Source organism: Sphingobium sp. B2D3C, assembly GCF_025961835.1.
GTDB lineage: Bacteria > Pseudomonadota > Alphaproteobacteria > Sphingomonadales > Sphingomonadaceae > Sphingobium.
Genome location: NZ_JAOQOK010000001.1, coordinates 1 through 57,671, shown reverse-complemented (window position 1 = coordinate 57,671; position 57,671 = coordinate 1). Strand labels below are relative to the sequence as shown.

General features: G+C 63.7%; 44 protein-coding genes and 1 tRNA gene (1 of these 45 running past the window's edge). 24 read left to right on the top strand and 21 right to left on the bottom strand.

What is annotated here, in order from left to right:
- A protein-coding gene (locus tag M2339_RS00235; protein WP_264587902.1) for a glycosyltransferase crosses the window boundary here: on the top strand, nucleotides 1-2 show a 2-nt sliver of it. 4,243 nt of this gene lie to the left of the window's left edge; only 2 of the gene's 4,245 nt are visible here; its start codon lies off the left edge, out of view; its stop codon straddles the left edge of the window (only 2 of its three bases are visible, at nucleotides 1-2).
- A gap of 396 nt (nucleotides 3-398) precedes the next feature.
- Here M2339_RS00235 and gmd read toward each other — a convergent pair whose 3' ends face one another.
- Nucleotides 399-1,436: a GDP-mannose 4,6-dehydratase gene (gene gmd, locus M2339_RS00230; protein ID WP_264587903.1), complete on the bottom strand. Its 1,038-nt coding sequence runs from the start codon at nucleotides 1,434-1,436 to the stop codon at nucleotides 399-401.
- Nucleotides 1,437-1,876: 440 nt separating this feature from the next.
- On the opposite strand from gmd, the gene M2339_RS00225 reads away from it, so the two are divergent.
- Nucleotides 1,877-3,010, top strand: coding sequence for a glycosyltransferase family 4 protein (locus M2339_RS00225; protein ID WP_264606108.1), 1,134 nt, complete (start codon nucleotides 1,877-1,879; stop codon nucleotides 3,008-3,010).
- A 575-nt stretch (nucleotides 3,011-3,585) separates the two neighbouring features.
- Nucleotides 3,586-4,818 (top strand): glycosyltransferase family 4 protein, encoded by a 1,233-nt coding sequence (locus tag M2339_RS00215; RefSeq protein ID WP_264587905.1) that lies wholly within the window; start codon nucleotides 3,586-3,588, stop codon nucleotides 4,816-4,818.
- Here M2339_RS00215 and M2339_RS00210 read toward each other — a convergent pair.
- Nucleotides 4,799-5,542 carry a class I SAM-dependent methyltransferase gene (locus tag M2339_RS00210; protein ID WP_264587906.1) on the bottom strand — a complete coding sequence of 248 codons (744 nt, stop codon included), beginning with the start codon at nucleotides 5,540-5,542 and terminating at the stop codon, nucleotides 4,799-4,801. The two genes, M2339_RS00215 and M2339_RS00210, sit on opposite strands and share 20 nt — an antisense overlap.
- Before the next feature lie 599 nt (nucleotides 5,543-6,141).
- Here M2339_RS00210 and M2339_RS00205 point away from each other — a divergent pair.
- The 4 genes from M2339_RS00205 to M2339_RS00190 all read left to right on the top strand — a co-directional run bounded on the left by M2339_RS00205 (nucleotide 6,142) and on the right by M2339_RS00190 (nucleotide 10,007).
- The gene (locus M2339_RS00205) at nucleotides 6,142-7,350 is read left to right on the top strand and encodes a polysaccharide biosynthesis/export family protein (protein ID WP_264587907.1); all 1,209 of its coding nucleotides are present in this window, start codon (nucleotides 6,142-6,144) and stop codon (nucleotides 7,348-7,350) included.
- Nucleotides 7,351-7,448: 98 nt separating this feature from the next.
- On the top strand, nucleotides 7,449-8,558 hold the full coding sequence (locus tag M2339_RS00200; RefSeq protein WP_264587908.1) for a hypothetical protein: 1,110 nt from the start codon (nucleotides 7,449-7,451) through the stop codon (nucleotides 8,556-8,558).
- A gap of 1 nt (nucleotide 8,559) precedes the next feature.
- Nucleotides 8,560-9,363, top strand: a complete 804-nt coding sequence (locus M2339_RS00195) for an ABC transporter permease (RefSeq protein ID WP_264587909.1) — start codon at nucleotides 8,560-8,562, stop codon at nucleotides 9,361-9,363.
- Nucleotides 9,360-10,007: an ABC transporter ATP-binding protein gene (locus tag M2339_RS00190; RefSeq protein ID WP_264587910.1), complete on the top strand. Its 648-nt coding sequence runs from the start codon at nucleotides 9,360-9,362 to the stop codon at nucleotides 10,005-10,007. Before M2339_RS00195 ends, M2339_RS00190 begins: the two co-directional genes overlap by 4 nt.
- A gap of 1,274 nt (nucleotides 10,008-11,281) precedes the next feature.
- On the opposite strand, the gene M2339_RS00185 is transcribed toward M2339_RS00190, so the two are convergent.
- Nucleotides 11,282-11,372: transfer RNA gene (locus M2339_RS00185), tRNA-Ser, on the bottom strand.
- Nucleotides 11,373-11,595: 223 nt separating this feature from the next.
- Here M2339_RS00185 and M2339_RS00180 point away from each other — a divergent pair.
- Nucleotides 11,596-11,781 (top strand): DUF1328 domain-containing protein, encoded by a 186-nt coding sequence (locus M2339_RS00180; RefSeq protein WP_264587911.1) that lies wholly within the window; start codon nucleotides 11,596-11,598, stop codon nucleotides 11,779-11,781.
- Between the two features lie 9 nt (nucleotides 11,782-11,790).
- Here M2339_RS00180 and rpoN read toward each other — a convergent pair whose 3' ends face one another.
- From rpoN to M2339_RS00155, 5 genes are all read right to left on the bottom strand, one after another.
- Complete coding sequence (gene rpoN, locus M2339_RS00175; protein ID WP_264587912.1) at nucleotides 11,791-13,290, bottom strand: RNA polymerase factor sigma-54; 1,500 nt, start codon at nucleotides 13,288-13,290, stop codon at nucleotides 11,791-11,793.
- Between the two features lie 41 nt (nucleotides 13,291-13,331).
- Nucleotides 13,332-14,099: an LPS export ABC transporter ATP-binding protein gene (lptB, locus tag M2339_RS00170; protein WP_264580065.1), complete on the bottom strand. Its 768-nt coding sequence runs from the start codon at nucleotides 14,097-14,099 to the stop codon at nucleotides 13,332-13,334.
- Between the two features lie 173 nt (nucleotides 14,100-14,272).
- A complete protein-coding gene (locus M2339_RS00165) occupies nucleotides 14,273-14,815 on the bottom strand; it encodes an LptA/OstA family protein (protein WP_264574928.1) in 543 nt (180 codons plus the stop codon).
- An 11-nt stretch (nucleotides 14,816-14,826) separates the two neighbouring features.
- Nucleotides 14,827-15,516 (bottom strand): LPS export ABC transporter periplasmic protein LptC, encoded by a 690-nt coding sequence (lptC, locus tag M2339_RS00160; RefSeq protein ID WP_264587913.1) that lies wholly within the window; start codon nucleotides 15,514-15,516, stop codon nucleotides 14,827-14,829.
- Nucleotides 15,509-16,126 (bottom strand): ribonuclease D, encoded by a 618-nt coding sequence (locus tag M2339_RS00155; RefSeq protein WP_264587914.1) that lies wholly within the window; start codon nucleotides 16,124-16,126, stop codon nucleotides 15,509-15,511. The genes lptC and M2339_RS00155 overlap by 8 nt, the downstream gene beginning before the upstream one ends.
- Before the next feature lie 268 nt (nucleotides 16,127-16,394).
- On the opposite strand from M2339_RS00155, the gene M2339_RS16195 reads away from it, so the two are divergent.
- Nucleotides 16,395-17,216: a cold-shock protein gene (locus tag M2339_RS16195; RefSeq protein WP_319801021.1), complete on the top strand. Its 822-nt coding sequence runs from the start codon at nucleotides 16,395-16,397 to the stop codon at nucleotides 17,214-17,216.
- 104 nt (nucleotides 17,217-17,320) lie between these two features.
- Here M2339_RS16195 and M2339_RS00140 read toward each other — a convergent pair whose 3' ends face one another.
- Both M2339_RS00140 and M2339_RS00135 read right to left on the bottom strand, forming a co-directional pair.
- Complete coding sequence (locus tag M2339_RS00140; protein ID WP_181558575.1) at nucleotides 17,321-17,812, bottom strand: Dps family protein; 492 nt, start codon at nucleotides 17,810-17,812, stop codon at nucleotides 17,321-17,323.
- A gap of 163 nt (nucleotides 17,813-17,975) precedes the next feature.
- Nucleotides 17,976-18,293, bottom strand: a complete 318-nt coding sequence (locus M2339_RS00135; RefSeq protein WP_181558574.1) for a hypothetical protein — start codon at nucleotides 18,291-18,293, stop codon at nucleotides 17,976-17,978.
- A 278-nt stretch (nucleotides 18,294-18,571) separates the two neighbouring features.
- Between M2339_RS00135 and rpmG the strand changes: the two genes are divergently transcribed.
- Nucleotides 18,572-18,739 carry a 50S ribosomal protein L33 gene (gene rpmG / locus M2339_RS00130; RefSeq protein ID WP_181558573.1) on the top strand — a complete coding sequence of 56 codons (168 nt, stop codon included), beginning with the start codon at nucleotides 18,572-18,574 and terminating at the stop codon, nucleotides 18,737-18,739.
- A 125-nt stretch (nucleotides 18,740-18,864) separates the two neighbouring features.
- Here rpmG and M2339_RS00125 read toward each other — a convergent pair whose 3' ends face one another.
- Nucleotides 18,865-19,248, bottom strand: coding sequence for a response regulator (locus M2339_RS00125; protein WP_181558572.1), 384 nt, complete (start codon nucleotides 19,246-19,248; stop codon nucleotides 18,865-18,867).
- Nucleotides 19,249-19,331: 83 nt separating this feature from the next.
- On the opposite strand from M2339_RS00125, the gene M2339_RS00120 reads away from it, so the two are divergent.
- The 4 genes from M2339_RS00120 (at nucleotide 19,332) to M2339_RS00105 (ending at nucleotide 22,048) form a co-directional block, all read left to right on the top strand.
- On the top strand, nucleotides 19,332-19,601 hold the full coding sequence (locus M2339_RS00120) for a DUF3572 domain-containing protein (protein WP_264579831.1): 270 nt from the start codon (nucleotides 19,332-19,334) through the stop codon (nucleotides 19,599-19,601).
- Nucleotides 19,598-20,236 carry an HAD family hydrolase gene (locus M2339_RS00115; RefSeq protein ID WP_264577301.1) on the top strand — a complete coding sequence of 213 codons (639 nt, stop codon included), beginning with the start codon at nucleotides 19,598-19,600 and terminating at the stop codon, nucleotides 20,234-20,236. Before M2339_RS00120 ends, M2339_RS00115 begins: the two co-directional genes overlap by 4 nt.
- Before the next feature lie 42 nt (nucleotides 20,237-20,278).
- Nucleotides 20,279-20,746 carry a RidA family protein gene (locus M2339_RS00110; protein WP_264571932.1) on the top strand — a complete coding sequence of 156 codons (468 nt, stop codon included), beginning with the start codon at nucleotides 20,279-20,281 and terminating at the stop codon, nucleotides 20,744-20,746.
- Between the two features lie 156 nt (nucleotides 20,747-20,902).
- Complete coding sequence (locus tag M2339_RS00105; RefSeq protein WP_264587915.1) at nucleotides 20,903-22,048, top strand: GNAT family N-acetyltransferase; 1,146 nt, start codon at nucleotides 20,903-20,905, stop codon at nucleotides 22,046-22,048.
- A 6-nt stretch (nucleotides 22,049-22,054) separates the two neighbouring features.
- Here M2339_RS00105 and M2339_RS00100 read toward each other — a convergent pair whose 3' ends face one another.
- Nucleotides 22,055-22,351, bottom strand: a complete 297-nt coding sequence (locus M2339_RS00100; protein WP_264587916.1) for a hypothetical protein — start codon at nucleotides 22,349-22,351, stop codon at nucleotides 22,055-22,057.
- A gap of 111 nt (nucleotides 22,352-22,462) precedes the next feature.
- On the bottom strand, nucleotides 22,463-23,305 hold the full coding sequence (gene panC / locus M2339_RS00095; RefSeq protein ID WP_264587917.1) for a pantoate--beta-alanine ligase: 843 nt from the start codon (nucleotides 23,303-23,305) through the stop codon (nucleotides 22,463-22,465).
- A gap of 110 nt (nucleotides 23,306-23,415) precedes the next feature.
- Between panC and M2339_RS00090 the strand changes: the two genes are divergently transcribed.
- The 6 genes from M2339_RS00090 to M2339_RS00065 all read left to right on the top strand — a co-directional run bounded on the left by M2339_RS00090 (nucleotide 23,416) and on the right by M2339_RS00065 (nucleotide 30,164).
- On the top strand, nucleotides 23,416-24,216 hold the full coding sequence (locus tag M2339_RS00090; RefSeq protein ID WP_181558565.1) for a division plane positioning ATPase MipZ: 801 nt from the start codon (nucleotides 23,416-23,418) through the stop codon (nucleotides 24,214-24,216).
- A 3-nt stretch (nucleotides 24,217-24,219) separates the two neighbouring features.
- Entirely contained in the window at nucleotides 24,220-24,648 is a 429-nt protein-coding gene (locus tag M2339_RS00085; RefSeq protein ID WP_264587918.1) for a molecular chaperone DnaJ, read from the top strand.
- A gap of 42 nt (nucleotides 24,649-24,690) precedes the next feature.
- The gene (gene pgmG / locus M2339_RS00080) at nucleotides 24,691-26,073 is read left to right on the top strand and encodes a phosphoglucomutase/phosphomannomutase PgmG (RefSeq protein ID WP_264587919.1); all 1,383 of its coding nucleotides are present in this window, start codon (nucleotides 24,691-24,693) and stop codon (nucleotides 26,071-26,073) included.
- 277 nt (nucleotides 26,074-26,350) lie between these two features.
- Nucleotides 26,351-26,554 carry a hypothetical protein gene (locus M2339_RS00075; protein WP_264579837.1) on the top strand — a complete coding sequence of 68 codons (204 nt, stop codon included), beginning with the start codon at nucleotides 26,351-26,353 and terminating at the stop codon, nucleotides 26,552-26,554.
- A 49-nt stretch (nucleotides 26,555-26,603) separates the two neighbouring features.
- Nucleotides 26,604-29,027 carry a ligase-associated DNA damage response DEXH box helicase gene (locus M2339_RS00070; protein WP_264587920.1) on the top strand — a complete coding sequence of 808 codons (2,424 nt, stop codon included), beginning with the start codon at nucleotides 26,604-26,606 and terminating at the stop codon, nucleotides 29,025-29,027.
- Between the two features lie 78 nt (nucleotides 29,028-29,105).
- On the top strand, nucleotides 29,106-30,164 hold the full coding sequence (locus M2339_RS00065; protein WP_264587921.1) for a retroviral-like aspartic protease family protein: 1,059 nt from the start codon (nucleotides 29,106-29,108) through the stop codon (nucleotides 30,162-30,164).
- Here the strand turns inward: M2339_RS00065 and M2339_RS00060 are convergent.
- Nucleotides 30,120-30,968 (bottom strand): rhodanese-related sulfurtransferase, encoded by an 849-nt coding sequence (locus tag M2339_RS00060; protein ID WP_264587922.1) that lies wholly within the window; start codon nucleotides 30,966-30,968, stop codon nucleotides 30,120-30,122. The two genes, M2339_RS00065 and M2339_RS00060, sit on opposite strands and share 45 nt — an antisense overlap.
- 118 nt (nucleotides 30,969-31,086) lie before the next feature.
- Between M2339_RS00060 and pdeM the strand changes: the two genes are divergently transcribed.
- Nucleotides 31,087-31,812, top strand: a complete 726-nt coding sequence (pdeM, locus tag M2339_RS00055; protein ID WP_413714693.1) for a ligase-associated DNA damage response endonuclease PdeM — start codon at nucleotides 31,087-31,089, stop codon at nucleotides 31,810-31,812.
- Nucleotides 31,813-31,950: 138 nt separating this feature from the next.
- Nucleotides 31,951-34,827, top strand: coding sequence for a TonB-dependent receptor (locus M2339_RS00050; RefSeq protein WP_264587923.1), 2,877 nt, complete (start codon nucleotides 31,951-31,953; stop codon nucleotides 34,825-34,827).
- Nucleotides 34,828-34,907: 80 nt separating this feature from the next.
- On the opposite strand, the gene M2339_RS00045 is transcribed toward M2339_RS00050, so the two are convergent.
- Genes M2339_RS00045 through M2339_RS00035 form a run of 3 tightly spaced genes read right to left on the bottom strand, consistent with a single transcriptional unit; the run spans nucleotide 34,908 to nucleotide 36,671 of the window.
- Complete coding sequence (locus tag M2339_RS00045; protein ID WP_264587924.1) at nucleotides 34,908-35,621, bottom strand: M48 family metallopeptidase; 714 nt, start codon at nucleotides 35,619-35,621, stop codon at nucleotides 34,908-34,910.
- A complete protein-coding gene (locus tag M2339_RS00040; protein WP_264587925.1) occupies nucleotides 35,602-36,027 on the bottom strand; it encodes a YcgN family cysteine cluster protein in 426 nt (141 codons plus the stop codon). The genes M2339_RS00045 and M2339_RS00040 overlap by 20 nt, the downstream gene beginning before the upstream one ends.
- A complete protein-coding gene (locus tag M2339_RS00035) occupies nucleotides 36,024-36,671 on the bottom strand; it encodes an SCO family protein (protein ID WP_413714691.1) in 648 nt (215 codons plus the stop codon). Before M2339_RS00035 ends, M2339_RS00040 begins: the two co-directional genes overlap by 4 nt.
- A gap of 110 nt (nucleotides 36,672-36,781) precedes the next feature.
- Between M2339_RS00035 and M2339_RS00030 the strand changes: the two genes are divergently transcribed.
- Both M2339_RS00030 and M2339_RS00025 read left to right on the top strand, forming a co-directional pair.
- On the top strand, nucleotides 36,782-37,384 hold the full coding sequence (locus tag M2339_RS00030; RefSeq protein ID WP_264571918.1) for an ankyrin repeat domain-containing protein: 603 nt from the start codon (nucleotides 36,782-36,784) through the stop codon (nucleotides 37,382-37,384).
- 315 nt (nucleotides 37,385-37,699) lie between these two features.
- The gene (locus M2339_RS00025; RefSeq protein ID WP_181558554.1) at nucleotides 37,700-38,374 is read left to right on the top strand and encodes a tyrosine-type recombinase/integrase; all 675 of its coding nucleotides are present in this window, start codon (nucleotides 37,700-37,702) and stop codon (nucleotides 38,372-38,374) included.
- 93 nt (nucleotides 38,375-38,467) lie between these two features.
- Here the strand turns inward: M2339_RS00025 and M2339_RS00020 are convergent, their stop codons facing one another.
- The 4 genes from M2339_RS00020 to M2339_RS00005 form a co-directional block, all read right to left on the bottom strand.
- Complete coding sequence (locus M2339_RS00020; RefSeq protein ID WP_264587927.1) at nucleotides 38,468-39,028, bottom strand: helix-turn-helix domain-containing protein; 561 nt, start codon at nucleotides 39,026-39,028, stop codon at nucleotides 38,468-38,470.
- 67 nt (nucleotides 39,029-39,095) lie between these two features.
- The gene (locus tag M2339_RS00015; protein WP_264606107.1) at nucleotides 39,096-41,525 is read right to left on the bottom strand and encodes a tetratricopeptide repeat protein; all 2,430 of its coding nucleotides are present in this window, start codon (nucleotides 41,523-41,525) and stop codon (nucleotides 39,096-39,098) included.
- 12 nt (nucleotides 41,526-41,537) lie between these two features.
- Nucleotides 41,538-56,366 carry a beta strand repeat-containing protein gene (locus M2339_RS00010; RefSeq protein WP_264587929.1) on the bottom strand — a complete coding sequence of 4,943 codons (14,829 nt, stop codon included), beginning with the start codon at nucleotides 56,364-56,366 and terminating at the stop codon, nucleotides 41,538-41,540.
- 101 nt (nucleotides 56,367-56,467) lie between these two features.
- On the bottom strand, nucleotides 56,468-57,671 hold a 1,204-nt coding region (locus M2339_RS00005; RefSeq protein ID WP_264606106.1), incomplete at its 5' end, for a putative Ig domain-containing protein.

The window sequence follows — 57,671 nt, the reverse complement described above, 5'->3', positions numbered from 1 at the left end:
GAGAATGACCTGCGCGGCGAGCCGCATATAGGGATCAACGGCACGGCGCTGAGCTGGTCGGCTATCTTGCGCTCGTCGCAGGAACGGCGCGTTGAATGGCATTCATCACTCCAGGCAAGCGATGCAGAACGGGTTTGCGGAAAGGCCTCCAGCACGGATACCTCAACGAGGCGCTATCCACCTCGGGGCCCTAGGCCCGCTTCGTGCCCGAGACCTAGCGTCACAGGTACAATTACGTCAGACCGCAGTCGAAACCGGGCGAGAAGCCCCGCCGGGATCGCCGGCCAGCATGGTTGGGCCTGCCCTAAACCATGCTGGCATTAGTTCAACGATTTATCATGAAGGAGCACCACGCTGCGCCTGACCGATTACGTTTAGGGGCGCACATCAAACGCACCTTAAAACGACCACCCCGCAGTGTTGCGGCGCATATCGGCTTCCATCATCAGCTGTGCGAGCTCCTCTAGCTTGACCTTTGGTGTCCAGCCCAGCTCGCGTTCGGCCTTTCCAGCGTCCCCGATCAACAGGTCGACCTCCGCCGGCCGGTAAAAGATGGGATTGACGCGCACGAGTGTCTTGCCGCTTTTACGGTCGATTCCTTTCTCGTTTTCTTCCTTGCCCGACCAATCGAGCTCGATCCCGACATGGGCAAAGGCGAGTTCGACGAAGCAGCGGACCGGCTCGGTGCGGTTAGTCGCCAGAACGTAGGTGCCTGGGACGTCGTGCTGGAGCATCAGCCGCATGCCTTCGACATAGTCCTTGGCATAGCCCCAGTCGCGCTTGGCATCAAGATTGCCGAGTTCGAGAAGTTGGGCCTTGCCCTGCGCTATCTTAGCTACAGTGTCGGTAATCTTGCGCGTAACGAACTCACGGCCACGCAGCGGGGATTCATGATTGAACAAAATGCCGCTGGTTCCGAAAATATCGAAACTTTCGCGATAATTGACGGTCAGCCAATGCGCATAAAGCTTCGCCACGCCATATGGGCTGCGCGGATAGAAAGGGGTATCCTCCGTCTGCGGGATTGCTTGGACCTTGCCGAACATTTCGGACGTTGAAGCTTGGTAAAAGCGGATGTCGCGATTGACGGTGCGGATCGCCTCCAGAAGATAGGCAGCTCCTAGCCCGGTAATCTGACCTGTGGCAATCGGTTGGTCAAACGAGACACCCACAAAGCTCTGAGCTGCGAGGTTATAGACTTCGGTCGCCTCGGACGTTTCGATCAGTCTGATCGCCGAACCCATGTCTGTGAGATCGTATTCCACGAGCTTGAGCCGAGGATGGTTGGTGATTCCGAGCTCGTCTATCCGCCAGAAATTAACTGAACTGGTCCGCCGATATGTACCGTAGACGGTATAGCCGCTGCTCAACAGGTTTTCTGCCAGATATGCACCATCCTGGCCGCTGATTCCCGTAACGATGGCGGTCTTTGACATATTTTCGTCCCTTAATGATGTGGCACCGCGTCGATAGTGACGTTGCGCTCCAATAACCAGAGAGTTCGGTATGTATCAGCTTGAGGTTATCCAACTCGAGGCGTCTGCGATGAGCGTCAAGCCGTTGTCGCAGAACGCCGCCGTAGCCCTGCCCTCGGAAACCGCGATCAAAACAGATAGGCAGCCCGTCTCCAAGATTTTCTTGAATTAGGCCACGATCCGGGACGTACTGTTATGTTGAACGCCCTCGTCCTCGCCCGCAAGGCGCGCTCCCGAAGCGCGCGGTAATCGTAATAGCTTGTCGGATTCCGACGTAGGAGATAGAGATCAACCATACATTCGTTCTAGCCAATTAAAAGTCGAACTATTGCAGGAATCTCATAAGAAATTGGAAGGCTTGATCGGTTTGGTTGACCTGCCCCCCTCGACGCCATGCCCCGGTGGATAATTGGGTCGTAGGCATGCGACTTGGTATAACGGTCGATCCTCTTTCGCCAAATCTCACGGGTATTGGGCGCTACACCTGGCAGTTGTGTAAGGGTCTCGCGGGTCACCCTGGGATTAGCGATTTAACCTATTTCATGATGGATCATTGGCATACCGACCCAAGCGGGCTGCTCACAGGCAAGTCGCGTCGACGCGCCGGGGCATTGATCCCCCGTTTGATACGCCGGCGACGCGCGCGCCAAGGGTTCGAAGGGCGCCTGATGCACGGGACCAATTATTTCCTTCCTGTGCAGGCAGAAAAAGGCGTGATCACAGTTCATGACCTCTCGATCTATCTGCATCCCGAAACCCACCCTTCCGAACGTATCCGCGATTTCGAGAAGAACTTCGAACGCTCGCTAGATCGAGCTACCCATGTCATCACCGATTCCGAGGCTACTCGGCGCGATCTCATCACGCATCTTTCCTATCCGGCCGCAAAGGTGAGCACGGTACATTTGGGGGTTTCCGAACGCTTTCGGCCGCAAGCCAGAGCAATGCTGGATCGAGATCTGCTGCGTCTTTTCGGGCGTTCAGTCGGCGATTACATCCTGTCAGTCGCTACCTTCGAGCCGCGCAAGCGAATCGAGGCAGCAATACTCGCCCATGCGCACTATTGCGACCGGACCGGCCATGATATCCCGCTTGTGCTGGTTGGGGCAAAGGGATGGGCGAATGACCGATTGCATGCGCTGATCGAGGATGAACAGCGCAAGGGCCGGTTGCTCATGCTGGGGTTCGTCGATGACGCGGATCTCCCGGCGATTTATGCTGGTGCGCGCCTTTTCCTTTACCCATCGATCTATGAAGGCTTTGGCCTTCCGCCAATCGAAGCGATGGCTTGCGGCATCCCGACGATCGTGTCCAATCGGTCGTGCCTGCCCGAGGTCACACGCGGCGCCGCAATGATGATCGACCCGGACGACGTCGATCGCCTCAGCGCCGGCATCGAGCGAGCTTTGAATGATGACATCTGGCGCGACGGCGCCATACGAGCCGGACTGGCGGTGGGCGCGCACTATAGCTGGGCACGGTGTATCGAGCAAACCGTCGACGTGTACCGTTTATGTAATGACTTGGTCGCATAGCACTACTTTGGCACAAGTTCAGCTTGGGATTTGAACAAGCACGACGTAATCGCGAGAGCGCCGGCCGCTGGTCCGAGATTTCTGGCCGGATGGCCGGCCCGCAGTGCCCGAACATTTCTCTCGTACAAGCCTGGCATTGCGATGAATGAGATCGACCGCGTCATGACTGTGGGGGTCCGTTTAGGCTGCGTTTGGCCGAGAGGAGCTATGGCTTGTCGGCGCAGTCCCGGCAGGCCATTAGCGCCCGGCGCATATGCTGGGCCGTTCTTATTCCCCGGCACCAGAAGGTCGATCCGGCAGACGTGCAGTCGATCTTTCCCGTCACGGGCAGCGGGGCTTGACCGCCTACATGAAATTCCCGCCGCAGCAACGTACCAAACGGCGCAGCAACAATCCCATACGCGGGCGTTGCGATTGGGTCATGGCGCGGGCTGTAGGTGGTGATTGATGAGTATAGTAACACGGAAAAAAGCGTTCGAATTCTATAAGCAGTCGCTTTACTGGAGCATCCTGGCGCATCGCCAAGGAGGTGATGTGGAAAAGAATGCAGCGGCAGGGACGACATGATCTGGTCGATGGTACGTTTTCTGCTGCCGGTTCTGTCGCCGCGTTGGCTGGAACGGCGGCGCATCGAATCGGCCCGCCGCGTCGATCCGGTCGATTCGCCACCGGCCAAGCCGTCAGGCCGTCTTCTGGTCGATCTTACGACCATCGCGCGCCACGATGCGCGCTCTGGCATTCAGCGCGTCGTGCGATCGACCGTGACCCAGATGCGATCCCGGTCACGCGGCGCGGACATTCAGGCGGTCCGGTATGAGCGCGGGGCCTTCCGTCATACGGCATGGCCAGCCGCCGAGGTAATACCAGACGTGATAATGAACCCGCGGCCGGGCGACATCTTTCTAGGGCTGGACCTGTCGTTCGACGCGGTTCGCCGAAACGCGAAGGAATTTCTTCAATACAAGCGGTCCGGCACGCGCTTCTGGTTCGTCATTTACGACTTGTTGCCGCTGCAGAGCCCGCAGTATTTCTCGGCCAAGGTAGCCGTACGCTTCCGCTGGTGGCTGGTCGCCACAGCGACGCTGGCGGAGGGATATATCTGCATTTCGCCACACGTCGCAGACGAATTGCGCACGGTGCTGGCGCAAAGGTTCGCGATGCGCGACGAGGTCGCCATTGAGGTCATACCGATGGGTTTCGACAGTCTGTCTGCCGGGAAGCAGCCTGTGCAGGAAGCGGATCTGGCCACCGTGATCAGTGCCAAGGAAGTGGTATTAGCAGTCGGCACCCTCGAACCGCGCAAGGGGTATGGCCTGCTTATAGACGCGTTCGAATTGTTGTGGGAACGGGGTTCCGATGCGACGCTGGTTATCGTCGGCCGTAGCGGGTGGAAAACCGAAGCTCTGCGGCGACGCATCTTAACTCATCCCGATTTTGGCCGTCGGTTGCATTGGTTACCGACTTTGGACGATGCGGGCCTGGCGATATTGTATGATTGCGCGAGTGCTCTCGTTGCTGCGTCCTATGGTGAGGGATTCGGTCTGCCGGTTTTGGAAGCGGTTGCACGCTCTTGCCCGGTTTTAGCCCGGGATATTCCGGCCTTTCGCGTTCATGCCCGACACGGTCTGCGCTACTTTCCTGCGGACGCCGGTCCCGGCCAGTTGGCCGATGCGATCGCGGAGACGCTGCACGACAGTACCGCACTGCGAACATCGGCTTCGCCGGCACCTCTTCCACAATGGCGGGAAACCGCCGACACGATACTAGGTTTGCTGGGACACGACCTCGTTACCGCCAAGCGTGAATGATTGTGCGGTGGGTCGCGGCCTGGCTAGCCTTTGATCGCAGTTGCAGGCCACGGCCTTGTTTGAGGGGGTGTCCGAGCGATACCGGTGATGGCATCGCCTTTACCTTCGAGAAGCCAAAACTTTCCAGCATCACTTCGAGCGCCGGAACGTTCGGTGCCCAGAAATTGGTTGGATCGCCGCCGAGTTCGCCGGGCTTGTAAAGCCGCATTGCGGGCAGGCTCTCAAGCGGCAATGCTGTCACGGTCTCGATAATGAGGTGATTCGAGCACATTGCAGCTGCCGCTTCGAGGCAGCTATACGGATCTTTGACGTGGTAAAGCACCCCTAAGAATAGCACGATGTCGAACTGTCCCAACACGTTAGGATCGAGCGCAAGCACGTCGACGTCCAGGCTTTCGACCTGGGAGTCGAGCTGACGATGCATGAAGTTGAAGCCATCGCGTGTCCCCCAGCCGGGGCCTGACCAGCAGAAATGATCGGTCGCCAACACTCGTGCGGCACCACGTCGTTCTGCTTCGAACGAAAAAAAACCGTCCCAAGCGCCGATATCCAGAACCGTCTTGCCTGAGAGACTTTCGGCAAAAAACAAATCGGCTTCGGCAAGCTGCACGTTCAGCGGCTTGATCCCTTTGATATGCCGCCCCCCGGGAAGTTCGAATGAATGGAACCAGCGGATATCTTGACCATCCGAGGCGTCAACTAAGCGAGAATTTTCCATGGTCATGACTTCACCTGCTAGTACTTTGGCATGGAGCCTCTTCGACAGACCAATGCATCGCCAGGTCTGGGTTTCTTTCAAAAACGAGTTCGAGGCTTGACCGGTATTCGGTAACTGAGTCGAGAGATCCGCCGTCCTCTGCGTTTCCAATCCGCTATCATGCTCAATATTCTATCGGAAGGTGTGCCACTGCAAGCGTGCGTCGTCGCTGTCAACTCACACCTTGATCTTGCGCCCGCAGCACATGAGTGGCGTTGACTACTTGGGCGTCTTCCCTGACGGTTATGGTCTGAGCTACCCTCAAAGTCCGCCATAACATCCGCATCGTCGCAGTGGCGCTTACCGGCGCGAGGTGTTCGGCGCGCGGAAGACAGAGACATCTTGAACCGACGTTCTGTGCAGTCTGGTCGGCCGGGATCGGCATGGCGTGAAGCTCGTCCTTTCCCTTGCCTGACTTGGTGGGACACGATCGCTTTGGTTGATGACATTTGACGGAAATCAGGCTATGGGCCCAAGTTGGCGGTGGGTGCCAACTACAGCTGACAACGGTGTATTAAGAAGGCCATCGGCCGCACTGTGCGATGAATGGGGTCGACTGAAGGAATATGATGACGAATTCTCGGCGCACCCGACGAAACAGCGTGATTTACAAGTTTGGTCCTGCCCTCCTCGGCGCTCTTTCCCTGTCAGCCTGCGCGGTGCTGCCCGGGACGGGGCCCTCGTCGCGTGCGGTGACGCGGGCTGACGGTGCGACCTTGGCGAATGCGGATATCAAAATCGTTGATGTAACTGATGACGTTGCGCGCCGGGTGATTGCGAGCCAACGGGCCACACTTTTTTCCGAATCTCTAGGGGACGGCCGTGCGGCCGGTTCGGTCATAGGACGCGGCGACGTCCTCGATATTGCGATTTGGGAAGCGCCGCCGGCAGCCTTGTTTGGGTCCGCAGGCGGGCAGGCTCAGCTGAGCCGCTCAACCCGTTCCACGGTGCTCGCACGAGCTTCATCGCTGCCGGAACAGGTGGTCGACAGCGACGGGCAGATCAACATCCCGTTTGCCGGCTCGATTGTCGCGGCAGGCCGCACCTCGACGCAGATCGAGCGAGAGATCGTCGGCCGTCTGGCCGGCAAGGCGCATTTACCACAGGTCATTGTGCGCGTTATCAGCAACGCCAGTTCCAACGTCACGGTCGTTGGCGATGTTGCGAACAGCGCACGTGTACCCGTTACCGCCAAGGGAGAGCGACTTCTTGACGTGTTGGCGACGGTTGGTGGGGTACGCCAGCCAGTCGGAAAGGTGTCGATCCAAGTCACGCGCGGTCCGCAGGTGGCATCTATGCCCTTGGGTGCGATCATTCGAGATCCGCAGCAGAATATTCGTATGCAGCCCGACGACGTGATAACGGCTCTTTATCAGCCGTACAGCTTTACCGCGCTCGGCGCGACGACCAAGAATGATGAGATTCCGTTCGAGGGAGCGGGGTTGACGCTTGCGCAGGCGCTCGGTCGGTTCGCTGGCCTTCAGGATGCGCGCGCGGATGTGAAGGGAGTCTTCATCTTCCGGCTTGAAGAACCTGCTGCGCTTGATGCAACGGTGCGAGAAAGTGCCCACCTTACGCCTGACGGGAAGGTGCCTGTGATCTACCGGGTCAATCTCAAGGATCCATCAATCTTCTTCGTCGCGCAGAGTTTCCCAATTCGCGATAAAGACGTTGTCTACGTGTCCACTGCACCTCTCGCCGACATCCAGAAGTTTGTCGGCGTTATCTCGTCGACGGTCTTCCCGATTGCTGCGCTCAGCACGATCGGCTTGTAACGATCTTCTTACAATCAACGAACTGCGGGTGCCCGGACTTTCGGATAGGTCGCTTTAGAAAATGCGGCATTCATGATCGTTGCAGAATACGGAATTATATGCAGAACACTATTTTCAGCCGGATAAAGAACGTTGATCGATTGTTTTTGATCATAGTCATCATCCCGACTATTATTGCGACCATATATCTAGGTCTATTTGCTTCGGACGTATATATATCGGAATCGCGCTTTGTTGTTCGCAGTCCTGACAAACCCGCCTCGACCGGCTTGGGTGTTCTGCTCAAATCTTCTGGTTTCACGAGTGGAAGCGATGAAATATATGCAGCGGAAAGCTTTATAATGTCGCGTGACGCACTGGCCGCCTTGAACAAGGGTGGCCGGTTTGAAAAGGCCTATGGTGCTCCGGAAATTTCCCTTTTCGATCGCTTCAATGGGTTTGGTGGTGATCCCAGCTCAGAAGAACTTTACAAATATTATCGCAACAAGATTTCGATCGAGCATGAGACGAACGCCTCGATAACGACACTGCAGGTCCGCGCTTATTCTGCCGAGGAGGCTTATCGTATAAACGCCGCGTTGATCGGCATGGCGGAGGCGATGGTCAACCGTTTGAACGTACGTGGTCGGCAGGATCTAATACGCTTCGCATCCGTCGAGGTGGAAGAGGCAAAGGCACGGGCCGCTTCGGCGGCCTCGGCCCTGTCGGCTTTTCGCAACAGCCAAGGCGTCGTCGATCCCGAAAAGCAGGCAACCGTCCAGATCCAGATGATCTCGAAGCTTCAGGACGAAGTTATTGGGGCACGCTCCGAGTTGTTACAGCTACGGTCGTTTACCCCACAAAACCCGCAGATCGACGTTCTCGCGACGAAGGTGAAGGGCTTGGAGCGCGAAATGGAACAGCAACTCTCGCTGGTCGCGGGTGGCAGCAAATCACTCTCTTCGACCACCGCACGGTATCAGCGCCTACAACTGGAGAGCCAGTTCGCAGATAAGCAGCTCGCCGGAGCGATGGCATCATTGCAGGACGCATCCAATGAGGCACGTCGCAAGCAGGCATATCTGGAACGCATCGTCGAGCCGAGCAAGCCGGACGAAGCACTTGAACCCCGCCGCCTGCGCGGAATTCTCGCGACCTTCGTATTGGGTCTGATCGCGTGGGGAATTCTGTCGATGCTGTTGGCGGGTGTGCGTGAACACAAGAGCTGACATGGCGGCTGATCGCCAATCCTTGGGGTCCTATGCATCTGCATGGGCCGTCCAGCGTCGGGTAATCCATGCGCTCTTCATGCGGGAAGTGCTGACCCGTTACGGCCGGCACAACATTGGTTTCCTCTGGCTTTTCGTTGAGCCAATGTTGTTCACGCTCGGCGTGACCGCCCTATGGAGTCTTACTAAAGCCACGCATGGGTTAGATCTGCCAATCGTTGCCTTTGCGCTGACCGGGTATTCGTCAGTGCTTTTGTGGCGTAACATGCCTGCGCGGTGCATTGATGCGATCAAGCCGAACTTGTCACTGCTTTATCACCGTCAGGTGAAGGTGCTAGATATTCTTATTGCTAGGCTCCTTCTTGAGGTCGCTGGTACTACAACGTCGTTTTTCGTATTAGGGATCTTCTTCATCACGATCGGCTGGCTTAATCCACCCGAAGATCTGCTGCAGGTGATCGGGGGCTGGCTTGCGCTTGCGTGGTTCGGTATGTCAGCTGCATTATTGCTCGGCGCTTGGTCGGAACAGTCCGAGCTTGTCGACAAATTCTGGCACCCTTCCGCTTACCTACTCTTTCCACTGTCGGGCGCGGCATTCCTCGTGGATATGCTCCCAAAGCAGGCGCAGGAAATTGTGCTGTATCTGCCGATGGTTCATTGTATCGAATACATTCGAGAGGGTTTTTTCGGAAGCAAGTTCCACGCTCATTACGACATGTCGTACGCGCTGATCGTCAGCGCCTGCATGACCCTGATTGCGCTGGCGCAATTGCGGAAGGTCAGTCGAGAGGTCATTCCCGAATGATCACGCTCCACGATGTCGATAAATTTTACCAGACGCGACGTGGGCCGCGGCAGATTCTCGACAACATCAATCTGGCGATTGCGCCCGGCGAAAAACTTGGCATCCTTGGTCGCAACGGTGCGGGCAAGTCGACCTTGATCCGCATCATCAGCGGTGCTGAACAACCGACCAGTGGCAGGGTTGAGCGGAACATGACGGCCTCATGGCCGCTCGCTTATACCGGAGGTTTTCAGTCCGCACTGACCGGCGTCGACAATATCCGCTTCATTTGCCGCATTTACGGCGTGGACATCGAGGAACGAATTCCGTTTATCCAGCAATTCTCCGATCTCGGCGAATATCTGCATGAGCCGATTAGAAATTACTCCGCCGGGATGCGCGCGCGCCTGGGGTTCGCCGTTTCGATGAGCATCGAGTTCGATTGTTTCCTCATCGATGAGGTGATCTCCGTGGGCGACTCGCGCTTTCACGAAAAGTGCCGGATTGAGCTGTTCGAAAAGCGCGCCGATCGCGCACTCGTAATCGTATCGCACGATGCAGGCTATATTCGTGCGCATTGCGACCGCGCCGTCGTGCTCGATCGTGGTCGTCTCCATAGCTTCGATGAAATCGAACAAGCTTTCGAATTTTATAATCAGTCCTGACAGATGGTGAGAGGTCGTTACCCACCGTTGCCAGACCGGTGTTCACCGCGCTCGGCTTCCAGTCATTCCGTCCAACCGATCAGATTCTGGCGTCGATAAATTGCCGCGCGCGGTGGCTGCCCAAGCCGGTGCAGCTGTCTTTCCTGACCCGTAAATGGCGGCGTCACGCCGCTTAATAACGGCGATCTCGATGCCCGTGCATCGTAGACCGCGGTTCTTGGACCTGCGCGAGCGGCTGCGTGCCTTGGGAGACAATCGGACAAAAGCGCGGATACCGCGCACATCGCTAAGAGCGACCCGTTCGCCTCATTAGCGGCAGCAGACCGGCACTTCGAAAGCTGAGATCATTGATCTGCCCATCGAGCATGCAAAGCGCCTCGAACCGGTCGGAGCGAAGCGGCGCCGGGAGAGGTGGGCATGCACCAACGGCCGAACAAGGCGTGTGCTGCTTGCGTGGCGCCCAGCCTGCAGTCGGCGTCATGTTGGTCTTTGCCCAAGTTTCATCGATGAAGACCAGTCGCCGGGATCGATCAGGCCCTGTTACTTATTCCATTGTTCGCGCCGGCGCGCGATCTTCGGCCGCAACTACTCGAGAGCTGACAGCGTATTTTTACGTCACACTGGCACCATGCACGATCCGCCTCGCCGAGCCGCACCTCGTCACACCACGGGTCCGCCCAGTTCCGCAAATATCGCGCGAAGCGTCGGGCCGGGCACTGCCTTCAACCCGCCTAGCAGCCGCTCTCGCTAGCCCATCACCGAACGTTCCTGCCCGCGCACCATGGCCGCGTTGCCGCACTCCCTGTCGCACGTAAACGTTGCGACCACTATGTCGCGCTTACAACACCACGCTAGACAACCGCGCGGTTTCACGGACTGATCGCCCACCTACAACCGACGCTGAAACACACTCCGGAAGATCATCAGATAGACTCTAGCTCCTGTTCGCGCCGAGTTAATGCCGGAGATCGCCTTCCGATTTCGATGCCTCGCGCCCGTTTGAAACGAAATGTGCATCGCCGTTATGTCGCAACATTTGACTTGCGCCGGATTGTTGCTCGCCGGGTGCTTGGCATTTAGTTTATTTCTGGCGCGTATAGCATGCCGCTATCGACGAGCCTGCTAAGGATCAAACCATAACATTGGTCCCAGCTTCAGTGCCGGTTTCATCCGATCTCCCGGAATGCCACACGAACTGATAATCCTGCAATTTCAGTAAACTGTCTGAGTTTAATCGTTTTTTGGTTCATCCCGAACCGCTGATGTTCGGAGTCTGGCGGAGCGGGAGGGATTCGAACCCTCGATACGCTTTTGACGTATACTCACTTTCCAGGCGAGCGCCTTCGACCACTCGGCCACCGCTCCGCATGCACTGGAGCCGTGCGCCCTAGCGGGGTCGCGCGGGTTTCGCAAGGTGCCTTTGCGCATTCAACATTGACAAGACCCCGCCACTCCCGCGCGGGCATCCCGGCTGCCAGAGTTCGTCAGATTTGCGCCTGGAGAGCGCGCACGCCCCATCCTCCTACCCCGCCGGGAACCGCCGCCCGGCGCGAGACGTTAAAACCCCTGTCAGCAACAGGAGTCCGTCATGATCCGTCTTGCCATCCTCAGCCTGCTCATCGCCGGTACGGCCGCCCTGATGGGCTTTGGCGGCGTGGCTGGAGCATTCGTCGGGATTGCGAAGGTGCTGTTCTTCATCGCCCTTGCGCTGTTCGGGATCTTCCTGGTGCTCGGCATCCTTGCCGGGCGCCGCATGTCCCGCGTGCTCGACTAAACCGTGCTGTTATCGCCCGCCCAGGGCTTTCTGGCGGCGGCGCTGCACGGACGATCCCAGCCCGATGGCCTCACGATATTTGGCCACCGTGCGCCGCGCGATGTCGAAGCCGCGCTCACGCAGCAGATCGACGAGGGAATCATCGGAGAGGATCGCGTTTGGCGGCTCGTCGGCGATCAACTGTTTGATGTGGCTCTTCACCGCCTCGGCAGAGGCTGCCTCGCCGCCATCGGCCGCGGCGATTGCGCTGGTGAAGAAGAATTTGAGTTCATAGGTCCCGCGCGGGCAAGACAGATATTTGTTGCTTGTCACCCGGCTGATCGTGGACTCGTGCAGCCCCACCGCCTCGGCGACCACGCGCAGAGTGAGCGGACGCAGATGCGCGACGCCATGGCGGAAGAAGCCTTCCTGTCGCCGCAGAATCTCTTCGGTCACCCGTAAGATGGTGCGCTGGCGCTGGTCGAGCGCCTTGATGAGCCAGTTGGCACTGGCAAGGCAATCCGACACCCAAGCCTTGGACGTCTTGTCCCGCGCGCCGCTCGCCAATTGGTGATGATAGCGGCGATTGACGAGGATGCGTGGCAGCGTCGCGCCGTTGATCTCCACCGACCACCCGTCCCGCACCGGCGCGATGAGCACATCCGGCACCACGGCTGCAGGCCGATCGTTGGCGTAGCGCAGGCCGGGCTTGGGATCATAGCCGCGCAGTTCGCGGATCATGTCCGCCATATCCTCCTCGTCCACCCCGCAAATCCGGCGCAGATGCGCGATCTGGCCCTTGGCGAGAATGTCGAGATTGGCGATCAGCGTTGCCATGGGGGGGTCGTAGCGATCCGCCTCCTTGGCTTGCAGCGCGATGCATTCGCTGAGGCTGCGCGCCGCGATACCGGCAGGATCAAACCCCTGGATGACGGCCAGCACTGCCTCGACCTCTGCCAGGGGCACGCCCAGCCGGTAGGCCGTTTCCAGAAGATCGGCTTCCAGATAACCGGCATCGTCGATCTGGCCGATCAACTGCTCGGCGATCATCAGTGCCCGGCCGGAGAGCGCAGCACCGGCCTGGTGCATCAGATGCTCGTAAAGCCCTTGCTCGGGCGCGGCGAAACTGTCGAAATCCGGTCCGTCCGCACCGAAGTCAGCGGAGGACCGGCCAGGGTCCGCCCCGCCCGCCAGCGCACGGTCGCCGGGGCCGTCATCGATGAAGGTCTCCGCACCGTGATCGACGTCCAGCGGCCCATCCGCCTCGCCGCTGCCCTTGCCGATCAGCACGTCGGCCGGAGCGTCGGGGCCCGATTGCGGTTCTACGCCGTCCGGAAGCTCGGCCTGCTCCCGCGCGGGCAGCGCGATGTCTGTGCCGGCTTCCAGCAGCGGATTGCGCTCCAGCTCGCCGCCGATGAATGCCTCAAGCTCCAGATTGGACAGCGCCAGCAGCTTGATCGCCTGCTGGAGCTGCGGCGTCATCACCAGCGACTGGCTTTGCCGAAGATCGAGGCGAGGCGCCATCGCCATGGGTGGTGCTGCCCCTCAGCCTGTCCGCGACCGGCCCGCCATCACAGCGAGAAACTCTCGCCCAGATAGAGGCGGCGGACATCGGCATTGGCGACCAGTTCAGCGGGGCTGCCGGCAAACAACACCTTGCCATCGTAGATGATGCAGGCGCGATCGACGATCTCCAGCGTCTCACGCACATTGTGATCGGTGATGAGCACGCCGATGCCGCGCGTCTTGAGATCCTTCACCAGATCGCGAATGTCCGCGATGGAGAGCGGGTCGATGCCGGCGAAGGGTTCATCGAGCAGCACGATGGACGGATTGGCCGCCAGCGCCCGCGCGATTTCGCAGCGCCGCCGCTCACCGCCGGAGAGCGCCATGGCAGAACTCGCGCGCAGGCGGGCGAGGCCGAATTCCTCCAGCAGCGTCTCCAGCTTCTGTGCCCGCGCCGCCTTGTCCGGCTCGGCCAGTTCCAGCACCGAGAGAATGTTCTGCTCCACGGTCATGCCGCGGAAGATGGAGGTTTCCTGCGGGAGGTAGCCCAGACCCAGGATCGCGCGGCGATACATGGGCAGGCCGGTAATATCGGTACCTTCCAGCAGGATGCGGCCCGAATCGGGCTTCACCAGCCCCATGATGGAATAGAAGCAGGTCGTCTTGCCGGCGCCGTTCGGGCCGAGCAGCCCGACCACTTCGCCATGGCCGACCTCAAGGCTGACATCGGCGAGGACGGTGCGCTTGTCGTAGCTCTTGGCGATGGAAATGACCTGCAGGCGATGATCCTCCGCCGCACCGGCGGGGTCGTCCGCGACTGCGGGATCGCGCATCGTGTCTGCCTCACTCATCGCCTTGTCCTCATTTCCAGATCATCCTGATCGCCGGCCCTGTCGAACCGACGCTCCTCCGCAGCTTCCACGATCTGGCAGGAAAATTGCATAGAGACCGAATCGTTCAAGGCAGCGAAAAAGGCAAGCTTTTTGGCGCCGCGTCCGGCCTTTTCCTACTGATCGCCGCTCTGGCGAACCTGGAACGTGCCGGAGACGCGACCACCCGACTGGGTGGTGCCCGGCGCGCCGCCAGCGGCAGAGCCATCCACCGTCGAGCGGCCACTGGCCAGATCGATGACGAGCCGCGAGCCGGTGAGGCGGTTGCCGCCCTGATTGAGCTGCACATTGCCGATCATGGTGATCAGCCGGCGATTGAGATCGTAAATGGCGACCGAGCCGCTGGCCCGCTCATTGCCGCGCGTCACCACGACACCGCCCGAGGCGTCGAGTCGATCGATCTCGATGCCGCCGGTGTTGTGATAGGCCACGGTGAGGCGCTGCGCCGTCATGGTCATGCCGGCCTGCGTCACCTGCACATTGCCGGAGACGACGACGCGGTCGGCGCGATCCTGCACCTCGATACGGTCCGCCGAGAAATCGACCGGCGCGCGCGTATTGTGCCCCCGCAAAACCTGCGCATCGGCAACGCCGGCAATCGCGACCAGAGTGGACCCGGCCAGGGCGCCGGCAGCGACAAGAAGGAAGGGTCTGCGCATCGATATTGCCCTTAGCGCCCGACCTGCTCCATGCGCAAGCGGGCGTTGCCCTCCAGCGTGACGGTGCGCCCCTCCAAATCGGCCTCGAGATGATCCGCGCGGAACGTGCCGGTCGGCATCCGCCCCTCGACATCGCCCCGGCTGCGCAAGTCCCGCTCCTGCAGGCGAATGTCCACATCGCGCGTGGTCAGCCGATACCCATTGGCGCTCTGGAACTGGATCGGCCCGTTGACCGCGACCGTCTCATTCTCGATGTTGTAATTGCCTTGCCGCGCGGTGACGACGGCGCCGCCGCCTTCCATCTGCAGGCGCGCTTCCAACTCGTTGAGCTGCACGATCGGATCACGCGAGGTTTTTTGCAACGCAGAACCGGCACGCAGCGAAAAGGGCCGGCCCTCGCCATCTTCGCCGCGATACAGCGCCTCGGTCACCTTCAACCGCTCGCTCGCGACGTCCACCTTGTTCTTGTCGAGCACGAAGCTGACTTCGGTCTGGTGGGTGAACGGCGCCGCCAGCAGGAAGGCGCCCAGCACACCGGCAGAGATCGGCAATACCCGCTTGAGCAGGGTCACCAGCCGGTCGTGACTGCCGCCCGGCGCGGCCCAGCGCTGCAGCCGGCTGTGCTCGGCCCGTGCCAGCGCCGATGGCGCCAGCTCGTCCTCGGACCGGGACGTCCCGCGCAGGGCACGCCCTTTACGCATGGGCGAAAATATCTGTCTCCGGCCAGCCGGCGAGATCCAGCAGCGCCCGGTGTGGCAGGAAGTCGAAACAGGCCTGGGCGAGCGCGGTGCGCCCTTCCCGCTCCAGCCTTATGTCCAGTTCCGCCTTCAACTGGTGGAGAAAGCGCACGTCGGACGCGGCATAGTCACGCTGCGCCTCGCTCAGCACCGGGCCGCCCCAGTCGGAACTCTGCTGCTGCTTGCTGATGTCCATGCCCAAAAGCTCGCGGACCAGCTCCTTGAGGCCGTGGCGATCGGTATAGGTACGCACCATGCGCGAGGCGATCTTGGTGCAGTAGACCGGCGCTGCCAGCACGCCGAGATAATGCTGAAGCGCCGCGATGTCGAAGCGGCCGAAGTGGAAGAGCTTGAGTCGCGTGGGATCGGCGATCACCGCCCGCAGATTCGGCGCGGCATAGCTGCTCCCCGGCGAGAAGCGGACGAGGTGCTCATCGCCCTGCCCATCGCTGATCTGCACGACGCACAGGCGGTCGCGCGGGGTGATTAGGCCCATCGTCTCCGTATCGATGGCAACGGGGCCCGGCGCGAGCACATCGGCAGGCAAGTCTTCTTCATGAAAATAAACGGTCATGCCGCTCCTCTTAGCTGCATGACCGGGCCAGGGAAACCTCCGAAAAAGGCAAGACGGCAGAGCGCCTCCCCAACGCTGCGGATCGGGCCGATGTCGCCCGCGAGCGGGATCGACGTTCAGCGCGGCAATTGCGCCAAAATCATTCGCGCTTTGCGAAAAAGGCCGCTATAGCGATGCTTGGCCGAGTGTGGCCTTGGTCGAGTCCCTGTGCATGTCGTCCGGCATGGGTGCGGATCGAGAGTGGACGAGCGAAAGTGATTAACAGGGCATGAGTTTTGATAGAGGGCGCCGCGGTCGCGGCAGGGACAAGCGGGACAGCTTCGGAGAACCCCAGTTCGACGCCTTTCCGGAATATGGTGGCAGCAGTTACGGTGGACCTCGCGGCGGCGGTGATCGCGGCGGCTTCGGCGGCGGCGGCGGTTTTGGCGATCGCGGCGGCTTCGGCGGCGGCGGCGGTGGCGGCGGTTTCGGTGACCGCGGCGGTGGCGGCGGCGGCGGTTTCCGCGGCGGCGGCGGCGGTGGCGGCGGCTTCCGTGGCGGTGGTGGCGGCGGCGGCGGTCGTGGCGGCATGCCCGCGCAGGTCGTTGGCGAAGGCTCCGGCACGGTCAAGTTCTTCAATGCCCAGAAGGGCTTCGGCTTCATCGTCCGTGACGATGGCGCGGAAGACGTGTTCGTGCACATCAGCGCTGTCGAGCAGGCTGGCCTGACCGGCCTCGCCGAAGGGCAGCAGCTCAAGTTCACGCTCGTGGACCGTGGCGGCAAGATTTCCGCAACCGATCTGGTGATCGACGGCGAGCCGCTCCCGGTTCCCGAGCGCGCTGCAGACCGCGCGCCGGCCGAGCAGCGTGGCGGACCGTCGCGTCAGCTCACCGGTGAGCGGGCCAGCGGCACGGTGAAGTTCTTCAACGCCATGAAGGGCTTCGGCTTCATCCAGCGCGATGACGGCCAGCCCGATGCGTTCGTGCACATCAGTGCTGTCGAGCGTGCCGGCATGGTTTCGCTGCAGGAAGGCGACCGTCTGGACTTCGAACTGGAAGTCGACCGTCGTGGCAAATATGCCGCCGTGAATCTCGAGCCCAAGTCCGAGTAACAGGCGACTCACTTCGCAAGAAAAAGGGCCGGGATGAAAATCCCGGCCCTTTTTGTGTGTCCATCGCCGCAACTGCAGCGCGGCGATGGCTCAGTCCAAATGGATCAGCCGTTGCGGCTCGTTTCGAACAGGAACCACGCCCGCTGCTCGGCCTGATCGGTCCAGTCGTCGATCAGCCCATCGGTTGCATTGTCGCCGGCGGCCTCGGCCAGTTCCTTGGCGGCACGCAGCGATTCCACCAGCGCCATATTGTCAGCCCGCAGCTCCGCCAGCATGTCCGCAGCGGAGACGAAGTCGTCATTGTTATCCTGAATGCTCTGCTTGCGGGCGATGTCGCCAATGGAGCGCAGCGCAGTGTTGCCGGTCTTGCGAATCCGCTCGGCGATCAGATCCGTCGTCGCAAGAATCTCGGCCGCCTGTTCGTCGAACATCAGGTGATAATCGCGGAAATGCGGGCCGGAGACATGCCAGTGGAAATTCTTGGTTTTGAGGTAAAGCGCATAGCTATCCGCCAGCAGGCCGTTCAGCGCGTCGGCGACGGCCTTGATGGCATTTCCCTTCAGGTCCGTGGGCGTCTTGAGCGCTTTGTCTGTCATGAAAGGCCTCCAATGGTTGATGTGTCTGGCGTAAATTCCGGAACGTCGAAACGTTCCCCACGCCTCGCTTATGCCAGATGGAACTCGGAATGACGAACAGATAGGCCCGCACAGATTGATCGACGAAATCAATCAACACTTATGCGCCGGCGCAATGAAGCGATCAGCGACAACCCCGCAGGGCGGCCGCGGCAAGGTAGACGCGCGCAGTCTGCGGCGCAGCCGAATCGCCTTGGGCAGCGTCCCGCATCAGCGTGAGATAGGTCTGCGCGACCTGGCGGTGGCCGTTATAGGCCACCACCGACTCCAGCAGGCTGGCCAGCCCTTCCACCGCGGCAAAGTCATGCCGGCGCGCAAACAGTCGCAGATCTTCCAGCCGCTCGCACAGGGAGAAGAGGGACAGGCCCGTGCAAGCCCCCTCTAGTGCCTCGATGCGGCCAAGCATCTGATCGCGAACCAGACGGTCCGAGCCTTGATACATCCCGATTCTCCCATCCCGCCTTGTCCATCGCGAATCGGTTCTTGCCAGCCTCGCGAGTCAGGCTTGTGACAACGGCACCATAAGCGCCCATCGTTAAGCTTCGGTTTTGCAGCGAAGAGCGGCGACTGCGGCGACTCCTTCCCTTGACAAGGGCCGGCTTTTCCCGCATTGGCCGCCGCCGAACGGGTCTCGCCAGAGGCGGAGCCCGTCTTTTGCATGTATGTCAGCGCACCGCACCTGCCCGCAGGGAGGTCGCTCAATTATTTGAGGAATTGGCCATGGCGAAGCCCGCCACAGTGAAGATCAAGCTGGTCAGCACCGCTGACACGGGCTTCTTCTACGTGACCAAGAAGAATCCCCGCACGCAGACCGAGAAGTTCACCTTCCGCAAATATGATCCCGTCGTGCGCAAGCACGTCGAGTTCAAGGAAGCCAAGATTAAGTAAGTGCCGCGGCGGGCCTGTCGGTCCGCTCGCTTGTGCATGACGCTTCAGGCTCGGATCGCGCGATCCGGGCCTTTTTGCGTGCGGCAGCGTGACGATGAAGTGGGGCGATGGCGGGCCGGGTAGGCTCAGCTCGCCAGCGCAGTCGGCGCGATGAGTCCGTTGACGACATTCATGAACATGAGCACCGAAATCGGCTTGGAGACATAGGCATTCGCCCCTGCCTCCCGAATCCGCGCTTCATCGCCCGGGGCGGCATAGGCCGTCACAGCCATGATCGGCGTCTCTGCCAGAGCCGCGTCCGCGCGGAAGGAGGCAATGAGGTCCAGACCGTTCACATGCGGCAACTGGATATCCGTGATGATGAGATCGGGCTGAAAGGCGGATGCGCGGGCAAAGGCCTCCCGTCCGTCCCGCACGGGCTCTGTCTCATGGCCATGCGCGCGGAGCAGGTCGCAAAAGAGCTTCATGTTGAGCTCATTGTCCTCGACAACCAATATGCGTTTTGACACGAACAGTCCTTATGCCGATGGACGAAGCCATTTTTGCAGCCGCGCAGGGGAGAACCTCCCGCTGCCCGGCATACAGGTGAACAATGCGGACCTATCCGATCCCTCAAGATGATGAAACCATGGCGCTGCGCCTCGTGGGATGGATTGTGGCTGATTCGGTCCGTGCCGAACGGATGCTCAGTCTCACCGGGCTGGAGCCGGATGCGCTGCGGCAAGCCCTGACCGACCCGGCCACGCTGGGCGCGCTGATGGATTTCGTCATCAATCACGAGCCGGACCTGCTGGCCTGCGCGGAGGCGCTGGCGGTCGCACCGGCCGATCTCGTCGCCGCACGCGAGCGGCTCGGCCGATGAGCCGTCCGCTCATCATCAGCGATTGCGACGAAGTGCTGATGCACATGGTCGTCCCCTTCCGGTCCTGGCTGGAAGAGCAGCACGGCATCGACTTCAGCTTCTCCGGCGGCTTCGAGCGCGCGCTGCGCCACAAGACCAGCGGCGACCTGATCGAGCGCGAACTGGTCTGGACGTTGCTAGGCGCCTTTTTCGAGACGGAGATGTATCGCCAGACGCCGATTCGCGGCGCGGTGGAGGCGATGGCCCGAATCGCACAGCGGGCGGACATCGTGATCGTCACCAATATCGGCGAGGAACGCGCGCAGGCCCGCGCCGACCAGATCCATGCGCACGGCCTACCCTATCCGGTGATCGGCAATCGCGGCGGCAAGGGGCCGGCGGTGCGCAAGCTGCTGGACGAGCGCAAGCCGGGCCTGAGCATCTTCATAGACGATCTGGGCGCCAATCACGTTTCCGTTGCGCGGGACGTTCCGGAATGCTGGCGGCTGCACATGGTCGGCGAGCCCGAGTTCGCCCCCCATGTCGAGCCGGTGCGCGAGGCGCATGAGCGGATCGACGACTGGGACCGTGCCGAGGCATGGATCATGGCCCGCATCGACGAGTATGACGCGATTGCCACCGGGGCGTTGTCCTAGCCGGTCTTGACGCATCTGCGGCCTCATGCTCTGGCTCCGCCCATGAGCAAGATCGACCAACACCTCGCCGCGGAGAATATCTCCCTTCCGCAAGCCGCCGCCCCCGTCGCCGCTTATGTGGCTGCGGTGCAGACCGGCAACCTGCTGCACATCAGCGGCCAGCTGCCCTTCGCAGCCGATGGCGCCCTGATGAAAGGCAAGATCGGCGGCGAGCGCGATCTCGACTGGGGCGTCGCGGCTGCAGAACGCTGCGCGCTGATGCTGGTGGCGCAGATGAAAGCGGCGCTGGGGGGCGATCTCGACCGGGTCGAGCGCATCGTGAAGCTCGGCGCCTTTGTCGCAAGCACCGCTGAGTTCACCGATCAGCCCAAGGTCGCCAATGGTGCCTCGGAAATGATGGTCCGCATCTTCGGCGATGCCGGCCGCCACGCCCGCAGCGCCGTGAGCGTGCCGGTGCTGCCGCTGGATGCATCGGTGGAAATCGACGCCATCGTGCAGATTCGCGACTGAGCTACCGCGCCCGGCCGGCATGTTGGCGGCCTTGGGTGCGATGGACCTGCGGGCACTGGCAATTTCGCGCCAGACGCCCCATGTTCCGCACGTGCTGCACGACGTCGCTCCGTTTCGCTCTCCGCCCTCCTTGGCGCACCGAGAGGCGCCGTCCTCATGAGCGACGCGCTGACCGTCCACCTCACCCAATCCGTCGCGGCGCTGGACAAGGCGCAGTGGGACGCTTGCGCCGGCCCGGATAATCCCTTCGTCAGCCACGACTTCCTCTCCACCCTGGAAGAATCGGGCAGCGTCGGCCCCGGCACGGGATGGTCGCCAGCGCCGATCACCATTCAGGACGGCAGCGGCAAGCTGATCGCCGCAGCGCCGGCCTATCTCAAGGGCCATAGCCAGGGCGAATATGTCTTCGACCATGGCTGGGCGGACGCCTGGGAGCGTGCGGGCGGGCAATATTATCCCAAGCTGCAGATCGCCGCGCCCTTCTCCCCCGTGCCGGGCCCGCGCCTGCTCCTGCGCGACGCCAGCAAAGGCCCCTCGCTGATCGCGGGCATCGAGGCGGTAGTCGACCAGAATGAACTATCCTCCGCCCACGCGACCTTCATCACGCCGGAGGAATGCGCGCTGTACCGCGCGGCGGGATGGCTCATCCGCCAGGGCAGCCAGTTCCACTGGGCCAATGAAGGCTATGCCAGCTTCGATGATTTTCTCGCCCGTCTCTCCAGCCGCCACCGCAAGGATCTGCGCAAGGAGCGGGCCAAGGCGCAGGCCGGGCTGGACATCCGCCACCTGACCGGCGACGCCATCGAGGAGCAACATTGGGATGCCTTCTGGGATTTCTACCAGGATACCGGCAGCCGCAAATGGGGCCGCCCCTATCTCACCCGCGCCTTCTTCTCGCTGCTCGGCGCGCGCATGGCGGACCGGGTTCTGCTGATCTTCGCCTATCGTAACGGACGGCCGATTGCCGGGGCCCTCAACCTCATCGGCGGCGATGCGCTGTACGGGCGTTACTGGGGTTGCAACGAGGAGGTGCCGTTCCTCCACTTCGAGCTTTGCTATTATCAGGCGATCGACGCCGCCATTGCGCGGGGCCTTGCCCGCGTCGAGGCCGGCGCACAGGGCGAGCACAAGCTCTCGCGCGGCTATCGGCCGGTGCCGACCTATTCAGCGCATTACATCCCGCATCCCGATTTCAGGCGCGCCGTGGCGGACTTCGTCGAGCGTGAGGCCGCCGCCGTCGCGGATGAACGCGAATGGCTGGATGAACGCGCGCCGTTCCGCAAGGGCGGAGACGCGGGCTAAAGCCGATCAGGCCGCGACGCGCTGACTGGTCTCGATCGTCCAGGCGCGCGCGAGGCGCTGGGCCTCGGCGATTTCCCGTGCGGTCATTTCTTCGGCGATTTCAGCGCGACAGGTCTGTGCCTCGCGGCTGCCTGCCTGTGCGGCGAGATTGAACCAGCGATGCGCTTCGACAAGATCGACGGACAGGCCGCCGGTGCCGCAACTATAGGCCACGCCAAGATCGAAACAGGCCTGCGCATTGCCGAGCGCGGCGCGCACGCGGCTTTCGATCAGGACCTTGGCATTGTTCATGCTTGTACCCACGAATTCCCCCCAAAAACAGGTTCGCGATACCGCAACCAAGCACGCCAGCTCTTGCGAAATGGTTAACGTAGCAGAAGGGATGTTTGCGCCCGGATTTGCTCGGGCATGTCTTCAGGGGTGGATGGGGATATTGTCGATCAGGCGCGTGCTGCCAATCCGCGCCGCCACCAGCAGGCGGGCGGGCCGGTCCAGCCGGGTCATCGGCTCCAGCGTGTCAGCATCGCTGAGCAGGAAATAATCGACCAAATCGAAGCCCGAATCGAGCAGGTAGCGGATCGCCCAGGCCTGCACGGCGGCAACATCCTCGCCGGCGCTGATGCCTTCCCCGGCCCCCACCAGCGTCTCAGGTAAGGCCGCCGCGCGCACGCGCTGGTCGGCAGTGAGATAGGCGTTGCGGGACGAGAGAGCGAGGCCGTCATGGTCGCGCTGCGTCTCGACGCCGACGATCTCTACCCCCAGGTCAAGATCGCGCGTCATCCGCCGGATGATGGCAAGCTGCTGATAATCCTTCTCGCCGAAACAGGCGATGTCCGGCCGGACCTGATTGAAGAGCTTGGTGACCACCGTCGCCACACCCTCGAAATGGCCTGGCCGCCATTCGCCGTCCAGCCGCGCGGAGAGGCCATCGACATTCACATGGCTGGTGAAGCCGGCAGGGTACATGGTCGCGACGTCCGGCAGCCACAGGGCGGCAACGCCCGCCTGCGCCAGCATCGCCGCATCGCTCTCCTCGCGGCGGGGATAGGCCGACAGATCTTCATTGGGGCCGAACTGGGTGGGATTGACGAAGATCGACGCGACGACATGGCTCGCCCGGCGCCGCGCTTCCGCGATCAGCGCCATGTGCCCAGCGTGCAGCGCACCCATGGTGGGGACGAAGGCAATGCGGCCCGCATCCGCCCGCAGCGAGGCGAGACCGGTTCTGAGCGAGGGAAGGTCACGGAAGATTTGCACGCGGCACGAGGCTCCGATAAGGCCGGCGGAGAAGGTCGGGGCTGGCTTCGCTTGTCCTGACCGGACGGTCAAGAGGCCGTAACCACCCAGGAAGAGTTTCGACCCAGCCCATGTCCAGCGCCGCGCCGCATCTCATCGTCTTTGCCAATGAAAAGGGTGGCACAGGCAAATCCACCACCTGCGTCCACACCGCCGTCGCGCTGGCTGCGCAGGACGTGTCCGTGGCCCTGATCGATCTCGATCACCGGCAGCGCACCTCTGCCCGCTACCTTGAGAATCGCGAGGCGACCGCGCGCCGCCGTGAGGTGGACCTGCCCTCCCCCAGCTACGCCGTTTATGATGGCGACAGCACGGCGGGCCTCAACGAGGCGATCGCCAAGGCCGCCAGCCAGGCGCAGGTCGTCATCATCGACACGCCCGGCCGCGATGATCCGATGGCGCGTTATGCCGCGGCGGCGGCGAACACGCTCGTCACGCCGATGAACGACAGCTTTGTCGATTTCGACCTCATCGGGCAGGTCGATCCTGAGAATTTCAAGGTCAAGCGGCTGAGCTTCTACTCGGAGCTGATGTGGGAAACCCGCAAGACCCGCGCGAAGGCCGATGGCGCCTCGATCGACTGGGTGGTGCTGCGTAACCGCCTGCATCACATGGAAGCGCGCAACCAGAAGCGCGTCGGCGATGCGCTCTCGGAACTCGCCCGCCGCGTGGGCTTCCGCGTCATTCCCGGGCTGTCCGAGCGCGTGATCTTCCGCGAACTTTTCCCCTCGGGCCTGACTTTGCTCGATCGCGGCCATCTCGGTGAGCTCGGCGTCAGCCATCTGGCGGCACGGCAGGAACTGCGCGAGATGATCGCCGGCCTTGCGCTGCCGATGCTCGGCGGGGCTCCCCAGAAAAAGAGCGCCGCCTGAGGCATGCTGCTGCTCGCTGTCGCACTGGGCGGGCTGGGCTTCTGGTTCTGGTACCGCCTCCGCAAGAGCGGGCGCAAGGTGCCGGCGGCCTGGCTGGGCATCGCCGGCACGCTGATCGGCACGATCATGATGACCAAGGGCATGGCGGTGACAGGCGCGCTGGTCGCGACCGTCTCCGGCCTGTGGCTGCGCTTTGGGGACAGTCTGGTAGGCGGGGGCGCGCCCTCTCCCGCTCCCCTGAGCGCGCGCGATCTCAGCCGGGCGGAAGCGGCCGACCTGCTTGGCGTGTCGATCAATGCCAGCCGCGACGAGATCATCGCCGCGCATCGCAAGCTCATCGCCAGAAATCATCCGGACGCCGGCGGATCGCCCGGCCTCGCCGCGCGGATCAATGCTGCGCGTGATACGTTGCTAAAATCGCAAGAAACATAAGCTAGTCGGTTCGCTTTCCTTCGACCTTCTCCGGGACTTTTCATGACGCATCAATTCCATCCGACCACGCTGCGCGAATATGACATTCGCGGCATCATCGACGAAACGCTGGGCGAGGCGGATGCCTATGCCATCGGCCGGGGCTTCGGCACGCGTGTCGCGCGGCTCGGCGGACGGGCCGTCGCGGTCGGCTATGACGGGCGCCTCTCCTCGCCGATGCTGGAAGAAGCGCTGGTGCGCGGCCTCAATGACAGCGGCATTCACGCGGTCCGCATCGGTCTCGGCCCGACGCCGATGCTCTATTATGCCGAGGCGGTGCTGGATGTGGACGGTGGCATCCAGATCACCGGCAGCCACAACCCGGCCAATTACAATGGCTTCAAGATGGTGCTCCAGAAAGGCCCCTTCTTCGGCAAGGACATCCAGAGCCTCGGCACGATGGCGGCCGCGGGCGACTGGGTCGAAGGCAGCGCCGGCAGCGAGCAGGTCGACATTCTCGACCGTTACGTCGCCCGGTTGATGGAAGGCTTTGACGGGCAGGCCTACAAGATCGGTTGGGATGCCGGCAACGGCGCCGCCGGCCCGGTGATCGACCGGCTGGTGAAGCTGCTGCCCGGCGAGCACCACACGCTGTTCACCGATGTCGACGGCAATTTCCCGAATCACCACCCGGACCCCACCGAGGAGAAGAACCTTGTCGACCTGCGCGCGCTGGTCGCGGAGAAGGGCCTCGATTTCGGCCTCGCCTTCGATGGCGATGGTGACCGGATCGGCGCCATCGATGGCGAAGGGCGCATCATCTGGGGCGACCAGCTTCTTGCCATCCTCGCCGAGCCGGTGCTCACCGCTGAACCGGGCGCCACGATCATCGCCGATGTGAAGGCCAGCCAGGCGCTGTTCGACCGGGTGGCGGAACTGGGCGGTAAGCCGCTGATGTGGAAAACCGGCCACAGCCTCGTCAAATCCAAGATGAAGGAGACGGGTAGCCCGCTCGCTGGCGAGATGAGCGGCCACATCTTCTTCAAGCACGAATATTATGGCTTCGACGACGCCCTGTACGCGGCCGTTCGCCTGATTCGCGCTGCCAGCACGCTGGGGCGCAGTGTAACGCAGCTGCGCGGTGCCATGCCGGCCATGGTCAACACACCGGAGCTGCGTTTCCAGGTCGATGAGAGCCGCAAATTCGCCGTGATCGAGGAAGTGCTGCGCCGACTCGCAGAATCCGGTGCGACGATCGATTCCACGGATGGCGCGCGCGTCACCACGCCGGACGGCTGGTGGCTGCTGCGTGCGTCCAACACACAGGACGTTCTGGTCGCCCGCGCGGAGGCGCGCGACGCCGACGCGCTGGACCGCCTGCTGGCGCAAGTCGATGAACAGCTTGCACTTTCTGGTCTGGAGCGTGGTCCCGCCGCTGGGCATTAACGTCAACCAGATGCGTAGACTGAAGAGGTCGATTGCAAATTGTGCAATCAACACTCTTCATTTCGCAATTGCAGGAAATTCGTATGTAACGCATACAGTTCCTGCCTTTCAGGCATCCTCTCCTAAAACTTCCAGGCCGTCCTTCGGGGCGGCCTTTTTTTTGGCTGACCGCCCGCCATCCGCCACGCAGCGAGGCGCGCCGAACCGGCTGCGCGGCCAGCCGCGAAACTCAGGCGGCGCCCATGCGTTTAATGGGTTTGGAAAATAGGAGAGAAACATGGGCAGCCTCTGGAGCCTCATGACCGTTGTCGGGCCAGTCCTGTTTGCCGCGGTGCTGGTCTACGCAATCTGGCGCAACAAGCGCGATACCAAACCGGGCGACGAAGCGCGAAGCGACCGCGCCGCGAAGGACCTGCGCGACAGTCTCGACCGTGAAGACAAGCGCCGGGATGGTAAGGAGCCCTCTTCCACGCGGGCTTGAGTAAGCATGGCGGGGCATCCACATTGAAGGCATGGCCCCCCGCGCGCACATGACCCCATCCCTGCCGCCCCTCATTACCGAATGGTTCGACCGGCGGGGCTGGTCCGTCCGTCGCCATCAACAGGCGATGCTGGAGGCAGCGCAGGCGGGGCGCCATGCTCTGCTCGTCGCGCCCACAGGAGCCGGCAAAACGCTCGCCGGCTTCCTGCCCACGCTGGCCGACCTCGCGGAGGCGCCGACAGAAGGCCTGCACAGCCTCTATATCTCCCCGCTCAAGGCGCTGGCCGTGGATGTGCAGCGCAACCTGCTCACGCCCGTCAGCGAGATGGGCCTGCCCATCCGCATCGAGACGCGCAGTGGCGATACGCCGTCCGATCGCAAGGCCCGGCAGCGGGCCAAGCCGCCTCACATCCTGCTCACGACGCCCGAATCGCTCTCCCTGCTGCTGAGCTACCCGGACGCGGACCTGATCTTCGCGTCCCTTAAAACCGTCATCATCGATGAGATCCATGCCTTTGCGAGCGGCAAGCGCGGCGATCTGCTCGCCCTGACCCTCGCTCGCCTGCAGAGCATCGCCCCCGGCCTGCGCCGCGTCGGCCTGTCGGCAACCGTAGGCGACCCCGATGCGTATCGACGGTGGCTGGCGCCCGCCGGCGCGCAGGCGGAAGTGGCGCTGGTCGAAGGCGAGCCGGGCGCCGCGCCGGACCTCACTATTCTCATGCCGCAGGACCGCGTGCCCTGGTCCGGCCACAGCGGCAAATATGCGGCGGGGCAGGTGATCGACATCATCCGCCAGCACCGCATGACGCTGGTGTTCTGCAACACGCGCGGTCTGGCTGAACTCATCTTTCAGGAATTGTGGGCGGAGAATGAGGATACCCTGCCCATCGGCATCCACCATGGCAGCCTCTCCCGCGAGGCGCGCCGCAAGGTGGAGGCCGCGATGGCGGCCGGCAAGCTGCGCGGCCTTGTTGCCACCGCCAGTCTCGATCTGGGCATCGATTGGGGCGACATCGACTGCGTGATCCAGATGGGCGCGCCGAAGGGCAGCTCGCGCCTGCTCCAGCGGATCGGCCGCGCCAATCACCGGATGGATGAGCCGAGCAAGGCGATCGTCATCCCCGGCAACCGCTTTGAATATCTCGAAGCGCAGGCCGCTTGGGACGCCGTGATGAGCGGCGAGCGCGATGCCGACGATTTTCGCCCCGGCGCGCGCGATGTGCTGGCCCAGCACATCATGGGGCTCGCCTGCGCCGGCCCGCTCGATCCTGCCGCGTTACTTGCCGAAATCCGCACCGCCACGCCTTATGATTGGCTGGACGCGGCCCAGCTTGAGGACATTCTCCAGTTCGTCTCCACCGGTGGCTATGCCCTGCGCGCCTATGACCGGTTCCAGCGCCTCGTCCGCACGCCCGAAGGCCTCTGGCGCATTGCCCATCCCCGCCTTGCCCAGCAGCATCGGCTTAACGCCGGCATCATCGTGGATCAACCCGCGCTCGATGTGCGCTTCAGCAACGGTCGCAAGCTCGGCACGGTGGAGGAGAGCTTTGCCGCGACGCTCAGCCCGGGCGATCGCTTCTTCTTTTCCGGCCTCTCACTGGAGCTGGTCCGCCAGACCGAGGCCGAGCTGTTCGTCAAGGCGACATCCCAGCAGGCCCGCATTCCAAGCTGGGGCGGCACGCGCATGGCAATGTCGACGCATCTGGCCGGCCGCGTGCGCGCTTTCCTGGCCGACCCGACGCAATGGAACCGCTTCCCGCCCGATGTTCATGAATGGCTGGCGATGCAGGCGGTCCGCTCCGTCCTGCCGCAGCCCGAGCAGTTGCTGGTCGAGACCTTCCCGCATGAGGGGCTGCATCACATGGTGGTCTACAGTTTCGAGGGGTGGAATGCGCATCAGTCGCTCGGCATGCTGCTCACCCGCCGCATGGAAGAGCGCGGCCTCAAGCCCGTCGGCTTCGTGTCCAACGATTATGCGCTAGCCGTCTACGGCCTGGAGCCGGTCACAGACCCTCGACCGCTGTTTTCCGCCGACATTCTCGACCGCGAGTTCATCGCCTGGGTCGAGGAAAGCAGCCTGCTCAAGCGGGCCTTTCGCGACGTCGCGGTGATCTCCGGCCTCATCGAACGCCAGCAGCCGGGCGCGCGCAAGACCGGGCGGCAGGTCAGCTTCTCGACCGACCTCATCTACGATGTGCTGCGCCGCTATGAGCCGGAACATCTGCTGCTCAAGGCCGCCTGGGCCGATGCCCGCGCGCGCATGACTGACGTGGGGCGCCTTGGTGAGCTGATCGACCGGGCCAGCGCCACCATGCTGCACAAGCCGCTCGACCGGGTGAGCCCGCTGGCCGTGCCGGTGCTGATCATGATCGGGCGCGAGCATGTGGCCGGCCCCCAGACCGACGACAGCCTGCTCGCGGAGGCCGAATCGCTCGCCCGCATTGCCATGACGCCCGACGCGCCGCCCAGCTAGCATCGCCTGCGCCCGCCTCGATCCTTTTGGCGGGACCACAAAATCGTGATAAGCTGCCCGTCTTGGGAGACCTTGGGGATGGTTTTCGGCTCGACGCTTCGGCTGACCCTGGCAAAGGCTGTAATCACGGCCGCTGCGGCTTTGACCGGGCCGTTCGGCATCGCCAGCCAAATCCCGAGCGCGAGCGACCATTTCGTCATCGCGCCGCGTGGTCCTGAGATACCGGTCGATCCCAGCACCTTCGACCTCAACGAGCCGGTCATGCCCATCGGCGGCGATCCGGGGATGCGGATGACCATGCCGGTGCGGATCGGCGAGCGCGGCCCTTATCCGTTCATGATCGATACCGGCTCCCAGCGCACCATCATCGCCACGGAGCTGGCAACGCGGCTGATGCTGCCGCCGCTCCAGCCGGTCGAGATCATCAGCATGGCCGGGCGCGTCACGGTCTCATCCGTTCAATTGAGCGATCTGCGCTTTGGCGATCATGCGGTCAGTTCGCTCGCCGCGCTCACTATCGCTCGCGCGGACATGGGGAGCCTGGGGATCATCGGGCTGGACAGCCTCGCGGACAAGCGCCTCATCCTCGACTTCAACCAGCGCCGCATGGAAGTCAGCCGCAGCCGCCGCTCATCCGCCGTGCGTGACGAGAAGGACGCCATCGTGGTGCGAGCACGCAGCCGCTATGGCCAGCTGATCCTGATGAACTCGCGGGTGGATGGGCGTAAGGTAGACGTGATCCTCGACACCGGTGCCGAGCAGAGCGTCGGCAACATGGCGCTGTTCCGCAGCCTCAAGGCCAAGCGGCTGGTGGTGCCGCCAACGCCCACTGTGCTGACCAGCGTCACCGGCGTCGACGTGCCGGCCCAGTTCGCCGTCGTCCGCCAACTCACCATCGGCGACGCGACGCTCGACAATGTGCCGATGCTGTTCCTGGATGCCGCGCCCTTTACCGAGCTTGGTCTGGGCGAGCGGCCCGCCATGCTGCTCGGCATGGGAATGCTGCGCCTGTTCGACCGGATCGCGATCGATTTCGGCCAGCGGCATGTCGATTTCCACCTCGCCGGCGGCGATGCCCGGCGACGGGGCAGGCTAGACTTCGCCGAGACCGGCGCAGCGGACGCAAGCGGGCGCTGAGCCTCCCTCATCCGCGCCTCCGGCAAGCGGTTGCCCGCAGGCCGGGCACAGCGCGGCCGGGACGACCTGCTCGCCATGGGTAATCCCGACGCGCTCATCGAACAGGAAGCAGGCGCCGTCCCACAGGCTGGCGGCCTCCTCGACCTCAGCGAGATAGGCGAGGATGCCGCCCTTGAGGTGATAGACCTCCTCGAAACCCTGCGCGCGGGCATAGGCTGTCGACTTCTCGCAGCGTATGCCGCCGGTGCAATACATCGCGATCCGGGGTTTGCGGCCTTCCGCGCGCCACTGCGCCGCCTGCGCATCGAACCAGTCCGGGAAGTCGCCGAAGCTCGCCGTCATGGGATCGACGGCGCCGGCGAACCGCCCCAGCGCCACCTCATAATCATTGCGGGTGTCGATGAGGATCGTGTCCGGATCGCTGATCAGCGCGTTCCACTGCGCCGGCGGCACATGCGTGCCCGCGCCCTGCGCGGCATCGACACCGGGCCGGCCCATGGTCACGATCTCGGGCTTTACCTTCACTTTCCAGCGCGCGAACGGATGCCGCTCCGTGCTGTGCAGGCGCGGCGCCAGGGGCGCGAAACCCGGCTCGGCGCGCAGGCGCTCGAACAGGCGCTCCACCGCATCGGCCGACCCCGCGATGGTGCCGTTCATGCCCTCCTGCGCGAGGATGATAGAGCCGGAGAGGTCCAGTGTGGCGCCCAGCGCGCGCAGTTCGGTCGCGAGTGCCTCCGGGTCGGGCAAGGGCGCGAAGCGGTAGAAAGCGGCGACGGTCAGCAGGGATACGGGTTCGTGCGACATGCGCGCGCGCCTACACCAGCCGAGCGGGGAGGGCCAGAGCCTGCGGGCCATCGCAAAAGTTCCACTTTTGTTCAACTGCCCGATTGCGCCATGCCCGCTGCGACGGCATAGCAGGGCCATGAGGTCGTCCCCACTCATCGATCAACCCATGCCGCGCGCGGCAGGCTGTGGCCCGGCCTTCAGCTTTGCCGGCCAGAGCTGGCAGGCTTTGCCCCAAGGTGCTTTGTTCTGGCAGGAGCGGGCCGCGCTCATCGTTGCCGATCTTCATTTCGAGAAGGCCAGCGCCTTCGCCCGGCGCGGCCAGATGCTGCCGCCTTATGATAGCCGCGCCACGCTGGATGCGCTGACGGCGGTGATCGCCCTCACCCAACCGCGGGAGATCTGGTGCCTGGGGGACAGCTTCCACGATGGCGGCGCGCACGAGCGGATGAGCGGCGAGACGCGCGCGCGGATCGCGCAGCTGACGGCCACCTATCGCTGGACCTGGATCACCGGCAATCACGATCCCCTCGGCGCCTCGGGCGTTGATTCGCCGCTGGGGGGTGAAAATCGGGCGGAAGCGCTCGTGGATGGCGTCATATTGCGCCATGAAGCCATGCCCGGTGAGGCCCGACCGGAAATTTCCGGACATTTTCATCCCAAGTTGCGGATGAGCCTGCGCGGGCGGCATATCTCGCGGCGCTGCTTCGTGAAGGGCGGCAGCAAGATCATCGTGCCCGCCTTCGGAGCGTTCACCGGTGGCCTTGACGCAGCGTCACCGGCAATCGCCTCTCTTGTCGGCCGGAACAGCGAAGCGCTTATCGCGTTGGAGGATCGGCTGCTGCGTTTCGCTCTTTGGCGATAAGCGGCCTCCGCCGACTGTAACCCTTATGCAACAAACCGCTAAATCCCGGAAATGAGGGAGTTGCGCCCTATGGCTATTGGCATATGCTCTCGAATAACCGGCACAAATGCCGGACCGGACAAACGTGCAGGAGAGCGAATGATGCCCAAGCCATCCCTCATTGCGTCTGCCAGTGTTGCCGCACTGCTATGCGCCCTTGCGACCCCCGCCTTTGCTCAGGACGCCAGCGATGCGACCGCGCAGAGCGGCGATGAGAGCAATATGGGCGAGATCATCGTCACCGCCACGCGGCGCGCCAGCCCGCTCTCGGATGTGCCGATCGCCGTCTCAGCCGTGACCGCCCAATCGTTGCAGAACAGCGGCGCGAACGACATTCGCCAGCTCAACCAGCTTGCGCCCTCGCTGCTCGTCTCCTCCACCGGATCGGAAGCCAATGGCGCCGCGCGCATCCGTGGTGTCGGCACGGTGGGCGACAATCCGGGTCTGGAAAGCTCGGTCGCGGTGTTCATCGACGGCGTCTATCGCTCCCGCACGGGCGCGGGCTTGACCGATCTCGGCGAGATCGAGCGGGTGGAAGTGCTGCGCGGCCCGCAAGGCACGCTATTCGGGCGCAATGCCTCGGCCGGCCTGCTCAACATCGTCAGCAAGGCGCCGGAATTCCAATGGGGCGGCAGCGCGGAAGCCAGCTTCGGCAATTATGAAGCGTGGCGGCTCGCCGGGCGGATCACCGGTCCGCTGAGCGAGACGATCGCCGCCAGCATCGACGGCGTCTATTCGCGGCGCGACGGGTTCCTGAACATCGTGGATGCCTCGGGCGCCAAGATCGGCGACACCAATGACCGCAACCGCTATTTCCTGCGCGGGCAGCTGCTCTTCGAGCCCTCGGATGCGCTCTCCGTCCGGCTGATCGGCGACTACACCAACCGCGACGAAAGCTGCTGCGGCGCTGTCTATATCGACACCGGCGAGGAAGTGGGCAGCTCGCCCACCAATTATACGCAGAACGCCACCAACCGCATCGTCACGATCCTGAGCGCGCTCGGCACGCGCTTCCCCAATGGCCCCACGCCCTATGCCCAGGACCCCTATCAGCGGAACATCAGCATCACGCCGGGCCGGGACTATGTGAGCAAGCTGGAGGATTGGGGTCTCTCGGGCGAGATCAATTATGATTTCGGCAATGCCAAGCTGACCAGCATCACTGCCTATCGCGACTACAAGTCATCCGACTATGGCGATTATGATTATTCCACCGCCGACCTGCTCTATCGTGACCCAGGCACCTTCCGCCAGTTCCGCACCTTCACGCAGGAATTGCGCCTGCAGGGTTCGGCGCTGGGCGGCATGCTCGACTGGCTGGTGGGCGGCTATTACGCCAACGAGAAGCTGACGCTGCGCGACAACATCCGCTTCGGCGCTGATTATGGCCGCTTCGCAGCCTGCCGCCTGATGGCCGGCACCGGCGCCGCCAGCAACCTCTCACCCGCCCAGCTGAGCCTGTGCGCCGCGCCGATCGACGGCAACGCGCTCACGCCGGACGTCGGCAACCTGATCAGCGCAACGCAAGCCAGTCTGAATGCCGGCCTCTATGCCTCCATCTACGCCCGGGCGATCGGCCAGGGTGCCTCGCCAACGGTGGCCAATGCGACGGCAACAGCGCAGGCGGGCGCGATTTCGGGTGGCCTCGGTACCGGCCTTACCGCGCTGGCGACCATCCCCAACGGGGCCGGCGATACCGACAGCCGCTATTATCAGCGCAGCGAGAACTGGGCGCTGTTCACCCACAACATCATCCATCTCACCGATGCGCTCGATCTGACCCTGGGCGTGCGCTACACGCGCGAGACCAAGCGCTTCTCGGGCGATCTCAACAATAACAACGCGACCTGCGCCGCGTTACAGGCCTCCGCCCTGCCGGGCATCGCGACCAATCCGGCGCTCGGCTCGGCCGCGCAGCTGGCCGGCGGCATCCTGACGCTCGGCTGCTTGGGCAATGCCAGCACCGGCCTCAACACGCTCGACCTGCAGGACCGGCAGACCGAGGGCAAATTCTCGGGAACTGCCGTTCTCTCCTACAAGGTCGGCGGCGGCCTGATGGTCTATGGCGGCTATTCGCGCGGCTATAAGGCGGGCGGCTACAATCTGGACCGGTTCGAGTTGGGCAATACCGGGGTCGGCACCGGCATCGCGCCGATCACTTACTTCTCGCCACGCAGCAATGCCGATGCGGCGAGCCTCGCCTTCGGCGCGGAGACGGTCGACGCTTACGAGATCGGCCTCAAATATGCGCGCCGCGAATGGGGCTTCAACCTCGCCGCCTTCCGGCAGGCGTTCAGCAACTTCCAGCTCAACACCTTCAACGGCACCAGCTTCGTCGTCCAGAACATCAATGGCTGCGATGGCGCCAAGGCCGCGAACGGCACCTGCGCCGAGACCAAGCCCGGCCTCATCAGCCAGGGCGTCGAGATCGAGGCCTATGTCCAGCCGGTTCGCTCGCTGCGCGCCACGGCGGGGGTAACCTATACCCGCGCCAAGTTCGCCGACCAACTCGTCGGCAATGCGGATGGCTCGGTGCCGCTCGATCCCGCGCTGTTCCTGCTCGAAGGGCAGGATAACAGCAACGCGCCGCGCTGGGTGGCGACCAGCAGCATTGCCTGGACACCGGAGCTGGGCGGCGGCTTCAGCGGCCTCGTCTATGTCGATAACCGGATCACCGGCGACTATAACACCGGCTCGGACCTCTATCCCGAGAAGGCGCAGGACGGCTACATCGTCACCAATGCCCGCATCGGCCTGCGCGGTCCGGGACAGGCCTGGGCCATCGAGCTGTGGGCGCAGAATCTGTTCGACAGCGATTACAGCCAGGTCGCCTTCAACAGCCCGCTGCAAAGCTCCAGCCCCAATCACCAGTCGCGCGCGCAACTGGGTCGGTTCGGCGCCATGTCGAACCAGCTCTTCTCGGCCTATCTCGCCGAGCCGCGCACTTATGGCATCACGGTGCGCAGCCGCTTCTGAGCGGGCATAGCCAGAACGACGGAAGGGCGCGGTGCGAGCCGCGCCCTTCGACGTTTTTCACAGATCAAGAACGCGGTCGCTCAGGCGGTATAGCGATGCAGGCTACGCCCTTCAGCGCGCAGCCAGGCGCGGGCCGCATCCGGGCACACCGGTGAAATCGCGCGCACCAGCGCATGGAATTCAGGGCCGTGGTGCATATGCTCCAGATGCGCGACCTCGTGCGCCACGGTGGCCAGCCGCACATGCGGGGGCGCCAGAATCAGCCGCCAACTGTAGCGGATGTTGCCATCCACCGAGCAACTACCCCAACGCGCGCGGGGATCGCCAATTGCCACCTGACGCAGCGGCAGGCCGTGCCGGGTCGCGAGGGCCTGCGTTTCGGTCGTCAGTGCCGTGCGCGCGTGCGTTTTGAGCCAGCGCAGCGCCCGTGCACCCGCCAGATCGACCGGTCCGCCCACCAGTAGCTCGCCTTGCTCTGCCCGCACCTGCCGGGTACGCGCGCCGGTCGCAACGATGCGCAGCGGCGTGCCTTCAAAGGGCACGAGCGCGCCATCGGCCAGCGTGACAAGCCCGCCATTGCGGCCCCGCTGCCCCTCGATCCACTCCCCTTGTGCCCGGACCCAGTCCAAGGCGCGCGGCAGGGAGGCACGCGGGGGAATGGTCAGCAGGGCCCGGTCGCCCAGCTCATCGAACCGCAGCTTCATCCGCCGCGCTCGCCCGTGGCGCATTACGACGACGGACAGCGCCGCCCCGTCCGCCAGCGTCAGTCTGTGCTCAGAGCGCGCGGTCGACAATGTGATTTTCCAGATCGCCCGCGATCGTCTCGGAGATCGTCCAGCCGCGAATGCTCTGGCCGGCACGATGCACCGCCTCGCGATCCCCGCAGATCAGATAATGCCAGTCCGGCAAGGGCTCGTCATGGGCGCGCAGGCGATAGGCGCAGGTCTGTGGCAGCCACTCGATGTCCTGCAGATTGGCCCGGCTCAGCCGCAGGCAATCAGGCACGAACGCGCGGCGTTGGCGGTAATTGCTACACTGGGCGGTATCCCGATCCAGTAGTCGGCAGGCGACATTGGTCGGGTAAATGCGTCCGGTGTCGGCATCCTCCACCTTGTGCAAACAGCATTTGCCACAACCGTCGCACAGCGCCTCCCACTGCGCGCGATCAAGCGTTTCGAGAGGCTGCTCCCAGAAGCTCATCGGACATAATGGACGAGGAAATCGTGCACGCCCTTGGCCACCGTCTCATCCGCGGAAGCCAGTTCCTCGACCGGCACGAGCGCGATGGGCTTGCCATCCGGCCCGAACAGGAAGGGCGTGCGGGTGTGGTTGACGAGATAATCCTGCTTGGCGGCCTGATCGCCCTCTTTGCTGGCGACCACCACGAAGTCCGTTTTCACCTTCTCGATCTGCTCGGGCGTGCCCGTGAGGCCGATGAGCCGGGGATGGAAATGCGCGACATAGCCTTTCACCACTTCGACGGTGTCGCGCTCGGGATCGACGGTGATGAAGATCGGCTGGATCTTGGCCGCAACCTCGGGATGGTCCTTCTCCAGCATCCGGTAGCCGAGCATGATCCGGTTGAGGTCCAGCGGGCACACATCCGGGCAGAAGGTGTAGCCGAAATAGACGAGGCGATATTTGCCCTGGAAATCCGCCCAGCGCACGCTCTTGCCATTCTGGTCGGTCAGCGTGAAATCCCCGCCGATCCGGGCGCCGACGAGATTGCCCTCGGCAGGGAGCGACTCACTGCCGCCGGCCTGGTTGCCGCCGCTCTGGCCCTGGCAAGCGGCCAGCGCCAAGCCGATGGAAAGCGCGAGGATTTTTTTGCAGGCTTTATTCATGACAGGGCCAGCCATGCCCTGCTATTGGAGCCAAGGCAACTGCTTGAGACGAACGCAAGGCGAAGGGGTACAGGGTGAAGATCGATCGGCGCAGGGGAATGTTGGTCCGCATGGGCAGCCCACTGGCGCTCGCGCTGGCGCCGCTGATCGGCGCGGTGACGGCACAGCCCGCCATGGCGCAATTCTCCGACAGCTACCGCTTCCTCGAGGCGGTGCGCAAAGGCGATACCGCCAAGATTGCCGAAGTGCTCGAAACCCCCGGCGTCACCCCGATCAACACCAAGGATCGCACCAGCGGCGAGACCGCATTGCTGATCGTGGTCGGCCAACGCAGCGTGATGATGACCAATTATCTGCTCTCCAAGGGCGCGCGCGCGGACCTGACCGACAATAACGGCCGCACGCCCCTGATGCTCGCCGTGGAACGCCGCTTCGTGGAAGGCGCGCAGCTGCTGCTCGCCCACAAGGCCGATCCCAACCAGACCAACAGCAGCGGCGAAACCCCGCTGATCCGCGCGGTGCAGATGCGCGATATGGAGATGGTGCGGCTGCTCGTCACCAATGGTGCCGACCCGCTGCGCCGCGATCGCCTCGCCGGCATGTCGGCGCTCGATTACGCAAAGGCCGGCGCGCCGATGAGCGGCCTGATCGATCTGCTCAACAGCGCGGAAAAGCCCAAGGTCAGCGGCGCCGTGCAAGGCCCGCGCCTCTAGGCCACCGCCTGACGCTCACAGGACAAGCTGCCTGGCCCGGCCCGCATCGCAAGCGGGACCGGATCGACAGGCGGTGGGGATATTACGCCATATTGGATGCTTCACCGCACGGCTTTGGCCGCGCGACGCGGCCGCGCGCATCCCGTCCGCAGATCAAGTGCTATTGCATCCATTTCGGATCGGCGGGACCTTCCGCCCAAGTCCAGATTTGATAATTGATGGTTAATGAAACGATAATTTGAGCAGCATCCGTCACGCTCCAAATCATGACGGGACTGTTCAAGATTAGAATGATCATCAACGGGGACAAAATCGATGAACTGGTCTGTATTCGACGAATATGGCTGCAGAAAATATTTGAACCGATCCGAAATGAGCTGCTTCCTCGATAGTGCAAAGACTGCCCCGCCTTCCGTCCATGCCTTCTGCCGCTTGCTCGCCGAAACCGGATGCCGCATTTCGGAGGCGCTCTGCCTGACCCTTGGGCGGATCGACCCCGCCGCCTGTGTCGTCATCTTCGAAAGCCTCAAGAAGCGGAAGAGAGGCATTTTCCGCCGCGTGCCGATCTCGTCGGGGCTGGTGCGCCTGCTCACCGATATTGCCGGCAATGATCGCGCCGCCCCCCTCTGGCGCTGGTCCCGCACCACCGCCTGGCGCCACGTCCATGAGCATATGGACCGGACGCATATCAGAGGCCCGCAAGCCTGCCCGCGCGGCCTGCGACATGGCTTTGCCGTCGCCGCGCTCGGAGCTGGCGCGCCGCTCAATCTCGTGCAGTCATGGCTCGGCCACGCCAATATCGAAACCACGAGCATCTATGCGGTAGCGGTCGGCCCCGAGGAGCGTGAGATCGTCGAGCGAATCTGGAGCCGCATCCGCGCCGGCGACCTCGCGCAGCGCCGCGTCCCATCCGCCAACCACCGCAGTGCCGGATCGGTAGCAGCCCGGCGCAATGCCAGCCCTGCCGCAACCGAGCATTATTTCTTCTGATCACCACAATCTTAGCCCCTCCTCGTCAGAGGAGGGGTTGGAGGTGGTGCGGCAACCACCCCGTCATGCACCTTCCGCGCGATGCATCTCCCCTCAGGACGGACTCTTGATCCGCCCCAGGCTCGTCTCCTCAAGGGCGAGGCGGGAGATGACATCCTTGATCAGCGCCGCACAATCGGCCGGCACGCAATAGCCGCGCCGATAGAAGGAGACGATCGGGTCCGGCATATTCTTGTTGCGAAACGCCTTGCGCAGCTCGGACACGAACACCTTGATCGAGCTTTCCGCAAATCCCAGGCTCGCCCGCAGTTCGTGCGGCGCGTGGAACACATCGGGATTGGCCATCAGCCACATGAGCAGGCGCACGGCGCTGGGGCTGCGCAGGTTCATATGCGCCTGCAGCATCCGCAGGATCTGCGTGTCGCCCTGACGCGCGGAACGGCGGGCATCGCCTTCTCCCGTCCCGCTGTCGATCAGGTCGGTCGCAGAGGCGTGCTCCATCTTCTCGATGGCTTCCGCCAGCGCGCGCGACCAGATCAGCCGCGCATAGGCCGATTCCATCGTCCCCAGCCGCCGCACCATCAGCGCGATTCCGGCGGCCGATCTTGGTACGGCGGCCCCCACGCTCTCGAAGTCACTATCGAATATGGTCATTACCCTGCCCCCAGCATGAAGCGCGAGGCCGCTCCATTCGTCTCCCCGGTTTCCAACTCTTCGCGGGTCATGCCCCCCCGGCCGCGAAGTCGGTCCACATACGGCGATAGACGTCTTCCAACTCGCGCGTGTACCGATCGATGTCGCCGGCCGGCGATGCGGCGAAGCGCGTGCGCAGGCTGCGCTTTTCCTCCAGCAGCGCGGCGCGATCCGAGGCCAGGCGGACGGCGATCTCCACGAACGCCTCCTCGTCCTGCGCCACCCATTCGGGCCGGCCGATGGCGCTCATCAGCCCCGCGCCCATGCGCTGCACGAAGCTCTCGCCGGCCAGCGTGATCACCGGCGTGCCCATCCACAGCGCCTGACAGCTGGTCGTGCCGCCATTGTAAGGGAAGCAGTCCAGCGCGATGTCGATGTCGGCATATTCGGCCATCATCTCATCAAGGCTCGATGGCCCCCGGAATTCCAGCCGGTCGGCGGCAACGCCTGCCTCCACGAACAGGTCGCCAAAGCGGTTCACCGCCACCGAATCGAGGAAGCTCGGCCCCTTGAGCACCAGCCGCGAGCCGGGCGTGGCGACGATCGCCTTGGCCCACAGGCGAATGGTGTATGGGGTGAGCTTGGAGACATTGTTGAACGACCCGAAGGTGAGCGGGCGCTCCAAATGCGTCTTGCCATAATCGGGGAACGGAAACTCCCGTTCGGGCGCGTAGCAAAACACAAAGCCCGGCACATGCTGCAGCCGCTCGGTGTAGAGATGGGCATGGTCGCTTGGTGAGGTCACCGGATCGCTGATCAGCCAGTCCATGTTCGGAATGCCGGTGGTCGAGGGATAGCCCAGGAACATCGCCTGCACCGGCGCCGCCCGGCGGGCGAACAGCGGCGCGCGGTTGCGCCCGGTGTGGCCAATCAGGTCGATCAGCACGTCGATGCCGTCGTCCTCGATCATCTGCGCGAGGCGCGTGTTGCTGATGCTCGCGGCATCGCGCCAGCGATCGACATGGCCGCGCGCGCGGCGGGTCATGTCGTCGGTGAGCGGGCTCAGCGAATAGACGGTGATCTCGAAGGCCTCACGATCATGCCGCGCCAGCACCGGCCGCATGAACAGGCTGACCGGATGCTCGCCATGCATGTCGCCCGTGACATAGCCGACCCGCAGGCGACGGCTGCGCTTCCCCGCATCGGCCGCGCCGGCCCCGGTCGAGCGATCATTGGCAAACGAGGTCGCCGCCCTCGCGCCCTCGGCCAGCGGCGCGAACAGCCTCTGATGGAAGTCGCGGGTCTCCTCCGCCGTCATCGTCTCGCTGTAGAGCGCCGCCATCGCCGCCGAGCCACGGAACGGCGATTCCGGGCCTTCCTCCTCGCCCAGCTCGGTATAAATATCGCGCGCGGTGTCGACATCGCCGCGCTTGCCGGCAATCGAGCCGCGCATCGCCCGCATGTCCGGCACATCGTCGCCAGCCAGCTCATCCACCCTGGCGAAGCAGGCCTCGGCCTCCTCGGTGCGCATCCCCTCGATGAGCACCTTGCCGAGGTTGAAATGGCCCCGCCAATTGTCCGGATCCTTCTCGATCCGCGCGCGGAGCACCGCGTCGCACCGGTCGTACTGATTGTGCTTCATCAGCGTGCCGGCAAATTTGATCTCGTCTTCCTCTTCGAGGTCCAACGCCTCCAGTTGAGCGAACAGCGGCTCGGCCTGCTCGGTCGCGCCCATCTGCATGAGCGCATCGGCCAGATCGATCCGCGCGGCGTGGAAATCGCTCGCTGCCGTCAGCGCATGACGGAAGCCTTCGACAGCGCGGTGCCACTCGCCCCGCTCTGCCCGGCCGAGCCCCATGCGGTGGTGGATATCGGCATGATCGTCCGGCCCCGCGCAATCCAGCGCCTTGAGCCAGGCGAGCACCGCCTCATCCTCCCGCCCGACCTGTTCGAGCGCGCGGGCAACGCTCAAATGCGCGCCATAGCGCGAGGGTGCCGCCTCGGCCGCCCGGCGATAGAAATCGAGCGCTTCGTCCAGCGTGCCATGGTGGCGGCAGACATTGCCCGCTTCCAGCCAGGCGGTGAAGTTGTTGGGGTCGCGGCGCAGCACATCGCTGAACAGTCGCCGCGCCTCCTCATACTCGCCCTGCCGCACTGCGCAGCGGGCGAGTTGAATGGTGGCGGGCACGATGGCAGGGCCATCCTCCCGCTCCAGCGCCAGCGCCTGCTCGAAGGCGGCCTGAGACTTCTCCCACTTGCTCTTGTCGTAGAGCACATTGCCATAATTGAACCAGACCGCCGCTGGTGCCTCCGGGCTCTCGATCGCCCGGCCATATTGCACCAGCGCCTCGTCATCCCGGCCAAGCTTGCGCAGCACCTGGCCATGGTTGCCGAGCAACACCGGATCGTCCGGCTGCTCGGCAAGCAGGTCTTCATAGAGCTCGGCCGCCCTGGCCCAGTCGCCACGCGACTGGGCCTTGACCGCCTGCTCCGGATCGGGTCGCTGCCCCTGGAACATGGACCTGCGACCTTAGGCTGCGAGAACGGTCGTGGTGACCGCGTTGTCGATCAACAACTGAACCGCAGCACCGTTGTAGTTGTACAGGCTGTAGCTGACACCGCCGTCGGTATAGTCCTGGCCGCTGTCCACCCACAGGCCGGCTCCGACCAGTTGCACCGAGTCTCCGGCATCGCCGTCGATCATCAACTGCTGTTTCCCAGTCGCGCCGGTGATGGATTGGAACGCGTTGAACGCGCTTTCGTCCGTATCATGCAGGTTGAGCACATCGGTCAGGTTCAGCTTCAGGGTATTGTTGCTCGCACCGGTGATGTCGATCTTCTCGATGCCCTTGATCACACCGTCCTTCAGGGTGGTGAGGTTGAGGGTGATGATGTCCGTTCCCTCCAGCGCCAGCGTGTCGATGCCCTGACCGCCCCGGATGCTGGAACCGGACTGGCCGAGTTTCACCACATTGTCGGCATTGAGTACGATCCGGTCATTGCCACTACCGCCATAGATCGTATCGATGCCGCCCTTGCCGAAGAGCACGTCGTTGCCCTGACCGCCGATCAGCGAGTCATTGATTGAGGTGCCGGTGAGCGTATCGGCACCGCTGGTGCCCATCTGGCTGACCTTGGTGGTTGAGAAGACACCCGAGGTCGAGCCGTAGACCACGAAGGCAGCACCATTGTCGGTCAGGCCATTCACATCCGCATTGCTGCTGCCGATGATCAGGTCGGCCAGGCCGTCGCCGTTGAGGTCGCTGCCGGCCACCGCGCCAAAGGTCAACGTACCGGCCTGATTGCCTTCGATGACAAAGCCCTGTGTGTTGCCAGCCACGCTGAGCGCGGAAAGATCGACCCCGCTACCGTCGGTCTTGCCGAAGACGACATAGACCTTGCCGGCATCGGTCCCAAGGCTAGTATCCGCCTGCCAAGACCCGATTGCGAGGTCGGCCAGACCATCGCCATTCATGTCGCCGATCACCGAAACTCTATTGTGCAAATCGTTCGCGCTGGACCCATTGATGATGAACCCTTGCGTGTTCGTGGCGAGTGAGAGCGCGCTCAGATTAATGCCCGCACCGCCGGTCTTGCCGTAAACGATATAGGTCTTGCCGGCGTCGCCACCGGCGGACGCATCCGCGAGACGGGCCGTCATCACGAGATCCATCTGACCGTCGCCATTGATATCGCCACTGCCGGCGATCGACCATGCTGTATGATCATTGGCAACCGAGCCGCTGATTGCGAAGCCGAGGGTGCTGGTGCCCCCCGCGGTCAGCGCGGTTAGGGCGATGGGCGTTCCGCTGGTACCTGCCCGCCCGAACACTACATAAGCCGCGCCCGCGTCCGTCGTGCCATTCGCGTCGATGTATGGCGAACCGATCAGGAAGTCAGCCAAACCGTCCCCGTTCACGTCGCCAAGTGCGGTCGTACTCCAGCCGAGTTGGTCGTTGGCGCTGGAGCCATCGATCATGAAGCCGAGCGTGTTCGTCGCCACCGTCAGCGCCGACAGGTTGATACTGCTGTTGTTGGCGCGGCCATAGACAACGTAGACCCGACCCTGAGCGCTAGCGCCGGTCGAGATCGCCCCCACCAGCAGATCTGCATAGCCATCGCCATTGATGTCGCCAGCGGCGGACACGGAGAAGCCGGCTTGTTCATTCGCCGTACCGCCCAGCAATTGGAAGCCTGCCGATACCGCAGTGGACAGGCTCGACAATGCGACCGTCGCGCCACTGGTCTTACCATAGACGACATAGGCGGCCCCGGCATTCGTACCGACATTGTCGACACCCGTGGCGCCGACGATGAGATCGCCCAGCCCGTCACCGTTCACGTCGCCCGCACTCACCGCATTGGCAAGATAATCGCTTGCCGACGAGGCCAGAATGGCGAAGCCTGCCGTTCCGGTTGCCACCGTGTAGATGCTGTCGATCACGCTGCCGTAGATGTTGTTGGGTCCGCCAAAGACGACATAGGATTTCGAGGCGGTCTGGTTGGCGCCCCCCACCGACACGAGGAAGTCGGCATAGTCGTCCCCGTTCACATCGCCCGCCGCACTCACCGATGCCGCGAAGGACTCGGTGCCGCTGGAACCGGCGATCATATAGCCCAGCGAATTGCTGGCCTGCATGATCGCGCTCGCCTGGATGACGGGCGTCACGGTGAAGCTGTTGGCACTGGGCGAGGAGAGATTGCCCAAAGCGTCAACCGCATAGGCCTTGTACGTGCCGCTGGCCAAGCCAAGCAGGCTGAGGTTGGTGTCGGTTCCGGCCGCCGTGATGGCGACCGAGTTCCAGTATTTGCTGTCCTTGCCGGTGATGTCCGCCAGCGTGGTGACCGTGGGAATGGCCGTGGTGTTTACCAGATAGAGCGTGCCCACTTCGGTCGAGCGGACGACGGCCAAGTCCGTGCCGCTTCCGCTGACGCTTGTGTCCGCAAAGCTCGGCGCCGGAGCAGCATTGTCCTGCACCGTCACGGTGACCTGATTGTCCACCAGCAACTGCACCGCAGCCCCGGCATAATTGTAGACGCTGTAGCTGCGGGTGCCGTCCTGCACGTCCACACCGCTGTCGAGCCAGCTACCGACGAGCTGAAGGGCATCGCCGCTGTTACCATCGACCATCATCTGCTGCTTGCCGACCTTGCCGGTGAGCGCCTCGAACTCGTTGAACGCGCTCTCCTCCGGATCGTGCAGGTTGAGCACGTCCGTCAGGTTCAACTTGAGCGTATTGTTGCCCGAGCCGGTGAGGTCGATCTTCTCGATGCCCTTAACGAAGGCATCCTTCAGTGTGGTGAGATCGAGCGTAATGCCCGCTCCGTCCAGTGCCAGCGTATCGGTGCCGAGGCCGCCCTGGATGCTCGCGCCCGAGACCCCCAGCTTGGCGACATTGTCCGCGTTGACGATGATCCGGTCATTGCCCGCACCGCCATACAGCACGTCCGCGCCGCCGTTACCGCGCAGCACGTCGTTGCCTACGGCACCCACAAGCGAGTCGTTGCCGGACGTGCCGATCAGCGTGTCGGCTCCGCTGGTTCCCATCTGGCTGACCTTGGCCGCGTTGGAAAATACGCCCGAGGTCGAGCCATAGATGACGAAGACGCCGCCGCCCTCGGTATTCCAGTAGTCGTAATAGTTCGCGCCAATCATCAGATCGACCAAGCCGTCGCCATTGAGATCGCCCGCCGACACGGACTTGCCCAAAAACGCACTCACCTGACCCGTGCCATTGATCGCAAAACCTTGCGTATTGCCGGCCACCGAGAGGGCGGAAAGGTCCACGGCGCTGCTGTCCGTCTTACCGAAGACGACATAGGCCTTGCCTGCATCTGTGCCGCCGTTCGAATCGGAAACGCTTGAGCCGACCAGCAGATCGGCCAGCCCGTCGCCGTTCATGTCGCCGATCACCGAGATGCTGGTCGCATTATCGTCAGTGCTGGACCCATTAATGACGAAGCCAAGCGTGTTGCCGGCTACGGACAGGGCACTGGCGCCAACGCCAGCCCCGTCCGACTTGCCGAAGACTACGTAGAACTTGCCTACATTCGATGCAGACGTATCCGCATAAGCGGCGGCAAAGGCCAGATCGGACAGGCCGTCACCATTGATGTCGCCGGAACCCGCGATGGAAAAGCCCAAATTATCGCCTGCACTGGACCCGCTGATCATGAAGCCTCGAGTGTTCGTGGCAGCCGTCAGGGCAGACACGTTCAGGGTCGCGCCGCTGGTGCCCGTCTGGCCGAAGACGACATAGGCCGCGCCGGAATTGTTGCCGGGGGTATCGGCCGTAAAAGATGAAACGATGAAATCGCTCAGGCCGTCGCCATTGACGTCTCCCGCGTCGCTGACCGTATATCCCAACTGGTCACCCCCACTCGACCCTTCGATCATGAACCCCAGAGTGTTGCTGGCCGCACTAAGGTCTGAAAGCTGGATCGTGCTGTTATTGGAACGACCATAAACGACGTAAGCTCGCCCCGTGTCAGTCGCCGTTCCGTCCTGCGCGAAGGCACCGACAACAAAATCGGCGTAGCCATCGCCGTTAATATCGCCTGCAACAGAGACTGAGAAGCCTGCGCGACCATCCGCGTTGCTGCCGATCAGAACAAAGCCGTTCGATTTTGTCGCGCCGACCGCACCGGGAAGCTGCGCGAGATCGACGAAGGTTCCGCCGGTCTTGCCATAAACGATATAGGCACCGCCGGCCAGGTCATTGGTATTGTCGCGGCCGTAGGCGCCGACCAGAAGATCGTTCAGGCCGTCACCATTGACGTCGCCGGCATTGGACACGGAATGGCCTGCATATTCAGCATATTGAGAGGCACTGATGTAGAAGCCCAGCGTGTTGTTGCTGGCTATGAGCGAACTGACATTATACGGGCCACTCAGATTGGTCGGGCCGCCGAAGACGACATAGGCACGGGCCCAGTTGCCCGTTGCCGTAGAGCCCACGATGAAGTCGCCATAGCCATCGCCGTTCACATCGCCGGCGTAATCGATTGAGTTACCGACGAACTCGTTGGTCGACGAACCGAAGAAGCCAAAACCTATCGAATTCGACGCTTGAAAGACGGCGCCGGCCTCAACCACGGCATTCACCGTGTAGGTATTCGCGCTAACCGCAGAGATGTTCCCGGCATTATCGACCGAATAGGCCTTATAACTTCCGCTAGCCAAGCCAAGCATTTGCATGGTCGTGTTACTGTTTGCGGTGGTTATGTTGACGGAGTTCCAATATTTCCCGTCGATGCCAGTAATGTCCTCTAGTTTCGTCACCGTCGGGATCATCGCCGTATTGACGATATAGACCGTACCGAGTTCCGAGGACTGCACCGTGGCGCTGTTGGTGTTTGCACCACTACCGGTGCTTAGAACGACGGTCGGATTGACGGTATCGAGTACGAAGGTGCTGCTGGCGCTTGTCGCCGAGATGTTGCCCACGGCGTCGGTCGCTGTCGCCGTGACGGTGACAGTGCCGTTGCCCAGCGTGGTGAGCTGGGACGCATCGAGCGTCACCGCCTGTGCCGAGCCGGTGCCGATCACCGTCCGCACCACAGGGCCAAGTGTGCCGGCGAACGTCACAGTGACCACCGAACCGGCCTCGGCCGTCACGGTAACGGCACCTGCGGCATTCAACGCCTCGGCGCTCGAAGCACCGCCCGTGAAATAAGACGGCAGGGTGATAACCGGCGCGGTCGGCGCGACGGTATCCAGCAGGAAGGTCAGTGGATCGGCGGTGGTGACATTGCCTGCGGCGTCCGTCACCTGCGCCGAGACGAGCACATTGCCATTGCCCAGTGTCACGAGATCGGCCGCCGTCAACACGATCGGCTTGGCGGTTCCATCTGCGGCAACCGTCTTGGTGACGGGGCCGCTGTTACCGATGAAAACCACCTGGATCGTGCCGCCATTTTCAGCAGCCACTGTAACCACGCCGCCCGCGGCTACCGCCTCCGCAGAGGAAGCGCCATCGGCGACTCCCGCTCCGAGCGCGATGACCGGCGCTGCCGGCGCCACCCGGTCGAGCGTGAACTGACGGGTCGGTGAGGCGGCAGAAATATTACCCGCGGGGTCCCGCGCCAACGCCGAGAAGGTGATGGCACCGTCCGCAAAGCTGGCCACGTCGGCCGCCGTGAGGACGACATCCTGTGCCGCGCCCGTGCCGACCAGCGTCTTGGTGATCTCGATCGAGCCCTGGATGAAGGTCACGGTAACGGTCGCGCCCTGTTCGGCGGTCACCGTTGCCACCGTGCCGGTCGCTAGTGCCGTGTTCTTCGATGCCGTGCCAGAGAGCAGCAGCGTGGGGCTGGTCGGGGCCACGGTGTCGATGGTGAATGTGCTGGTGGCGGCTGCCGACTGGTTGCCGACCGCGTCCGTCACGAAGCTGGCGACCGACACCGCACCGTTGCCCAGCTTCACCACATCGTTCGCGGTCAGCGACACCGTCTGTGTGAGGCCGTTGCCGGTGAACGTCTTGGTGACGCTGTTGGCTCCCGCTGTGAAGACGACCGTGACCAGCGCGTTGGCCTCCGCCGTCACCTTGACCACACCCGTGCTCGCAAGCGCCTCGAGGGCGGTAGCGCCACCGGCAATGCCGTCCGAGAGGGTCATGGTCGGCGTCGCCGGTGGCGTCCGGTCGAGCACGAAGCTGCTGGCCGTTTCGGCCGACTCGTTGCCCGCCGGATCCTTCGCCTGCGCGGTGACGGCAATCGTGCCATCACCCAGCGCCTGCAGATCAGCCGTGGTCAGCACGACAGCCTGAGGCGAGCCAGTCGCCGTCAGCGTCTTCACGATACTGTTCGAGCCGTTCGAGAACACCACCGAGATGCTGGAACCGATTTCGCCGGTGATGCTGATCACACCGCTTGCCGCGGTGGCCTCCGCCGCCGAAGCGATGTCGGCGACGCCCGTGCCGAGCGTGATCGTGGGTGCACCCGGCGCTGCACGGTCCAGCGTGAACTGTACACCCGAGGCGATGGACGAAGCGTTGCCCGCCGGGTCAGTCGCCACGGCCGTGATGGCCACGGTGCCATCGCCCAGGGCGACCACTTCGGCCGCCGAGAGCGCGACGCTTTGTGCGGTCCCAGTTCCTGTGAGGGTCTTCACGACCGTGTTGCTGCCACGCGCGAAGGTGACCTTCACCACGGCGCCGGCTTCCGCCGTCACCGTCACCACGCCCGAAGGGGCCGCAGCGCCGGTGGACGACTTGGTGGCATCACCCAGCAGCGCCAGCGTCGGCGACGTCGGGGCGACCATATCCAGCGTGAAGCTGGCGGTCACCGGCGTCGAAGCGTTGCCCACTGCGTCCTTGGTTACGGCGGAGACCGAAATCGTGCCGTTACCGAGCAAGGTGAGATCCGATGCCGAGAGCGTCACCGGGTTCGGACCGCTGGCGGCCACGATCGACTTTTGCACGGTCGCGCTGCCGTTGGTGAACGTCACCGTGACGGTCGTGCCGACTTCCGCCGTCACCACGACGGCGCCGGTCGCAGCTCTGGCTTCCGCCAGCGTGGCGCCATCGCTCATGCCCGCACCCAAAGCTAGGGTGGGCGGAACGGGCGCGATGCTGTCCAGCGTGAAGCTGCTAGTGCTGGCCGGAGACGTGTTCCCGGCCGCATCCTTGGCGCTAGCACTGACGGCGATCGTGCCATCTCCCAGCGTCGCAAGATCAGCGGCGCTCAGCACCACGGCCTGCGCCGATCCCGTGCCGGTCAGCGCCTTGGTGACGCTCTTGCTGCCATTGGTGAAGGTCACCGTGATGGCGGCGCCGGCTTCCGACTGCACCGTGATGACGCCGGTGGCCGCCGTGGCTTCCGCCGCCGAGGCGATATCCGCCACGCCGGTGCCCAGCACGATGACGGGCGCATTCGGCGCGACGTCATCAATGGTGAAGCTGGTCGTGGCAGTGGTCGAGAGATTGCCGACCGAGTCCTGTACCTGCACGGAAACAGTCACCGTGCCATTACCCAGAGAGGACGCGTCAGCAGCCGAGAGAAGAACCGTCTGCGCCACGCCGGTGCCGACCAACGTCTTCTTCACGACCCCCGCCGTGCTGGTGAACGTGATCGTCGCCGTGGCGCCCGGTTCCGTGGTGACCTTGACCACACCCCCGGCCCCGGTTGCCTGCGCCGTCGTCTTGGCGGGCGAGCCCACCAGCGCGAGCACAGACGGGTTGGGCGGCGTCATGTCCAGCAGGAAGGTGCGGCTGGCTTCAGCGGATTCATTGCCGACCGCATCCGTGGCGACTGCAGACACCGAGATCGTACCATTGCCAAGCACCGTCAGATCCGCCTGCGTCAGCGTGACGGACTGGGTGAGACCGGTGGCGACGACATTCTTCACGAGGGTGTTGGAGCCGTTGACGAAGGTTACGGTGACCAGCGAGCCAGCATCGGCTGTAACGGTCGCGACGCCCGTTTCGGCGAGCGCCTCGGACATGGATGCACCGTCGGCAATGCCCGCGCCAAGCGTGAGCGTGGGCGCATTCGGCGCGACCCGATCCAGCGTGAACTGCACCGAACCGCCGCCAGCGGAGACGTTGCCCGCCGTGTCGGTCGCCGTTGCCGTGACGTAAACGGAGCCGTCACCAAGGGTCGCCAGATCCGTGGTGCTCAGCGTCACGATCTGCGCGGCGCCGGTGCCCGTCATGGTCTTGGTCACGACATTGGCGCCATTCGTGAACGTCACGGTCACGGCCGAGCCGAGTTCGGCCGAAACCGTCACGGCCCCCGCCGAGCTGCTTGCTGCCGCGGCGGACTTCTCCGTGGAGCCGACCACCGTCAGCGTCGGATTGTTGGGCGGGGTCATGTCGAGCGTGAAGGTCCGGCTCGTCGCCGCCGAGTCATTGCCGACCGTGTCACGGGCCACTGCGGACACCGAGATGGTGCCGTTGCCGAGCGTCGCCAGATTGGCGGCGGTCAGCGTGACAGCTTGGGCCGAGCCCGTGCCGGTCAGCGTCTTTGTGACGCTGTTCACGCCATTGGTGAAGGTCACGGTGACGGCAGCGCCGGTTTCGGCCGTGACGGTCACCACGCCCGTGGCGGCCTTGGCCTCGGCAAGCGTCGCGCCATTGGAGACGCCGGCGCCAAGCGCCAGCACCGGCGCCGTGGGCGGCGTTCGATCCAGCACGAAGCTTGCCGGTGTGGCGGCAGCGGAGGTGTTGCCGGCCACATCCTTGGCAATGGCGGAGACGGAGATCGTTCCGTCGCCGAGCGCTGCCAGATCGCTGGCCGTCAAGACCACAGCCTTTGCCGTGCCAGCGCCGGTGACCGTCTTGGTCACGGTATTGCCGCTGCGGGTGAAGGTGACAGTCACCGTCGCGCCGTCCTCCGCCGCGACGGTTACGACGCCCGTGCTCGCCGTGGCTTCCGCCAGCGAGGCGGTATCCGCCACGCCTGCACCCAGCTCGATGACGGGGGCAGCAGGCGGCGTGTTGTCGATGACGAAGGTCGCATTGCCGGACTGCGAGATGTTCCCCACCGCGTCGATCGCGGTGACGGACACGGCAATGGTGCCGCTGCCGAGCGATGCGACGTCACCGGCCGTCAGCACAACGGATTGCGCCGCTCCCGTACCGGTGAGCGTCTTGGCCACGCTGTTGATGCCATTGGTGAACGTCACCGTGACAGCCGAGCCATTCTCCGCGGTCACCTGAGCGACGCCCAGCACATTGGCAGCCTGGGTGCTGGTCTTGGCCGAAGCACCGATCAGCGAGACCAGCGGAGCCGCCGGCGCCACCGTATCCAGCGTGAAGCTGGACGTGGCGGCCGTCGAGGCGTTGCCCGCCTCGTCGCGGGCCAGGGCACTGACCGAGATCGTGCCGCTGCCCAGCGTCGCCAGGTCGTTTTCGGTCAGGACCACCGCCTGCGCCGCGCCCGTGGCCGCCACTTCCTTGACGATCTGGTTGCTGCCATTCTTGAACGTGACGCTCACCGTCAGCCCGGCCGTGGCCGTGACGAGAGCCACGCCCCCCTGCGAGGACGCTTCCGCTGCCGACGCACCGTCTGCGATGCCGGTGCCGAGCGCCAGGGTCGGCGCACTGGGCGCCACCCGATCCAGCGCGAACTCGAGCGGCGTGCCCACAGGCGAGGCATTGCCGGCCGCGTCCGTCGCCGTGGCGGTTACAGAAATGGCGCCATCCCCCAGCGTGGTAAGGTCAGCCGCAGTGAGAGTCACCGCCTGAACCGCACCCGTGGCGACCAGCTGCTTCGAGACTGTCCCTAGCGACCCGGCAAAGGTGACCGTGATGGCCGACCCGCCTTCCGCACGCACGGTGACCACACCGGTGCTCGCGAGCGCTTCGGCCTGCGTGGCACCGCCGGCAACGCCGGCACCGAGGGCGAGAGTTGGCGAAAGGGGCGCCTGCCGGTCCAGCGTGAAGCTGGACGTCGCCGGGGTGGAGACATTGCCGCTGGCATCGCTGGCGACGGCTGACACCGACACGGCGCCGTCACCGATCGTCTGCAGTTCCAGCGCGGTGAGGACAATCGTCTTGGGTGCGCCATCGCTGACCAGCGTTCTGGTCACGCTGCCGACGGACCCGCTGAAGGTCACCGAGACGACGGCACCGGGCTCAGCGGAGAGTGTGAGAATCCCGGTGGGGGCCGTCGCTTCCGCTTCCGTTGCGCCGTTCGCAGCGGCAGTGGCCAACGTCAGCGTCGGTGCTTCCGGTGCGCCAGCGTCCAGATTGAACGTCAGGCTTTCGAGCGAGGACTGATTGCCCGCCAGATCAGTGACGACCATCGAGACCTGGACGACGCCGTCACCCAGGGCCGCGATCTGGGCTGCCGTCAGCGTCACGGCCTGTGCCGTGCCGGTGCCGATCAGATTGACCGTTTCCGTGCGGCCCGAATAACCGTTGAACGTCACCTTGATCGCCGCGCCGTTTTCGGCAGCGGCGAGCACGACACCGTCCACCGAGAGCGCGTCAGCGGAGGACTTGGTGCTGCCACCGACCAGCGTGAGGCCAGCAACCGGCACGGCCGTGTCGAGAATGAAGGCCGCTTGGGCCGGATCGGACTGGTTGCCGGCGACATCCGTGGCGACGGCCGTCACCTGGATCTGTCCATCGCCCAGCCGGGCCATGTCGCCAGCCGTGAGATGGATCACCTGCGAGGCGCCGTTGGCCGTGATAGCCTTCACAACTTCGTTGCTGCCGCGCGTGAAAGTGAGCGTGACGATGGTGCCGGTATCGGCCTTCACCAGCACGGCGCCGGCGCTGGCCTCGGCCGAGGTCGCACCGCCATTTTCCACGCCCACGCCGAGCGTGAGCAGCGGCGCCGCGGGCGGCACCGCATCCAGACTGAAGTCCAGCGTCGCCGGTGCCGAAGCGTTCCCGGCCACGTCCAGCGCAAGCGCGGTCACGAGGATGGGGCCGTCGCCCAGCGTCACGAGATCGCCGGACGTCATCGCGATGATGTCCTCACCGCCGCTCGCTGCGGCAATGACCTTGACGACCGTGCCGCTCACGCCGGTGAAGACGAGGCGGACGCCGAGGCCCGCTGCGGCCGTCACCGTCAGCACGCCGTCGGTCGACAGGGCGTCGGCCAGCGACTTGGTCTCGCTCCCCACGATTTGCAGCAGCGGCGAGTCAGGCAGCGCCGTCATCAGGGTGAAGCTGGCCGTGCCATTCAGCGAGGTGTTGCCGGCTGCATCGCTGGCCACGGCCGTGACCGCGACCGGACCATCGCCGATCTGGGCCAGTTCGGCAGCCGAGAGGAGGACGGCCTTCGGGGCACCGGTGCCGGTCATCGTCTTTTCCACGACGCCGTCGGCGCCGGTGAAGGTCACCGCCACGGTGGACCCGGCTTCCGCAGTGACGCGCACGATACCGCCGCTCGATGTGCCTTCTTCCAGCGAAGCGCCATCGGCGACGCCCGCGCCCAGCGTGACCGTCGGCGCGGCAGGCGGCGCTGTGTCGACCGTCAGGCTCATCATCGACGCGGCGGAGAACTTGCCGCTTACGGCGTTGAACTGCCGGACAGCCAGCAGGGTCGTCCCGTCCAGATTGCCGATGTCGTCGCTCCAGCTTTCGCCGCCATCGAGGCTGTATTGCAGCGCGGTGTCGCTCTCCTGGCCCTCGACGACCAGACTGGCGTCGTAGGTCACGCCATCCGTGTTCGAGACGCCGGTATCATTGCCGAGCGAGAGGGACAGCGACGTCAGGGTGATCGAGGGATCGAGCGTGAACTCCTCCAGCGTCGCCGGCGAGATGTTGCCGGCGACGTCGGTCTGGCGCACCATTACCGAATTGGGCCCCGGATTGGCCGTAAAGCTCTTGCTCCACGTCGTGCCACCATCGACGCTGAACTCGATCAGTGCACCCGGCTCCTGCCCGGTGATGCTGAGGATTCCGGTATATTCATTGCCTTCGACGACGAGCGCATCGGGCAGACCCGTGTCCAGAGCGAAGCTGAGCGCGGATGCTGCCGACACATTGCCGGCGCCATCCTTGGCCGTGGCCGAAACGGCGACAGTGCCGTTGCCGAGCGTGATCAGCTCGGCCTGCGTCAGGCTGACCGCGACCGCCAAGCCCGTGCCCTGCACGAGCTTCGTCACCGTCCCGCTGGTGCCGTTGAACACCAGCCGCACGCTGGTGCCGACATCCGCGGTCACCGCCATGGCGCCCTCAGTGCCCGTCGCCTCCGCCGCTGTCTTCTGCGCATCGCCGATCAGGTCGAGAAGCGGTTCGCTCGGGGCCGTGGTGTCGAGCGTGAATGCGCTCGTCGCGACAACCGACGCATTGCCGGATGCATCGGTCGCGATAGCGGAGACCGCCACCTCGCCATCACCCAGAATGGCGAGATCCGCAGCATCGAGAACGACCGCCTGCGCGGCGCCGATTCCCGAGACGGTCTTCACCACGCTCCCCTGCGCGGTCGCGAAGGTCACCGCGACGGACGTGCCGAGTTCGGCCGCCACCTGCACGGCGCCGCCGGAATAGAGCGCTTCCGCAGCGGTCGCGCCATTGGCGACGTTGGCAGCGACGGTGATCGCGGGCGCCTCCGGCGCGACCGTATCGAGCGTGAACACCAGCAGCACGGGCGGGGAGAGGTCCGCACCGTTCACCTGGCGAACGTGGACATGGTTGAGCCCTTCCACCGCCGTAAAGGCGCTCGTCCAGCTCTGCCCACCGTCGATGCTGTACTCCACCGTGGCGCCCGCGCTCACGCCGGATACCTGCAGGCTGCCATTGCTGGTCAGCCCGTCAATGGCCGAGAGGCCGCTATCCTGCGCCAGCCCGACCGACAGCGCGGGCAGCGCCGTCACCAGATCGAAGCTCAGCGACTGCGGCGCCGAGGCATTGCCCGCAGCGTCCACCTCGCGCACCTGAACGGCATTGGTGCCGGCCCGCGCTGCGAAGCTCTGGCTCCAGCTCTGCCCGCCGTCGATGCTGTATTCGATGGTCGATCCGGCTTCCTGACCGGTGATCGAGATAATCCCGCTCTGCGCATCCGCGCTGGCGACCATCGCGCCGGGCGCGACGGTATCGAGCGTAAAGGACACCGGCGTCGCCGCCGAGACATTGCCGGCAGCATCCGTCGCCGTGACCGACACGGCAATCTCGCCATCGCCCAGCGTCGCAAGATCTTCTGCCGTCAGCACGACAGGCTGCGCCGTCCCGTCGGCGCTCAGTTGCTTGGTGATGCTGTTGGTGCCGTTGGTGAACGTCACCGTCACGCTGGACCCGGCCTCGGCGGTCACCAGAACCACGCCGTTGGAAGACGTGGCTTCCGCCGCCGTCGCGCCCGTGCCGACGCCCGTGCCCAGAGACAGCACCGGTGCGCCCGGCGCCTCGCCGTCAATGGTGAAGCTGAGGTCGCTCTGCGCGGACACATTGCCAGCGGCATCGGTGACCTGCACGGAGACCTGCACCGGGCCATCGCCCAGCTCGGCCAGATCGGCGGCGCTGAGCGTGATCGCCTGCGCGGCGCCTGTGCCGGTGACGGTCCGCACGATCACGCCGTTGGCGCTGCGGAATTCGATCTGCACGGTCGCCTGATTTTCAGCCGTCAGCGAGAACACGCCGTCCGCAGAGAGCGCCGCGTCGACGCCCTTGATCGCATTCCCGACAAGGTTGAGCGTCGCGGCATCCGGCGCGCCGGTATCGACGCGGATATTGGGCGCCTGAATCGCCGGTGACGTCAGCACGACGGGCAGGCCGCCGTCGCCCTTGAAGTCGTCCGTGGTCGCGGTGCCGAGCGCGAGGCTGTCCGCCTTAAGCGTGATGCCGTCGCCATCATAGAGATTGCCGGCCAGCGAGGCTGTGAACTCCAGCCCGCGCACGCCAGCGGCCGTTGCGCTGGTGCCGGTTGCCGTCAGCAGCACTTCCTGCCCGCCGATCAACGCCACGACCGTGACGGTCTTTCCTTCGGCCAGCACGACCGGCTGGGAGAAATTGAGCGTGAGGCTCAGCGTGTCACCGACCTTGAACCAGCTCGGCGCGGCCGGCTGGGCGATGGACTGGATCGCCACGTTGAGGCCGGGTGTCACCGTGGCGGGATCGTAGCCGGACAGGTCGGCGAGGGCGACGGTGGCATTGGCTTTGACCGCTGTGCCCGCGACCTGCGAGCGCACCGCGCCATCGGCGAAGACGAGCAGATCGTTCAGCGTGTTGCCCGCTGCCGACACCGTCACGGTCTCGACGTCATCGCCCACCGTGCGGGTCAGCGTCATACGCGAGCCGCTCACCGTCTTGGTGTAATCGCTCCACCGACCGCGGAAATAGATGACGTCCGTGCCGCCACCCAGCGCCGATGCATCGATGGTCGTCCCATCTGCCACATAGACGACATCAACACCGTTGTTACCGAGAATCTGGAAAGTCACGCCCGGCTTGGAGAGGGAAATGGTTTCACCGTTGGCATCGAAGGACACCACCTTGACGGTGGCGGAAAGATCCGCGCCCGGCGCCGCAGCGCCGGTCGGCGCAGTCGAGGTCTCGCCGGACGGCACCGGGAGGGGGTCGCCCTTCGACACATAATTGTACAGCGCGTTGGTCGCGACGGTGCCGTCCGCGAAAATCAGCGCGTCGGGCGTCGTGGCCGAGTTGGCACTGGCGAGATTGACCGTCTCGACCTTACCTTCGACCGTGCGCGACAGGGTCAGCGTCGCACCGGTCCGCGTTACCGTATAATCCGCCAGCGATCCTTCAAAATAGATGCGGTCCGCGCCCGCACCTGTGCTCAGCGAATAGGTCGCGCCGGGGCGGATGAAGATGGCGTCCACAAAAGAGGAGCCCAGAAACTGAATTTCTTGCCCATCCAGAGACAACGTTCCGTAATTCAGCTCGAAATCGATGAAGTTGCCACCATTGGTGGTGTTCATGATGATATATTTCGACGTGATTGCCATGACCTTTGACTCCGGAAGAGAATTTCAAAAAAATTCTGCTAGAAAATGTTCTCGAGGAAACGCGTTAAGGCGGGCCAGATTTCGATCTGGCCCGGCATGATTTAACCGCCTACAAAAAGAGCTGTTTGTGACTGTAGGAAAGCCTGCGCAGCGGCCGGCGAATCTTGCCACTCACCACCGATATCGAGATCGATCCAGGCCTGGCTACTGTTTGGGAATGGCGCAGTTGCGCTGTAGGTGCCGAAGTCGACGCGCGTGTCATTCGGGTTGGCGGCATCGCCGCTTCCGAACGAGGTGCTTGCCAGATCCCACCCACTCGTTCCGTTGTGCTGGTTGTCCAGATAGACGAGATCGTCAGCGCCAAAATTGGTCGCGCGGACCCAGAAGTCCCAGGTACCGACCACGCTCGAATCGTCCCTGTCCGTCACAATCAGCGCATAACCATCCGCGGCAAGGCTACCGATCGACGTGGCAGCCGAGACCGCCGTGTTGCCAATACCGTCGAGGCCGACCCATTTGTGGCCTGCGGTCAGAGAGCCGTCCGCCACCATGGTCTGCGAAGCCGCAGCGCCGGTAACGAGCGCGGCTCCGGTCCCGCTGGTGTTGGGCGTGACGGTCGAGAAGGTCGCGCCGCTGAGCAAGGCCGCATTGCCGAGACCCGAGGTCGCGCTAACGAGCAGGCCCGCATCGATCTCGACATGATAATTGTTCGAGAAATCGAGATCATATTTGGGATTGATGATCAGCTTGTCGCCCGAAATGGTGAGGACATCCGCAATGGCGACGGTCGCACCGTTCCAGGTCGCCGAGACCTCGCCGTCGACGACGGTGACGACCAACGTTTGTGTGTTGTCGATCGCTTCACCCAACGAGCCGGAATATCCCGCCTTAGCGGACGTGTTGGCATCGTTGACGATCTTGATCTCATAAACGCCGTCGACAGCGGTCAGAGCGATGTCCTCGCTCGAGGTGAAGACGAGGTCGGACCGCACATCAAGGTTGGTCACGCCATCGACATTGGTCGAAAGCAGCGGCACAGGATGCGCTTCGATGGTGAAGTCGTCGGATGCCGACAGGCTCCCATCCGAGGCCGTGACGCGAACGGTGATCGGATTGGCCAGTGCCGGCGCGGACGTGGACGAGAAGGTGCCGGTCGCGCCATCGAAGCTCAGCCAGGACGGCAATGCGGAGAGATTGCCCTGCGCATCGACCAGCTGCGCCGTGTAGGTCAGCGCATCTCCATCCGGGTCCGTGAAACTTCCGGCCGCGATGCTGTAAGTGAACGCCTGCCCCTCGACCGTCATC

Bases quoted from the DNA above. Each gene is read 5' to 3' on its own strand.
- gmd (WP_264587903.1), bottom strand. From the start codon at position 1,436: ATGTCAAAGACCGCCATCGTTACGGGAATCAGCGGCCAGGATGGTGCA.
- M2339_RS00215 (WP_264587905.1), top strand. From the start codon at position 3,586: ATGGTACGTTTTCTGCTGCCGGTTCTGTCGCCGCGTTGGCTGGAACGG.
- M2339_RS00210 (WP_264587906.1), bottom strand. From the start codon at position 5,542: ATGACCATGGAAAATTCTCGCTTAGTTGACGCCTCGGATGGTCAAGAT.
- M2339_RS00205 (WP_264587907.1), top strand. From the start codon at position 6,142: ATGATGACGAATTCTCGGCGCACCCGACGAAACAGCGTGATTTACAAG.
- M2339_RS00200 (WP_264587908.1), top strand. From the start codon at position 7,449: ATGCAGAACACTATTTTCAGCCGGATAAAGAACGTTGATCGATTGTTT.
- M2339_RS00195 (WP_264587909.1), top strand. From the start codon at position 8,560: ATGGCGGCTGATCGCCAATCCTTGGGGTCCTATGCATCTGCATGGGCC.
- M2339_RS00190 (WP_264587910.1), top strand. From the start codon at position 9,360: ATGATCACGCTCCACGATGTCGATAAATTTTACCAGACGCGACGTGGG.
- M2339_RS00180 (WP_264587911.1), top strand. From the start codon at position 11,596: ATGATCCGTCTTGCCATCCTCAGCCTGCTCATCGCCGGTACGGCCGCC.
- rpoN (WP_264587912.1), bottom strand. From the start codon at position 13,290: ATGGCGATGGCGCCTCGCCTCGATCTTCGGCAAAGCCAGTCGCTGGTG.
- lptB (WP_264580065.1), bottom strand. From the start codon at position 14,099: ATGCGCGATCCCGCAGTCGCGGACGACCCCGCCGGTGCGGCGGAGGAT.
- M2339_RS00165 (WP_264574928.1), bottom strand. From the start codon at position 14,815: ATGCGCAGACCCTTCCTTCTTGTCGCTGCCGGCGCCCTGGCCGGGTCC.
- lptC (WP_264587913.1), bottom strand. From the start codon at position 15,516: ATGCGTAAAGGGCGTGCCCTGCGCGGGACGTCCCGGTCCGAGGACGAG.
- M2339_RS00155 (WP_264587914.1), bottom strand. From the start codon at position 16,126: ATGACCGTTTATTTTCATGAAGAAGACTTGCCTGCCGATGTGCTCGCG.
- M2339_RS16195 (WP_319801021.1), top strand. From the start codon at position 16,395: ATGAGTTTTGATAGAGGGCGCCGCGGTCGCGGCAGGGACAAGCGGGAC.
- M2339_RS00140 (WP_181558575.1), bottom strand. From the start codon at position 17,812: ATGACAGACAAAGCGCTCAAGACGCCCACGGACCTGAAGGGAAATGCC.
- M2339_RS00135 (WP_181558574.1), bottom strand. From the start codon at position 18,293: ATGTATCAAGGCTCGGACCGTCTGGTTCGCGATCAGATGCTTGGCCGC.
- rpmG (WP_181558573.1), top strand. From the start codon at position 18,572: ATGGCGAAGCCCGCCACAGTGAAGATCAAGCTGGTCAGCACCGCTGAC.
- M2339_RS00120 (WP_264579831.1), top strand. From the start codon at position 19,332: ATGCGGACCTATCCGATCCCTCAAGATGATGAAACCATGGCGCTGCGC.
- M2339_RS00115 (WP_264577301.1), top strand. From the start codon at position 19,598: ATGAGCCGTCCGCTCATCATCAGCGATTGCGACGAAGTGCTGATGCAC.
- M2339_RS00110 (WP_264571932.1), top strand. From the start codon at position 20,279: ATGAGCAAGATCGACCAACACCTCGCCGCGGAGAATATCTCCCTTCCG.
- M2339_RS00105 (WP_264587915.1), top strand. From the start codon at position 20,903: ATGAGCGACGCGCTGACCGTCCACCTCACCCAATCCGTCGCGGCGCTG.
- M2339_RS00090 (WP_181558565.1), top strand. From the start codon at position 23,416: ATGTCCAGCGCCGCGCCGCATCTCATCGTCTTTGCCAATGAAAAGGGT.
- M2339_RS00085 (WP_264587918.1), top strand. From the start codon at position 24,220: ATGCTGCTGCTCGCTGTCGCACTGGGCGGGCTGGGCTTCTGGTTCTGG.
- pgmG (WP_264587919.1), top strand. From the start codon at position 24,691: ATGACGCATCAATTCCATCCGACCACGCTGCGCGAATATGACATTCGC.
- M2339_RS00075 (WP_264579837.1), top strand. From the start codon at position 26,351: ATGGGCAGCCTCTGGAGCCTCATGACCGTTGTCGGGCCAGTCCTGTTT.
- M2339_RS00070 (WP_264587920.1), top strand. From the start codon at position 26,604: ATGACCCCATCCCTGCCGCCCCTCATTACCGAATGGTTCGACCGGCGG.
- M2339_RS00065 (WP_264587921.1), top strand. From the start codon at position 29,106: ATGGTTTTCGGCTCGACGCTTCGGCTGACCCTGGCAAAGGCTGTAATC.
- M2339_RS00060 (WP_264587922.1), bottom strand. From the start codon at position 30,968: ATGTCGCACGAACCCGTATCCCTGCTGACCGTCGCCGCTTTCTACCGC.
- pdeM (WP_413714693.1), top strand. From the start codon at position 31,087: ATGAGGTCGTCCCCACTCATCGATCAACCCATGCCGCGCGCGGCAGGC.
- M2339_RS00050 (WP_264587923.1), top strand. From the start codon at position 31,951: ATGATGCCCAAGCCATCCCTCATTGCGTCTGCCAGTGTTGCCGCACTG.
- M2339_RS00040 (WP_264587925.1), bottom strand. From the start codon at position 36,027: ATGAGCTTCTGGGAGCAGCCTCTCGAAACGCTTGATCGCGCGCAGTGG.
- M2339_RS00035 (WP_413714691.1), bottom strand. From the start codon at position 36,671: ATGAATAAAGCCTGCAAAAAAATCCTCGCGCTTTCCATCGGCTTGGCG.
- M2339_RS00030 (WP_264571918.1), top strand. From the start codon at position 36,782: ATGGGCAGCCCACTGGCGCTCGCGCTGGCGCCGCTGATCGGCGCGGTG.
- M2339_RS00025 (WP_181558554.1), top strand. From the start codon at position 37,700: ATGAACTGGTCTGTATTCGACGAATATGGCTGCAGAAAATATTTGAAC.
- M2339_RS00020 (WP_264587927.1), bottom strand. From the start codon at position 39,028: ATGACCATATTCGATAGTGACTTCGAGAGCGTGGGGGCCGCCGTACCA.
- M2339_RS00015 (WP_264606107.1), bottom strand. From the start codon at position 41,525: ATGTTCCAGGGGCAGCGACCCGATCCGGAGCAGGCGGTCAAGGCCCAG.
- M2339_RS00010 (WP_264587929.1), bottom strand. From the start codon at position 56,366: ATGGCAATCACGTCGAAATATATCATCATGAACACCACCAATGGTGGC.